General features: G+C 53.8%; 55 protein-coding genes (1 of these 55 cut by a window edge). 40 read left to right on the plus strand and 15 right to left on the minus strand.

The genetic code is table 11. The annotated features are described in order from the left end of the window. Positions 1-188: 188 nt before the first annotated feature. Both purD and purH read right to left on the minus strand, forming a co-directional pair. The gene (purD, locus tag CX651_RS11930; protein ID WP_101056230.1) at positions 189-1,484 is read right to left on the minus strand and encodes a phosphoribosylamine--glycine ligase; all 1,296 of its coding nucleotides are present in this window, start codon (positions 1,482-1,484) and stop codon (positions 189-191) included. A 135-nt stretch (positions 1,485-1,619) separates the two neighbouring features. After that, positions 1,620-3,209 (minus strand): bifunctional phosphoribosylaminoimidazolecarboxamide formyltransferase/IMP cyclohydrolase, encoded by a 1,590-nt coding sequence (purH, locus tag CX651_RS11935; protein WP_101056231.1) that lies wholly within the window; start codon positions 3,207-3,209, stop codon positions 1,620-1,622. A 276-nt stretch (positions 3,210-3,485) separates the two neighbouring features. Between purH and zntR the strand changes: the two genes are divergently transcribed. After that, positions 3,486-3,977, plus strand: a complete 492-nt coding sequence (gene zntR / locus CX651_RS11940) for a Zn(2+)-responsive transcriptional regulator (protein ID WP_101056232.1) — start codon at positions 3,486-3,488, stop codon at positions 3,975-3,977. Beyond that, complete coding sequence (locus CX651_RS11945; RefSeq protein WP_101056233.1) at positions 3,971-5,305, plus strand: SO_0444 family Cu/Zn efflux transporter; 1,335 nt, start codon at positions 3,971-3,973, stop codon at positions 5,303-5,305. Before zntR ends, CX651_RS11945 begins: the two co-directional genes overlap by 7 nt. Positions 5,306-5,388: 83 nt before the next feature. Here the strand turns inward: CX651_RS11945 and CX651_RS20260 are convergent, their stop codons facing one another. Both CX651_RS20260 and CX651_RS11950 read right to left on the minus strand, forming a co-directional pair. Next, complete coding sequence (locus CX651_RS20260; RefSeq protein WP_263619495.1) at positions 5,389-5,520, minus strand: hypothetical protein; 132 nt, start codon at positions 5,518-5,520, stop codon at positions 5,389-5,391. 428 nt (positions 5,521-5,948) lie between these two features. After that, positions 5,949-6,836 carry a DMT family transporter gene (locus CX651_RS11950; protein ID WP_101056234.1) on the minus strand — a complete coding sequence of 296 codons (888 nt, stop codon included), beginning with the start codon at positions 6,834-6,836 and terminating at the stop codon, positions 5,949-5,951. A gap of 125 nt (positions 6,837-6,961) precedes the next feature. On the opposite strand from CX651_RS11950, the gene CX651_RS11955 reads away from it, so the two are divergent. Beyond that, positions 6,962-7,765 carry an AraC family transcriptional regulator gene (locus CX651_RS11955; protein WP_101056235.1) on the plus strand — a complete coding sequence of 268 codons (804 nt, stop codon included), beginning with the start codon at positions 6,962-6,964 and terminating at the stop codon, positions 7,763-7,765. A 356-nt stretch (positions 7,766-8,121) separates the two neighbouring features. Here CX651_RS11955 and CX651_RS11960 read toward each other — a convergent pair whose 3' ends face one another. Together CX651_RS11960 and CX651_RS11965 are read right to left on the minus strand one after the other, a co-directional pair. Next, a complete protein-coding gene (locus CX651_RS11960) occupies positions 8,122-8,511 on the minus strand; it encodes a GreA/GreB family elongation factor (RefSeq protein WP_224867961.1) in 390 nt (129 codons plus the stop codon). 229 nt (positions 8,512-8,740) lie between these two features. After that, a complete protein-coding gene (locus CX651_RS11965; protein ID WP_101056236.1) occupies positions 8,741-9,715 on the minus strand; it encodes a LysR family transcriptional regulator in 975 nt (324 codons plus the stop codon). Positions 9,716-10,366: 651 nt separating this feature from the next. Between CX651_RS11965 and CX651_RS11975 the strand changes: the two genes are divergently transcribed. Then, complete coding sequence (locus tag CX651_RS11975) at positions 10,367-10,834, plus strand: GNAT family N-acetyltransferase (protein ID WP_198552052.1); 468 nt, start codon at positions 10,367-10,369, stop codon at positions 10,832-10,834. Beyond that, positions 10,835-11,152, plus strand: coding sequence for a putative quinol monooxygenase (locus tag CX651_RS11980; protein ID WP_101056237.1), 318 nt, complete (start codon positions 10,835-10,837; stop codon positions 11,150-11,152). A gap of 57 nt (positions 11,153-11,209) precedes the next feature. Here the strand turns inward: CX651_RS11980 and CX651_RS11985 are convergent, their stop codons facing one another. Next, entirely contained in the window at positions 11,210-11,461 is a 252-nt protein-coding gene (locus CX651_RS11985; RefSeq protein WP_025011550.1) for a hypothetical protein, read from the minus strand. Positions 11,462-11,671: 210 nt separating this feature from the next. On the opposite strand from CX651_RS11985, the gene CX651_RS11990 reads away from it, so the two are divergent. Next, positions 11,672-12,550 carry a radical SAM protein gene (locus tag CX651_RS11990; protein ID WP_101056238.1) on the plus strand — a complete coding sequence of 293 codons (879 nt, stop codon included), beginning with the start codon at positions 11,672-11,674 and terminating at the stop codon, positions 12,548-12,550. Here CX651_RS11990 and CX651_RS11995 read toward each other — a convergent pair whose 3' ends face one another. Continuing rightward, positions 12,551-13,396 (minus strand): mechanosensitive ion channel family protein, encoded by an 846-nt coding sequence (locus tag CX651_RS11995; protein ID WP_101056239.1) that lies wholly within the window; start codon positions 13,394-13,396, stop codon positions 12,551-12,553. It abuts the gene before it with no gap. Between the two features lie 123 nt (positions 13,397-13,519). On the opposite strand from CX651_RS11995, the gene CX651_RS12000 reads away from it, so the two are divergent. Beyond that, positions 13,520-14,011, plus strand: a complete 492-nt coding sequence (locus tag CX651_RS12000; protein ID WP_101056240.1) for a hypothetical protein — start codon at positions 13,520-13,522, stop codon at positions 14,009-14,011. Positions 14,012-14,030: 19 nt separating this feature from the next. Here CX651_RS12000 and ygiD read toward each other — a convergent pair whose 3' ends face one another. Then, positions 14,031-14,810 (minus strand): 4,5-DOPA-extradiol-dioxygenase, encoded by a 780-nt coding sequence (gene ygiD, locus CX651_RS12005; RefSeq protein WP_101056241.1) that lies wholly within the window; start codon positions 14,808-14,810, stop codon positions 14,031-14,033. Positions 14,811-15,221: 411 nt separating this feature from the next. Between ygiD and CX651_RS12010 the strand changes: the two genes are divergently transcribed. Beyond that, positions 15,222-16,397 (plus strand): type III PLP-dependent enzyme, encoded by a 1,176-nt coding sequence (locus tag CX651_RS12010; RefSeq protein ID WP_101056242.1) that lies wholly within the window; start codon positions 15,222-15,224, stop codon positions 16,395-16,397. A gap of 73 nt (positions 16,398-16,470) precedes the next feature. Here CX651_RS12010 and CX651_RS12015 read toward each other — a convergent pair whose 3' ends face one another. Next, positions 16,471-16,683: a YdcH family protein gene (locus CX651_RS12015; protein WP_101056243.1), complete on the minus strand. Its 213-nt coding sequence runs from the start codon at positions 16,681-16,683 to the stop codon at positions 16,471-16,473. A gap of 307 nt (positions 16,684-16,990) precedes the next feature. Between CX651_RS12015 and udp the strand changes: the two genes are divergently transcribed. After that, on the plus strand, positions 16,991-17,749 hold the full coding sequence (gene udp, locus CX651_RS12020) for a uridine phosphorylase (protein ID WP_101056244.1): 759 nt from the start codon (positions 16,991-16,993) through the stop codon (positions 17,747-17,749). Between the two features lie 63 nt (positions 17,750-17,812). Here udp and CX651_RS12025 read toward each other — a convergent pair whose 3' ends face one another. Next, positions 17,813-18,565, minus strand: coding sequence for an outer membrane protein OmpK (locus tag CX651_RS12025; protein WP_101056245.1), 753 nt, complete (start codon positions 18,563-18,565; stop codon positions 17,813-17,815). A gap of 411 nt (positions 18,566-18,976) precedes the next feature. On the opposite strand from CX651_RS12025, the gene CX651_RS12030 reads away from it, so the two are divergent. The 4 genes from CX651_RS12030 (at position 18,977) to CX651_RS12045 (ending at position 22,296) form a co-directional block, all read left to right on the plus strand. After that, positions 18,977-19,438, plus strand: coding sequence for an NfeD family protein (locus CX651_RS12030; RefSeq protein ID WP_101056246.1), 462 nt, complete (start codon positions 18,977-18,979; stop codon positions 19,436-19,438). 22 nt (positions 19,439-19,460) lie between these two features. Further along, complete coding sequence (locus tag CX651_RS12035) at positions 19,461-20,387, plus strand: SPFH domain-containing protein (RefSeq protein WP_101056247.1); 927 nt, start codon at positions 19,461-19,463, stop codon at positions 20,385-20,387. Next, a complete protein-coding gene (locus tag CX651_RS12040) occupies positions 20,384-21,340 on the plus strand; it encodes an SPFH domain-containing protein (RefSeq protein ID WP_101056248.1) in 957 nt (318 codons plus the stop codon). Before CX651_RS12035 ends, CX651_RS12040 begins: the two co-directional genes overlap by 4 nt. A 425-nt stretch (positions 21,341-21,765) precedes the next feature. Next, positions 21,766-22,296 carry a PH domain-containing protein gene (locus CX651_RS12045; RefSeq protein WP_101056249.1) on the plus strand — a complete coding sequence of 177 codons (531 nt, stop codon included), beginning with the start codon at positions 21,766-21,768 and terminating at the stop codon, positions 22,294-22,296. Between the two features lie 54 nt (positions 22,297-22,350). Here CX651_RS12045 and rarD read toward each other — a convergent pair whose 3' ends face one another. Together rarD and CX651_RS12055 are read right to left on the minus strand one after the other, a co-directional pair. After that, entirely contained in the window at positions 22,351-23,235 is an 885-nt protein-coding gene (gene rarD, locus CX651_RS12050; RefSeq protein WP_101056250.1) for an EamA family transporter RarD, read from the minus strand. Between the two features lie 106 nt (positions 23,236-23,341). Next, the gene (locus CX651_RS12055) at positions 23,342-23,806 is read right to left on the minus strand and encodes a thioesterase family protein (protein WP_044733531.1); all 465 of its coding nucleotides are present in this window, start codon (positions 23,804-23,806) and stop codon (positions 23,342-23,344) included. A gap of 204 nt (positions 23,807-24,010) precedes the next feature. Between CX651_RS12055 and recQ the strand changes: the two genes are divergently transcribed. Then, positions 24,011-25,798: a DNA helicase RecQ gene (recQ, locus tag CX651_RS12060; RefSeq protein WP_373296844.1), complete on the plus strand. Its 1,788-nt coding sequence runs from the start codon at positions 24,011-24,013 to the stop codon at positions 25,796-25,798. Here the strand turns inward: recQ and CX651_RS12065 are convergent. Continuing rightward, positions 25,780-27,543 carry a diguanylate cyclase domain-containing protein gene (locus tag CX651_RS12065; RefSeq protein ID WP_101056252.1) on the minus strand — a complete coding sequence of 588 codons (1,764 nt, stop codon included), beginning with the start codon at positions 27,541-27,543 and terminating at the stop codon, positions 25,780-25,782. The genes recQ and CX651_RS12065 overlap by 19 nt on opposite strands. 20 nt (positions 27,544-27,563) lie before the next feature. On the opposite strand from CX651_RS12065, the gene CX651_RS12070 reads away from it, so the two are divergent. From CX651_RS12070 to CX651_RS12120, 11 genes are all read left to right on the plus strand, one after another. Then, positions 27,564-27,767: a hypothetical protein gene (locus tag CX651_RS12070; RefSeq protein WP_146144605.1), complete on the plus strand. Its 204-nt coding sequence runs from the start codon at positions 27,564-27,566 to the stop codon at positions 27,765-27,767. Between the two features lie 254 nt (positions 27,768-28,021). After that, positions 28,022-29,590 carry a 2-isopropylmalate synthase gene (gene leuA, locus CX651_RS12075; RefSeq protein WP_025888145.1) on the plus strand — a complete coding sequence of 523 codons (1,569 nt, stop codon included), beginning with the start codon at positions 28,022-28,024 and terminating at the stop codon, positions 29,588-29,590. Then, positions 29,587-30,681, plus strand: coding sequence for a 3-isopropylmalate dehydrogenase (gene leuB, locus CX651_RS12080; protein WP_101056253.1), 1,095 nt, complete (start codon positions 29,587-29,589; stop codon positions 30,679-30,681). The genes leuA and leuB overlap by 4 nt, the downstream gene beginning before the upstream one ends. Continuing rightward, positions 30,681-32,090 (plus strand): 3-isopropylmalate dehydratase large subunit, encoded by a 1,410-nt coding sequence (gene leuC / locus CX651_RS12085; protein WP_101056254.1) that lies wholly within the window; start codon positions 30,681-30,683, stop codon positions 32,088-32,090. Before leuB ends, leuC begins: the two co-directional genes overlap by 1 nt. A 1-nt stretch (position 32,091) precedes the next feature. After that, on the plus strand, positions 32,092-32,697 hold the full coding sequence (gene leuD / locus CX651_RS12090; protein ID WP_101056255.1) for a 3-isopropylmalate dehydratase small subunit: 606 nt from the start codon (positions 32,092-32,094) through the stop codon (positions 32,695-32,697). A gap of 508 nt (positions 32,698-33,205) precedes the next feature. Further along, on the plus strand, positions 33,206-34,552 hold the full coding sequence (locus CX651_RS12095; protein WP_101056256.1) for an outer membrane protein transport protein: 1,347 nt from the start codon (positions 33,206-33,208) through the stop codon (positions 34,550-34,552). Positions 34,553-34,730: 178 nt separating this feature from the next. Next, positions 34,731-35,201, plus strand: coding sequence for a nuclear transport factor 2 family protein (locus CX651_RS12100; RefSeq protein ID WP_101056257.1), 471 nt, complete (start codon positions 34,731-34,733; stop codon positions 35,199-35,201). Between the two features lie 26 nt (positions 35,202-35,227). Further along, a complete protein-coding gene (glpK, locus tag CX651_RS12105; RefSeq protein WP_101056258.1) occupies positions 35,228-36,733 on the plus strand; it encodes a glycerol kinase GlpK in 1,506 nt (501 codons plus the stop codon). Between the two features lie 89 nt (positions 36,734-36,822). Continuing rightward, positions 36,823-37,536: an NUDIX hydrolase gene (locus tag CX651_RS12110; RefSeq protein WP_101056259.1), complete on the plus strand. Its 714-nt coding sequence runs from the start codon at positions 36,823-36,825 to the stop codon at positions 37,534-37,536. 152 nt (positions 37,537-37,688) lie between these two features. Beyond that, positions 37,689-38,555 carry a ribose-phosphate diphosphokinase gene (gene prs / locus CX651_RS12115; RefSeq protein ID WP_157822682.1) on the plus strand — a complete coding sequence of 289 codons (867 nt, stop codon included), beginning with the start codon at positions 37,689-37,691 and terminating at the stop codon, positions 38,553-38,555. Between the two features lie 12 nt (positions 38,556-38,567). Continuing rightward, on the plus strand, positions 38,568-40,148 hold the full coding sequence (locus CX651_RS12120; RefSeq protein ID WP_101056261.1) for a nicotinate phosphoribosyltransferase: 1,581 nt from the start codon (positions 38,568-38,570) through the stop codon (positions 40,146-40,148). 31 nt (positions 40,149-40,179) lie between these two features. Here CX651_RS12120 and CX651_RS12125 read toward each other — a convergent pair whose 3' ends face one another. After that, positions 40,180-40,482: a hypothetical protein gene (locus tag CX651_RS12125; protein ID WP_373296845.1), complete on the minus strand. Its 303-nt coding sequence runs from the start codon at positions 40,480-40,482 to the stop codon at positions 40,180-40,182. A 569-nt stretch (positions 40,483-41,051) separates the two neighbouring features. Here CX651_RS12125 and mraZ point away from each other — a divergent pair. From mraZ to lpxC, 15 genes are all read left to right on the plus strand, one after another. After that, positions 41,052-41,510 carry a division/cell wall cluster transcriptional repressor MraZ gene (gene mraZ / locus CX651_RS12130; protein ID WP_039035209.1) on the plus strand — a complete coding sequence of 153 codons (459 nt, stop codon included), beginning with the start codon at positions 41,052-41,054 and terminating at the stop codon, positions 41,508-41,510. Between the two features lie 29 nt (positions 41,511-41,539). Further along, positions 41,540-42,481: a 16S rRNA (cytosine(1402)-N(4))-methyltransferase RsmH gene (gene rsmH / locus CX651_RS12135; protein WP_101056263.1), complete on the plus strand. Its 942-nt coding sequence runs from the start codon at positions 41,540-41,542 to the stop codon at positions 42,479-42,481. 7 nt (positions 42,482-42,488) lie between these two features. Then, on the plus strand, positions 42,489-42,803 hold the full coding sequence (gene ftsL, locus CX651_RS12140) for a cell division protein FtsL (RefSeq protein WP_039035250.1): 315 nt from the start codon (positions 42,489-42,491) through the stop codon (positions 42,801-42,803). Continuing rightward, a complete protein-coding gene (locus CX651_RS12145) occupies positions 42,800-44,536 on the plus strand; it encodes a penicillin-binding transpeptidase domain-containing protein (RefSeq protein WP_101056264.1) in 1,737 nt (578 codons plus the stop codon). Before ftsL ends, CX651_RS12145 begins: the two co-directional genes overlap by 4 nt. Then, positions 44,533-46,002, plus strand: coding sequence for a UDP-N-acetylmuramoyl-L-alanyl-D-glutamate--2,6-diaminopimelate ligase (gene murE / locus CX651_RS12150; RefSeq protein ID WP_101056265.1), 1,470 nt, complete (start codon positions 44,533-44,535; stop codon positions 46,000-46,002). Before CX651_RS12145 ends, murE begins: the two co-directional genes overlap by 4 nt. Next, positions 45,999-47,375, plus strand: coding sequence for a UDP-N-acetylmuramoyl-tripeptide--D-alanyl-D-alanine ligase (locus tag CX651_RS12155; protein WP_101056266.1), 1,377 nt, complete (start codon positions 45,999-46,001; stop codon positions 47,373-47,375). The genes murE and CX651_RS12155 overlap by 4 nt, the downstream gene beginning before the upstream one ends. Further along, positions 47,376-48,458, plus strand: a complete 1,083-nt coding sequence (mraY, locus tag CX651_RS12160; protein WP_101056267.1) for a phospho-N-acetylmuramoyl-pentapeptide-transferase — start codon at positions 47,376-47,378, stop codon at positions 48,456-48,458. It abuts the gene before it with no gap. Between the two features lie 6 nt (positions 48,459-48,464). After that, on the plus strand, positions 48,465-49,784 hold the full coding sequence (gene murD / locus CX651_RS12165) for a UDP-N-acetylmuramoyl-L-alanine--D-glutamate ligase (RefSeq protein ID WP_101056268.1): 1,320 nt from the start codon (positions 48,465-48,467) through the stop codon (positions 49,782-49,784). Continuing rightward, complete coding sequence (ftsW, locus tag CX651_RS12170; protein ID WP_039035202.1) at positions 49,774-50,991, plus strand: cell division protein FtsW; 1,218 nt, start codon at positions 49,774-49,776, stop codon at positions 50,989-50,991. The genes murD and ftsW overlap by 11 nt, the downstream gene beginning before the upstream one ends. Next, positions 50,988-52,091 carry an undecaprenyldiphospho-muramoylpentapeptide beta-N-acetylglucosaminyltransferase gene (murG, locus tag CX651_RS12175; RefSeq protein WP_101056269.1) on the plus strand — a complete coding sequence of 368 codons (1,104 nt, stop codon included), beginning with the start codon at positions 50,988-50,990 and terminating at the stop codon, positions 52,089-52,091. The genes ftsW and murG overlap by 4 nt, the downstream gene beginning before the upstream one ends. Then, complete coding sequence (murC, locus tag CX651_RS12180; RefSeq protein WP_101056270.1) at positions 52,088-53,557, plus strand: UDP-N-acetylmuramate--L-alanine ligase; 1,470 nt, start codon at positions 52,088-52,090, stop codon at positions 53,555-53,557. The genes murG and murC overlap by 4 nt, the downstream gene beginning before the upstream one ends. Before the next feature lie 96 nt (positions 53,558-53,653). Continuing rightward, positions 53,654-54,418 carry a cell division protein FtsQ/DivIB gene (locus CX651_RS12185; RefSeq protein WP_101056271.1) on the plus strand — a complete coding sequence of 255 codons (765 nt, stop codon included), beginning with the start codon at positions 53,654-53,656 and terminating at the stop codon, positions 54,416-54,418. Between the two features lie 3 nt (positions 54,419-54,421). Then, positions 54,422-55,657 carry a cell division protein FtsA gene (gene ftsA, locus CX651_RS12190; RefSeq protein WP_039035199.1) on the plus strand — a complete coding sequence of 412 codons (1,236 nt, stop codon included), beginning with the start codon at positions 54,422-54,424 and terminating at the stop codon, positions 55,655-55,657. A 35-nt stretch (positions 55,658-55,692) separates the two neighbouring features. Continuing rightward, entirely contained in the window at positions 55,693-56,865 is a 1,173-nt protein-coding gene (gene ftsZ / locus CX651_RS12195) for a cell division protein FtsZ (RefSeq protein ID WP_101056272.1), read from the plus strand. A gap of 178 nt (positions 56,866-57,043) precedes the next feature. Next, positions 57,044-57,178 carry the start of a UDP-3-O-acyl-N-acetylglucosamine deacetylase gene (gene lpxC, locus CX651_RS12200; protein ID WP_101056273.1) on the plus strand. Its footprint extends 786 nt past the window's final position, so the window shows 135 of its 921 coding nt (coding positions 1-135); the start codon lies at positions 57,044-57,046; its stop codon lies beyond the right edge, outside the window.

Below are 57,178 nucleotides of genomic sequence, written 5' to 3' on the forward strand. Positions count from 1 at the left end.
GTCTGCGAGGAGACTTGTCCATCCTCTTTATAGACAAACGCCCTAAGCCAAATCGGCCTAGGGCGGTAAAAATATCAAAGACCCGATATCCTGTTAATCACAAGGCAGCTCCGCTTAAGTGAACTACGTTGCGGAAAATTCCGGGCTTGTTTGTTGATTGTTGAGTCTGGCTAACAGAGTGAAAGCCGTTATGCCTGCTCGCGGGCGATGGCGCGATAGCCTATGTCGGTTCTGAAATAGACATCGTCCCAATGGACTTCATCCACCAGGGCATAAGCGGCCTGTTGGGCCTCGGTCACTGTGTTGCCCAACGCGGTGGCGCACAATACCCGGCCGCCATTGGTGACTACATGGCCATCGACCATCTTGGTACCGGCGTGGAACACCTTGGCTTCATTATTGCCGAGCGAAAGCCCTTCGATAACATCACCCTTGCGGTAATCATCAGGATAGCCCCCGGCGGCCATGACCACACCGACGGCGGCGCGCTGATCATATTCGGCGCTGACCTTGTCCAGCTCACCACGGCAGGCGGCCAGGCAGAGCTCCACCAGATCCGACTTGAGGCGCATCATGATAGGTTGAGTCTCGGGGTCGCCAAAGCGGCAGTTGTATTCCAGCACCTTGGCGCTGCCATCGGCGGCAACCATCAAGCCGGCATAGAGGAAGCCGGTGTAGACATTGCCTTCGGCGGCCATGCCGTCAACCGTTGGCCGGATAACATTGGCCATGACCCAATCATGCACTGTTTGGGTGACGACCGGCGCCGGGGAGTAAGCACCCATGCCGCCTGTGTTGGGGCCGTTGTCGGCGTTGTCACGGGCCTTGTGATCCTGGCTGGTGGCCATAGGCAGAATATTGTTGCCGTCGACCATCACGATAAAGCTGGCTTCTTCGCCGCGCAGAAACTCCTCAACGACCACTCTGGAGCCGGCTTCGCCGAACTTGTTGCCTGCCAGCATATCGTCGATGGCGGCATCGGCCTCGGTTTGATCCTGGGCGATGATTACCCCTTTACCTGCGGCCAGACCATCGGCCTTGATCACCACAGGGAAACCAGTGCGACCGGCAAGCTCGGTAACATAGGCCTTGGCCGGGGCAATTTCAGTGAAGTTCTGGTAGTCGGCGGTTGGGATCCGGTGGCGGGCAAGAAAGTCTTTGGTAAAGGCCTTGGAGCCTTCCAGTTGCGCCGCCGCTTCGGTGGGGCCAAAGATATTCAGGCCTTCGGCGCGGAAGGCATCGACTACACCCTGTACCAGAGGGGCCTCTGGGCCGACTATGGTGAGGGCTATCTGTTGTTGCTTGGCAAAGGCCAGCAGCGCCGGGATATCCGTGGCTTCTATCGCCAGGTTTTCCAGCTTGGGCTCCAGCGCCGTGCCGGCATTCCCCGGAGCAACAAATACGGTTTCCACGGCGGCAGATTGCGCTGCCTTCCAGGCCAGGGCATGTTCACGACCACCACCACCAATCACGAGTACTTGCATCTTCTTATCCTTGTTTCGCTTAACGCCTTGCGGGCAGGTTCAGGCCGGGCAGGGCTTTGTTACGGCGAATCGCCGGAGGTTATTCCGGCGATAAGTTCATTGCATCAGTGCAGGCCGGTTTGGGCCTGCTGACTATCAGTGACGGAAGTGGCGCATATTGGTAAATACCATGGCCATTCCATGCTCGTCTGCAGCGGCAATCACCTCTTCATCGCGGATTGAGCCACCGGGTTGAATGATGCAGCTGATACCGGCAGCAGCAGCGGCATCGATACCGTCACGGAAGGGGAAGAAGGCATCGGATGCCATCACTGAACCTTCCACGACCAAGCCTTCATCGGCGGCCTTGATACCGGCGATTTTGGCGCTGTAGACCCGGCTCATTTGACCTGCGCCCACCCCTATGGTCATGCCGTCTTTGGCATAAACAATGGCGTTGGACTTAACGAATTTGGCGACCTTCCAGCAGAACAGCAGATCTTTGATTTCTTCGGCAGTAGGTTGACGCTTGCTGACCACCCTGAGGTCGGCCTCGGTTACCATGCCTTGATCTCTGTCCTGGATCAGCAGACCACCGTTGACCCGCTTGTAATCCAGGCCCTTGGTACGGCCTTGCCACTGACCACATTCAAGCAGACGGACATTGGCTTTCTTGGCAACCAGCTCGCGGGCTTGCTCGCTGACCTTAGGAGCGATGATCACTTCAACAAACTGACGCTCGACAATGGCCGCCGCAGTGGCGCCGTCCAGCTCACGGTTGAAGGCGATGATGCCGCCGAAGGCCGAGGTAGGGTCTGTCTTGAAGGCGCGGTTGTAGGCGTCCAGCAGATCGCTGCCCAGGGCGACACCACAGGGGTTGGCGTGCTTGACGATAACGCAGGCGGGTTGCTCAAATTCCTTGACGCATTCCAGTGCGGCGTCGGTGTCGGCGATATTGTTGTAAGACAGCGCCTTACCCTGCAGCTGCACGGCAGTGGCGACCGAGGCTTCGTCTGTGTTGAGGTCAACATAGAAGGCGGCACTTTGGTGGCTGTTCTCGCCGTAACGCAGATCTTGTTTCTTCAGCAGCTGAGTGTTGAAGGTGCGCGGGAACTTGGAATCCTGATGACACTCGTCCTTGCTGTGGGCCGGAACCTGAGTGCCGAAGTAGTTGGCTATCATGCCATCATAGGCGGCCGTATGTTCAAAGGCGGCAATGGCCAGATCGAAACGGGTCGCCAGAGTGGTTGAGCCCTGGTGGGCCGCCATTTCTGCCAGTACGCGTTGATAGTCAGAGGCGTTGACCACTATGGTGACATCTTTATGGTTCTTGGCCGCGGCGCGCACCATGGTCGGGCCGCCGATATCGATATTCTCGATGGCGTCTTCCAGGGTACAACCCGGCTTGGCAACGGTTTCGGCGAAGGGGTAGAGGTTAACGGCCACCAGGTCAATCGGGCCTATGCCGTTGGCTTCCATGACGGCTTCGTCCTGGCCACGACGGGCGAGAATACCGCCATGCACTTTGGGATGCAGTGTCTTGACCCGGCCATCCATGATCTCTGGGTGACCTGTGTAGTCTGAAACTTCAATGACAGGTATAGCGTTATCCGCCAGCAAGCGGGCGGTGCCTCCGGTGGACAGCAGTTCAACGCCCTGGGCATGCAGCGCCTTGGCGAACTCCAGGATTCCGGTCTTATCAGATACGCTCAAGAGCGCGCGACGTATGGGTCTGGCATTATTCATTTGGGTACAGTATTCCACTTTTTTATATTCAAGGATCTTTCGGAAAACCAGGCAGTGCTGATTTGCATTGTTTTCCAAAAGTCCCTCGAATGGTCCGGGAACCCTCAAGGCGCGCTGTATTTTAACGTAAAACAATTTGTGGCGGTGTTTTTTCTACGCGTTTCACAATATTGCTCTGCGAACAAGCCAAAACCCCGAAGCGGGATAAAAAACACTTGACCTTGGATTAAGCTCTAAGCTTTATACTTGAATAGGAATTATTAGCAGGAACTGCATATGTACAGGATAGGTGAACTGGCCAAGCGCTTTGATATCAAGGCCGATACCCTGAGGTTTTACGAGAAACACGGCCTGCTGGCACCCTCTATGCGCACCGACTCCGGTTACCGGGTCTACAGCGACAGGGATGCCGAGCGGCTGAAGTTTATTCTCAGGGCCAAGGCGGTGGGTTTTACCCTGGGGGAGATAGCCGAGCTTTTGTCCATTGAACTGGATAAGTCCAACCGTGCCTGCAGCGATGTCAAAGGCATGGTGGACGACAAGTTGGATAAGGTCCAGCAGAAAATTGCCGAGCTTAATCAGTTCCGCCAGTCTTTGCAGTTACTGTCTGATACCTGCTGTGGCGGCCCTGAAAGTGCCGAGCATTGTTCGATTTTGGAGGCGTTGGAGTCCTGTGACGATGAGCTGTCCCCCAGAGTCGAAACCGGCAAGGGTCACAAGCACAGTCATGCCAATAGCCGTGTAAGTAGGGGCGCAAAATCATGTTGATGGATAATTTTATTGAGCTGTTTCTCGAGTCGGCCCCCTGGCTGCTATTGGGGCTGGTGCTGGCGGGGCTGCTAAAGGTTTTTGTTCCCATGAGCTGGATGCAAAAACAATTGGGGGGCCATGGCCTCAAGACCACGGTCAAGGCGGCCCTGCTGGGCGCGCCTTTGCCGCTGTGTTCCTGCGGCGTTATCCCGGCCGCTGTTGGCCTGAGACGCAGCGGCGCCTCCAAGGCGGCTACCACCTCTTTTCTGGTATCGACCCCGGAAACCGGCGTCGATTCGGTCACTGTCTCCTATGTTCTGCTCGGCCCCTTTATGGCGATTGTCAGGCCCATTGCCGCGGTGTGCAGTGCCATAGTGGCAGGTTTGCTGGTTGGCCGCGATGATGAGCCGGTTTTGCCCTCTGAGGCAGTGAAGAAGAGCGAGCCGGAGAAGGCTCAAGCCAAAACTGCGGCTCAGTTCAAGCCGGTAGGCGCCGCCAACTACAGTCCTCTCAAGGCCGCGCCGACACAAGCTCAGAGTTCCTGCTGTGCCCCGGCCAAGGTGCAAGAGGCAGACTGCTGCAGTACGGCTAAGATCAGTACCGCTAAGGCCAGCACCGCCGGCGGGTCTTGTTGCTCTTCGGTCAAGGAGGAAGCCACTCAGTCCTGCTGCTCTCAACCTAAGGTAGAGGCGGCTTCATGTTGTTCATCATCGCAATCGGCCTCGAGCTGCTGCGACAGTGACGACATGGCAGCTGAACTCAAGTCGAAGTCTGTCTTGCATAGAGTGCTGGCCGGTCTCAAGTATGCCGCCACGGATCTGGTGCGTGACACCGCCATCTGGTTGCTGGTGGGGTTGTTCTTTGCCGCACTGGTACAGACCTATGTGCCGGGAGACTTCCTGGCCCAATGGGGCGGCGGTATTCTGGCCATGCTGGTGATGGTTCTCATCTCAATCCCCATGTATATCTGTGCCACTGCTTCGACGCCGATAGCGGCAGGTTTGCTGCTGGCCGGGGTTTCCCCGGGCGCCGTGTTGGTGTTTATGCTGGCGGGACCTGCCACCAACATAGCCACCCTAGGCGTAGTCGCTAAAGAGATGGGTAAACGGGCGCTTTACGGCTATCTTGGCGGGGTACTCGGAGTGGCGCTGCTGGCTGGAATGCTGGTGAACCTGCTGGTGGCGAACTTTGGTTTTGAAGTGATGCCGCAGATAGGGGAAGAGCACCAGTTACTGCCACAGGCCGTGGTTAACTGGTCGGGGATTGTTCTGGCGCTGCTGATGGCCAAGGTGATTTACGATAAGATCCCCAGGCGTTGGCTGCGGAGGGATTGCTGCTCCGGCTGACACTCCACTGCACAAGGGAAAGGCGCTCGATTGAGCGCCTTTCGTTTTATCTATTGCCAAACAGGGGCTGTGAAGGGAGAGGGTCATTTGCCTTGTTTGATATTCTCCACAGGATTGAGTTTGGCCTGCTTCTTGGCCATTTTGGCGGCCCGCTTCTCCTTGGCAGAGTGCATGGGTTTCTTCTTTTGCTCTTTGCTGTTTTTGTGCTCTTTCATGGTGTTGATTCCATTGATAGCGAAAGCCTGGCTGGGGTTTTTCTCCCCGCTTCCTGCAATTTAAGATCCACTTACAGCTGGCATACCGGTCAGTCAGACACCGGCGTGATTCAACCAGTTGGTCGGCCTGGGCCGACCTGGATATTTTACGCCTGTTGCCGAAATACTGCTGTCGGCTTCAATAGAATATTTGAGAATAACGCTTTGCTTTTGAGATGGTATTTGACTAAGGAGCGCGAACAAGTTCTATCTGTGCACTGTGTCGGCTTGCATGCCTGAATGCAAGGCGCGGTTCGCAGCCAATGGCCCTGGCCCTTTGCGAGAATTTCCCAAGAGTATTTCACTACAAAGTGGCCAGGGCCGTGCGAAAGATTGTGTGAGAGAGTGAGTGAAAGCCTGGGCGAATCAGTCGCTGCCACAACCTTCCTTTAAAGCGCTTCCGCCTTGAGCATGGCTCTTGGGCGTCTCGCACGATACTGCACCAGGCTGACCCCGGTCAGCACCAAGGCACCGCCGACATAGTGAGGGACTCCCAACTGCTCACCCAGTAACGTGGATGCCAGCACTGCGGTGAAGATTGGCATCAGGTTCATAAAGATGGCGGTTCTCTCTGTGCCCAGCAACGCAATCGCCTTGATCCAGGCCCAAGGCGCCAGAATCGAGGCACAGATAGCGGCATAGGCTATCAAGGGCAGTGAAGCTTGGGTGATGCTGATACTGCTGGCAAAGAGCAGCAGGGGCGACAGCATGAACACGGCGAACAGTATCTGCATATACAGCAGGTCCCAGGTCGGCAGTTGCAGCGACCAGCGTTTTAACAGCACGCCATAGAGGGCGTAGACCACGGCGGCCAGCAACAACAAGAGATCGCCGGGTACCACAGAGGTTGACAGCCGGGCCAAGTCGCCTTGGCTGAGCATAAACAGCAAACCGCTGAAAGAGATAAAGGCGCCCAGCAGAGCCAATTTGGAGAGCCTCACTCCGAGCAAAGACACCGCCAGTAGCAGGCTTAGAACCGGCACCAGAGAGGTGATCAGCGCCATATTGGTGGCGCTGGTGGTCGCGGCGGCAAAATACGCCAGGCTTTGGTTCAGCACCATTCCCAAGCTGGCCAACACGGCGAGTTTGCCAAGATGAGGGCGAATCATGGCGCGGCGGCGCCAAACCCCGGGAAGCAACACTGGGGTCAATAACAAAAGTGCAAAGGCCCAACGGTAGAAAGAGATGGCTTCCGGCGCTATAACATCGGCGGAGAGTTTATTAACCAGACTATTGCCGGCCCAGATGGCTACCGCCAATAATGGAAAAAGATACAAAAAAGGACTCCTCAGCCCTAAGAACAAGGCTTAACAGATAGATAATAGGGGCAGATTATTCCACGTCTTATGTGATATATATATCTGCTATCAGACAAGTTCAATCCGCCTTCGGACATTTGCATATGGCCAACATCTATCATCCACCTGAGCAGCATCCCGGTGATGGCTCACAGGTGTTTTTCTATTACCAGCAGTTTTCACCCGATACGCTGACACCCATGCACAGCCATACCTGGGGGCAACTGCAATTGAGTCGCGGTGGTTTGATGGAGCTGGTGGCTCAAGGGCGGCGCTTTATGTCGTTGTCGCAGTGCGGTATCTGGATCCCGGCCGGTATAAAACATGAGAGCTACATGCGCCGCTGCGTGCAGTACAGTTCAATGAATGTGCCGCAGGAACTGGCTACCAGGCTGCCCAAGCACATCTGCCTGCTGGAGTTGAGTCCGATAGCGGAAGCTATTTTGATGGACTTGAACTCAAGAGGTGTTGAGCTGGCCCATACGCCTGAGGATCAAAGGCTGCTTAAGGTGCTATTGGATCAATTGAGTCGGGCCAGGGAAGTGCAGCCTTTTTTACCGGTAACCGACCATCCCATGTTGCAAGCCATAGCTGCCGAGCTGGAAGCCGTACCTGAGGGCGGGCGCAGTTTTGCTGCCTGGGCAGATACCTTGGGGACAACAGAACGCACTTTGGCGCGCTTGTGCCAGGCAAGGCTTGGGATGAACTATACCGAGTGGCGGCAACGTTATCGCTTTATCCACAGTTTACAATTGCTGCGGCAAGCGATATCAGTAAAAGAGGTGGCATTGACGCTGGGGTATCATCAAACCTCGCCCTTTATTAGTTTGTTTCGCAAGTATGCCGGTTGTACACCACAGGCTTACAGGCAACAACTGGCCCAAGGAAGTGCCCTTGTTCTTCCTTGAAAAAAAGGGGCGCCTTAAGGCGCCCAAAAGGTGGCTCGAAACTAAGCTCTCGGAGTAGCTTGGGCTTACTCCTGATCTGCGCGTTTTTCGCGCTTTTCCCGTCGTTTTTCTTTCAGGGATTTAGTTGGTTTTTTCTTCGCTTTTTCTTTACTCATGAGCGTATCTCCTCTTCAATGACCCCTCTCCACGCCGCCGCTTTGCCAGGAGAGAGGGCTGTTTCCCCTTTGACCGACCGGGAAAGAGGCGGTGGTCAAAGGATTAAGCCAAACCCCGGATCATCCTGTCGGGGCAGTTCACGGCTGAATTAAACACTTCAAGGCACTGTCTCCTCTTGTTAAGCGTCTATAAGCATGCAATCAGGCTGGCAGGCAGGGCCTTGGCTGGTTCAGCGATAAGATCTGAAACAGCACGGGGCCACCTGGTACATCCACTTCAATCAGTTCATCCAGCGTACATCCGAGCAGGGCTTCGCCCAGATCGGACAATACCGAATAGCGGCCGGAGTCGGGATCATGTTGTTGTGGATAAACCAACTCTACCTCCAGAAATTCGCCGGTTTTCAGGTTTTGCAGGCGCGCCTTGGTTCCCGGGTGCACCACACCGCCGCCGGGACAGGGTTGCGCCAGTCTGGCGATCACCGATGCCAGGGTCAGTGGTCTCAATGAGACATTGAACGAGTTTTGCAGATAGAGCTGCGATGTTTTGAATGAAAATAGATCTGCCAGTGCAGACAAAGATTTATACACCACCACAACCTCACAGGCTGAAACGGAAAATGAATAGAAAACTTTGTTACTGCCGGATGCGCGGCCGCACCCGGCTTACACTGGAAATGTCAGTGAGGTGCTCTTGAGAGAAAAAGTGTGACTGTACATAATGAGCCTCCGCAACATCAATGCAAGTGCAAGCACTTAAAAATAAGGGAAAATATGACCAACACCCACCATAGCCCAAGGAGATCGTAAAAGCAAACCCTCAATGGTCACAGCAGATATTGGTCGGGGTCATCTGTGCCAAATTCTCCGGGGGAATGACATAGGGAGGGGTGTCCAATACCAGATTGCCCCAACGTTGGAACAAGGCCTCATAGAAGTATTCGATAAAGGTGCGGCATTTTCTCGGTAGATAGGCGCGTTTGGGATAGATGAGATTGACAGTGACATGCTCCATGGGAAAATCTTGCAGTATCGGCAGCAAGTCACCTCGCTGCAATGCATCATAGGCAATCATCATAGGTAGGCTGGCGATCCCAAGGCCATCTATGGCGGCTTCTCTGGCCAGGGTGATATTGTTGACCTGCAAGCGACTGTCGGGAATGATCTCTTGCCACTGCTTGCCATCAAATATTCGCCAGTTGCCATCTATGTATGGTGATGCCAGGCGTATTCCTTTGTGCTTCAATAGCTCATCGGGTGAGGCCGGTGTGCCAAATTTCTGCAGATATTCCGGGCTGGCCATCAGCATCTTGTGGGCATTTATCAGGCGGAAGTTTTCCAGTCTCGGGTCATCCAATCCCTGCACATGAAACATCACATCGATCCCCTCTTCGACCATATCTACCTTGCGGTTGGTCAGTTCGGCTTCAATCTGCATTTGTGGATAGTCTTCCAGAAACTTGGCAATCACAGGGCCGAGAGCCTGCTGGCCAAACTCTATCGGGCAAACGATACGCAGGTTGCCGCGGATAGTTTGCTGACTGGCGCTGAGTTGATCTTCGGCGCTGCGTAAGTCCGTGAGTATTTTATTGACTTTGTTGAAGTAAATAGACCCTGCCTCAGTCAGTTTCAGGCTGCGGGTGGTGCGTAGTAAAAGCTGTACTCCAGTGCTGTGTTCCAACTCGGCTATCTTACGGCTAACGGTCGCCTTGGTGATGCCCATTGCCTTAGCTGCGGCGGTAAAGCTTCCCTTATCAACAACTTGTGCAAAAATCTGTATCCGATTGAGATCCATTTTATTGTTACGCCTGTGAAACAGTGGGTTGAGTATAGGGTATCTAATAAATCTACTGAGACAGTTGTAAAATACCACTGCAAACTTCAGGAGTCTAATGATGTCAATGAGTGAGGCCGTCAGCGTTATTTTCGGCTCTCTTGGAATGTGATTAGTGACGTCGGCAGTCAATATTTATGGAAGCCATAAACAGTGCTGATATAAAAACTGATATTGCTTGTGCTCGACCCTTGGTGCCGGATGGGGTTGTGTGAGGTAAGGGGACTCGACAGAGCCCGACTTCCACATTGGTAACCCGGTTCGCCGATACAGACCTATTTAGATGCGTTTCCCGACCAAACCTTTACTGGTGTTATCGATAGTCTGTCACCGGCCTCCGGCGCCAAACCTATCCCACCTACTGCAGATGTTAATTCGTTTTTCTCCCCAATAGTTCTAGGATACGCCGGGAGAGGGCTTGGCGCTTAACTCGGTACTTCTCTTTGTGGCGCTCACCGTCTTAGCGACCACATCGAGGGGCTGGCCCAATGATTGGATCATGCGTCTCTTGGTCATACATCTTTACCCCTATCGCACTCATTGCTGAGATATTTTGCGCCGGATTTCAGACTGGTGTAGGCTGAGTTTCCGAGAAATAACAGAGAACTACCCGTGCAGTGGCAATTATTACCCTTTACAGAGTTAACCCCGGACACCCTCTATGAATTGATGAAACTGAGGGTGGACATCTTTGTGGTAGAACAAAATTGCCCTTACCCAGAGTTGGATGAAAAAGACAGAGTCGCGGGGGCCATGCACCTACTAGGCCGCGGTAGTTCCGGAGAGCTGTTGGCCTATGCCAGGTTGCTGCCTGCCGGGGTCAGTTATTCCCAGGTCAGTATCGGCCGGGTGGCCGTTGCGGCCAAGGCCCGTGGTGGTGGCCGTGCCAGACAACTGATGCAAGAGGCGATTGTCAATTGTCAAAAGCTGTGGCCGGCTGAAGATATCAAGATTGGCGCGCAGGAGTATCTGCGGGCGTTTTATCAGAGTTTGGGGTTTGAAGCGGTTTCAGAGGTCTATCTGGAAGATGGCATTCCCCACCTGGATATGTTGTTGCATGCTCAAAAGAAGGACACTTGAATGTCATTATATCGTATAAACCAGCGTCAAATAGTATGTGTGGCCAGCTTTCTGGCCAAACCAGGCAAAGAACAGGCCTTGATTGAGGTGCTGGCGGCACTAATCCCGGATACTCGCAAGGAGGATGGTTGCATTCGTTACGAGTTGAATCAGAGTCGCGATGAGCCGCGCAGGATCACTTTCATTGAGAAGTTTGTCGATATCGAATCTTTCGAACAGCACTGCGCCAAAGACGCTATCCAGCACTATTTCCATCAGCAGATGCCTGAGCTGGTAGAGTCTCATCATGTAGAAACTTATCAGGAAATTATCGTCTGATATTTTCAGGATGAACTGAAGTAGGCTTTAAAACCAATGCCCCGGTAGGGGCATTTTTCAGGCTCGGAGGCGAATATCCGGTTGCAAGTCCAGCTCACCTGCCGAGGAGATGGTCGCCAGCTGCGCATGCTGAGCTATGATGGCCAAGGGGCCACTGAGAAGATTACGTACAAACAGCAAGCGATAACCATATCCCTGTAAGCGATAGAAGGCGAGTTGTTGCTCGGCCGTCATGGCATGCCAATGGATGCTATTGCTGACCTGGTCGGCATCCGGCTTTCGTCTGTCAGGTACTTGTGTGGCGATCATAGTGACTTTTACCCAGGTTGGCACTCGCTGACCATAAGGCGCTGCAGTTGTTACGTATTTGGCTAATGTAACAGGCTTACATGGCTTAAAACATGATTTTGTGCAAAAAACAGACTAATTTAGCACTTCAGTGTTAGCCCCAAAGTTTAAGCCCGGTCGTTACCGGAACATAAAGGGGTGATAGTGATTGGGTCATCAAGGAGGATCCGCATGTTGTCATATATTGAACCTGTGTTCCGGCCGCCATCGGAATGGAAATCTCTCATACTGCAGGTAACCAATGGTTGCAGCTGGAACCGCTGCGCCTTTTGTGACATGTATACCCAGGAGCAAAAGCGCTTCAGAGCGTTTAAGTTGGAAAAGGTGGAGCAAGATCTGCGACGGGTTGCAGCTTCCGGAGTTGAGGTGAGCCGGGTGTTTTTGGCCGATGGTGATGCCATGACTTTGCCTTTTGCCAGGCTGGAACAGATTTGTGAGCTGATTCATCGCTACTTGCCCAATGTCAGTCGTATCAGCAGCTATTGCCTGCCACGCAACTTAGGCAATAAGAGTGTGGAGCAGCTACAGCGGCTGCGGCAACTCAAGTTATCCTTGCTGTATGTCGGTTGTGAGAGTGGTGATGACCAGGTGCTGGCCCGTATTGGCAAGGGAGAGAGTTACGCCTCCTCGCTGGCAGCGCTGGAGAAAATTCGGGCTGCCGGAATAAAGTCATCTGTGATGATACTCAATGGTCTGGGTGGCGTGGACTTATCAAAGCAACACGCACTTAATTCAGCGCGGCTGATGAATGCGGCGCAGCCGGATTATCTCAGCACTCTGGTGGTAACTCTGCCACTTGGCCAGGAAAGAATGGATAGTGCGTTTGATGGCGACTTTCAAATGCCGGATCAAAGACAACTGTTGCAGGAGATGCGTTATTTACTGCAGGAGCTGGAGTTGGAGCAGACCATTTTCCGCTCGGATCATGCTTCCAACTATTTGGTGTTGAAAGGCGTACTAGGGCGAGACAAAGCCAGGTTGTTGGCAATGGTTGAGGAGGCGCTCGCAGGACGTTTCGCCCTGCGAGCCGAGTGGCAAAGAGGCTTGTGATCAGTCTTCTTGCCGCTCAGTGATCCTTATGTCCCGTGCCGGGCAAGGGATCTGGATCCCTGCTTGTTGCAGGCCTTGCCAGATTTGCAGATTTATTTGGTACTTATCCTGGAAATAGCTGGCAGTGGGAACCCAATAGCGCACACCTATATCTATGCCTGTGCTGTTGAAACCATTGATACCCACCTGTGATGGGGAGTTGGCATCGACACTGGGATGGCTGCCGAGTACCGCCTGAGCTATGGCTATCGCCTGCTGGGGATCGGCTTTATAGTCAATATTGAAGTGGGTTTCCACTAACTTGTTGGCAAAGGAGTTGTGCAGTATCTCGCCGATAATGTGTTTGTTGGGAATACTTATCTGCTCGCCTTCCTCGTTGGTCAGTATGGTCAGCCCCAGGCGAATATCTTTGACCAGGCCTGTGGTTCCCTTGACCGTGATGGTGTTACCCACGATAAAGGGACGGGTGACGATAATGGTCACCCCGGCTGCGTAGTTGGACAACATGCCCTGAATTGCTAAACCGGCGCCCAGTGAAGCGGCACCTATGGCTGCCACCATGGGAGTGACACTGATCCCCAGTTTACCCAAGGCAACGATGGCAATCATTATGATGATCAGTATCCGTACCAAATGAGTGACAAAGGTGGCCAGGGTGACATCGACATTGTGTTTTTCCAACTGACGGCCTACTGTGTTGGCCACTTTTGCAGCTAGCCACAACCCCAGTAGAAAGATGATCAGTGCACCCAGGAGTTGGAAGCTGTATTTCACCAAAAACTCGGTTATCAAATCATAAACATTTTGCAGCTGCGCCAACTCCAGCTCCAACCCGGTATTTTTCATTGCTTGGCTCCTTTCCTGAAATGCCGCAAGATATGGACACAATATTCCTGAGTCATGTCACTCACTTGTATTCAATAACAGGGTATTCTGCCTCTTTGTTGTGGCAAATTAAAAGGGAACTATATGAAGTCTTTTGCGTTTTTGTTTTCTCTGTGTCTGACCATGCTGGTCAGCCCTATGATCCAGGCTTCCGAATATACTGTGGGCGATAGATTGGCCCCCATTTCGCTGCAGGATCAGCATGAAGCCACCATGGTGTTGGACACTTCGGCAAAGTATCTGTTGTTTGGCCGCAGTATGAAAGGGGGTGAGATTATCAAAACTGCACTCGAAGGCCGTGATAATCAGGCGTTGCAACAGGCGGGTATCTTTTACCTGGCTGATATCAGCGGTATGCCATCCTTGATTGCCAAATTTGTTGCCATCCCACAGATGCGGGATCTGACTTTCAGTATTGCCCTGGACAAAGAGGGTGAGATCAGCAAATTACTGCCCGCCGCCAAGGATGCCGCCAGCCTGATCTCTCTGGATAAGTTGACCATCACCAAGCTGCAATATTTTGATGATGCCGAAGCTCTGAAGCAGGCTCTCAAAGAAGCCGGGCTGCAAGACTGAGCCCTTGGCAGCTCAAGTCTTAGCCGAGCTGCAGACTCAACATACTGATAGCCCCCATCTCCAGGCTGTTGTTGAACAGCAGCCTGTGCTCTCCCGGAAAGGCACTTCCCAACAAGTAAAACAGTGGCTGCAGATGCTCATCTGTTGGATGACACAGCTCGGCCGTGCCAGTATCGACCAAGGTTTTATAGTCCAGCAGCGCTGAGTATTCTTCTGCCATTAAGCTCTCGGTAACGGCCTGATTAAACCGGGTCGCCCAAGGCAATGGTGGGCTGCCTGGTGCCAAGGCGCGCAAATTGTGGACCACATTGCCAGACCCTATGATCAGTACGCCTTGCTCGCGCCAGCGCCTTAACTCGCGTCCCACCTGGAACTGTTGTTGCGGGCTGAGGTTTTGATCCAGACTCAGTTGAAATACCGGAATATCGGCCTCGGGGTAGAGGTGAACCAAGGCCGACCAACTGCCATGATCTAAGCCTTGCGAGTCGATACGAGCGACTGGAATGCTCAGACTGGCAGCAATCTGCTTCGCCAACTCCGGCGCGCCGACGGCCGGGTATTGCATGGCAAAGAGCTCGGCGGGAAAACCGCCGAAATCATGTATGGTTTGCGGCCGGCTTGCAGTGGAAATGGCTGTGCCCCGCGTCAGCCAATGGGCCGAAAGCAACAATATCGCTTTGGGCTTGGGGAGTGTTTGTCCCAGTTCTTGCCACTGCTTTGTGGTGGTGTTGTTTTGCAAGGCGTTCATCGGGCTGCCATGGCCCAGAAACAGCGCCGGCATTATCTGTGTTGCGGACATAGAGTCTCCAAATCAGCTGTAGGATGCCGTTCCTGACATATCTGCATTCAGCTTACCCGGATGCTCGATTGAAAATAATCGCAAAATACTCGCCATACCCTTCCATAAAATCGAATATCCCCTGCTCTCTTGCTTGCCGCTATGCTTTATCGTTTCCGGTAGCTGCTTACACCAAGCGCTCTCAAGCGAGCAGCAATTATGGTTTGTATTTGAGGGTGAAAGTAGTAATTGCATGATTATTAATGCTTTTATTTTATAGTTGTTAGGGTTTGAATTTTTGGAATAAAAAGTTGGTTTTAATGTATAAAAATTCATTGCGTGAGAGGCGGAAATAGCGTTTACTGCGCTGGATTTTAACCCGCTTCGGCGAGGCTGTTCGCCGCACTTGAATGTCGAGGAGACGCAGGGCCAATGAGCCAATTTCAATCTATTGATGTCGCTGATTACTATGACAATGAAACCTTTGAGCGTATCAAAGCTTTTGCCAGTGATAAGGTGACACCTTTTGTGGTGATAGATACCAAGATCATCGCGAAACAGTATGATGATATGGTGCAGAGCTTTCCCTTTGCCAGCGTTTATTATGCAGTTAAGGCCAACCCAGCACCCGAGATCCTCAGCTTGCTGCGTGATAAGGGAGCCAATTTTGATATAGCTTCCATCTTTGAGCTGGATATGGTGATGGAGTTGGGGGTTTCCCCTGAGCGGATAAGCTATGGCAATACCATTAAAAAACGCAAAGATGTCAGAGCCTTCTACCAGCGTGGCGTGACTATGTTTGCCTCCGACTCAGAGGCCGATCTGCGGATGATTGCCGAAGAAGCCCCTGGGGCCAAGGTCTATGTGCGGATCCTCACCGAAGGGACAGAAACCGCCGATTGGCCTTTGTCGCGTAAGTTCGGCTGCCAGAATGAGATGGCCTATGAGCTTTTGGTGCTGGCCAAGGAGTTGGGGTTAAAGCCCTATGGCTTGTCGTTCCACGTGGGCTCTCAGCAACGGGACATAGGAGCCTGGGATGCGGCAATCGGCAAAGTTAAGGTGATCTTTGACCGGCTCAAAGAGGAACACGGCATAGTGCTGGAGATGATCAATATGGGCGGCGGCTTTCCGGCCAACTATATCGACAAGACCAATAGTCTCACTACTTACGCCGAGCAGATCATTCACTTTCTCAAAGAGGATTTTGGTGAGCAGCTGCCCAAGATAGTGCTGGAACCTGGGCGCTCCTTGATTGCCAATGCCGGAGTGTTGGTCTCTGAGGTGGTATTGATCAGCCGTAAGTCCAATACGGCACTGGAGCGCTGGGTATTTACCGATGTCGGTAAGTTTTCCGGGCTGATTGAGACTATGGACGAAGCGATTAAGTTTCCGATTTACACTGAGGCTCAAGGGGAGCTGCAACCTTGCGTGATTGCCGGGCCTACCTGCGATAGCGCCGATATCATGTATGAACAGTACAGTTACGGTTTACCGGAGGAGCTAGCCATAGGTGACAGACTCTATTGGTTGACCACAGGCGCTTATACCACTACTTATTCGGCGGTGTGCTTCAATGGTTTTCCACCTTTGCAAGACTACTACTTGTAATCTTGGCGAAGAGTGAGGTTTTTGCTGAGATCGATTTAGACAGGGCGCCAATAGGCGCCCTGTCTGTTTTAGATTAACTGTTCGCCTTGAGGATGGCGAACACTTGTTCTTTCAACTCCAGTTTACGCTTTTTCATCTCTTTGACTTCTTGGGTAAATTCACTGGATAGTTGGCTTTCCTTATTCTTTATCTCTTTATCCAGCAGATTGTGTTCATCAAAAAGCTTCTGAAAATGGCTATCGCTGTTCTTGAGGCTGGTGATCAGATCGCGGTATTCCGGAAACATTGGCGCACTCCTGTTGGTTGGGGGATTAGTGTTAACCCTACTCTGTTTGAAATGACGAATTTGTGACCTTGGTCAACGGAAAGATTAACCGTTTGGTGGAGGTGAGTGGGGACTTTTACTGCTATGCTTTTGAACAAGTTGCAGTAAAAATAGTCAGACAATTGTGGCTAACTTGGTAACTCTGTTACGGCTTAATATTTAATTATTGCCGTAAAATCTGTGATCAAGTTAATCTTATCCGCTTCCATACTGGGATAGAGTCTCATTGAGATGAATTTTACAATCAAAATTGAAAGGGGTTTTCACTATGGCTGATGTATTTCACTTGGGTTTGACCAAGCAGATGTTGGATGGCGCCACACTGGCTATTGTGCCCGGCGATCCTGAACGAGTTAAACGTATCGCCGAACTGATGGATAAGCCGACTTTCCTGGCAAGCCATCGTGAATACACCAGCTATCTGGCTTATATTGATGGTAAGCCGGTAGTGATCTGCTCTACCGGTATTGGTGGTCCTTCGACTTCCATCGCTGTAGAAGAACTGGCGCAATTGGGAGTTGATACTTTCCTGCGTGTCGGTACTACAGGCGCAATTCAGCCTCATGTGAATGTGGGCGATGTGATAGTGACTCAAGCTTCAGTGCGCCTTGATGGTGCCAGCTTGCACTTTGCACCAATGGAGTTCCCTGCAGTAGCTAACTTCGAATGTACCACCGCCATGGTGGCCGCCTGCCGTGATGCCGGTATTGAACCGCATATTGGGGTTACTGCCTCATCTGACACCTTCTACCCGGGTCAGGAACGCTATGATACCGTCAGTGGCCGGGTAACCCGCCGTTTTGCCGGTTCAATGAAAGAGTGGCAGGAGATGGGGGTACTTAACTATGAAATGGAGTCCGCGACTCTATTCACCATGTGTGCTTCTCAAGGCTGGCGTGCCGCTTGTGTGGCCGGTGTGATAGTCAACCGTACCCAACAAGAGATCCCCAACGAGGCAACAATGAAGCAAACTGAAGTCAGTGCGGTTTCGATTGTGGTCAACGCCGCCAGAAAACTGCTGGCCTAGGCCTAATAGGTAAAAATGGAAAAGGCGCTCAACGAGCGCCTTTTTAATGAAGCATGATCCGGCTCAGAAATGGTACTGAGCTATTACCGAATAGGTGTTCTGGTCGACACCGTCTACACCATACTTGTTCTGCCAGTAATCATATTCAATACCCACCAAGAGTTTATCCTTTTTGGCTTCACCGAAGAGCGTGGCGCCCAGGTCATATTTTATCTGGGGGTTGATGTGGATATTTTCTTTGTAGCCGTCTTCATCGGCGGCGAATACCCAGTCAATAAAGCCGTCGAAAACAATCTTGCTGTTGCCCACGGGAATGTCCATACGGAACACCGGAGTCAATTGCCAGCCATCGCTGAGATTGGCGCTGTTTTGGGCGTCACGGCGATAGGTGTTGAGTTGGAAATAGGTGAAGTAGGGCAGTTTGAGATCCATACCTACACCATAGAGTAGCGTCTCAACCGGGCCTTCACCCTCTTCAAACGTCAGTGCCAGCGATAGATCGGTTACCGGACCGAAACCCACAGGTTTACCGAGAATTTTGCCGGCGCTGAAACGGGTGGAGATCTCACCATAAGTGGTGTTGTCTTTACCGCCATTGTGGCCGTTGAAATTGATAAAGTCCTGAAACACAAACCAGTCACCGTATTTCCAGCCGCCAGCGGTTTCCAGGGTAAAAGTGGTTTGTTTGTCGGATGGCGCCAGGTCATAGTCCTGGCCATAGAGTGCGGTTACATTGACATCCCACCATTGCACCAGTGGTTCGCTGAATGCTTGAGGTGAGAGCAACAAAGCTGCGCACAGGCAGATTTTTTTCATCTTAGAGTTTCCCTTTGGTAGAGTCAGAAGCGGTTTGCTGTTGTGCCGGCAGCTATCTGTTGACGAAATATTTCGTCAAGGCTGAATTCTGTGATTCGATTGCCGGTCAAAAAGCCATGGCAATATAGGGAAAAACCGCGTTGGACTCAAAGATTTTTTAACTGGCCGAAATACTTGTCGTTTAACGATGTTTTATATTTTATTCAATAGCTTAATTTGTATTTTAAGGGCTGTGGATTCGAGACGGGTTAACTGGTATGTAAAGAAAAGTTGAATTTTGTGAGCTGAAAGTCATTTGTGCGGCTCATTCAAGGCCGTTTCAATTGCTCAGTATGACATATTATGTCGCCAAGGTGCGTAACTACTGATATAGTGCTGAGAATGGATACTTGATTTCTGGGGGAGGGATATATGGCGTCTTCGGATCCCATGCTTTATTGGGCCTTAGTCGGTATAGTGCTGATGCTGGCCGAACTGATATTGCCTGGCGGGATAGTGGTATTTCTCGGTGCAGCCTGTCTGGTGGTCGCCGGGGCCATCTGGGTAGGGGTGGTTGAGGGCTTGGCACAAAGTCTGACCCTGTGGTTTATCTCCTCAATCGTTTTGCTGCTGAGCTTCAGGCAACTGACTCAACGCTTGGTGGGGGGCGACTCTCACGTTGGCAATACCGACGAAGAGCTGGATCTGTTTAATCTGCCGGCTCGGGTCAAGGAAACCATTGGACCGGGTGAAAAAACCGGTCGCGTCGAATTTCAGGGGGCAGATTGGCCTGCTCTGGGAGACGGCTCGGAGATCCCGGCCGGTACTCGGGTGAAGATCATCTGTCGCGACAATATTGCTCTGGTCGTAGAACCACTCGACGACTCTGAATAATCAATCAAGCAGGAAGGACTCTATGTTTGCATTTACCATTTTTATACTCTTTGTTCTGTTTATTCTCTATAAGCTGATGTTGATTGTGCCCATGCGTGAGGTGCATGTCATTGAGCGTTTGGGAAAATTCCGCACAGTGTTGCAGCCTGGTTTTCACTTTTTAATCCCCTTCTTCGATCGAGTGGCTTATCGGCACGATACCCGTGAGCAGGTGCTTGATGTACCGCCGCAGAGCTGTATTTCCAAGGATAATATCCAGCTGGAAGTCGACGGCCTGGTTTATCTCAAGGTGATGGACGGCAAGCTGGCAAGCTATGGTATTGAAGATTACCGTCTGGCGGCGGTAAATTTGGCACAAACCACAATGCGTTCCGAGATAGGTAAACTGAGTCTGAGCCAAACTTTCTCAGAGCGTGACGCGCTCAACGAGGCGATTGTTCGCGAAATCGACAAGGCGTCCGATCCCTGGGGGATCAAGATGCTCAGATATGAGATCAAAAATATCAGCCCATCCAGGCATGTGATCCACACCCTCGAGAAGCAGATGGAAGCCGAGCGCCGCAAGCGCGCTGAAATCACCCTGGCCAGCGCCGAGAAAGAGGCGATGATCAACCTGTCTCAGGGTGAGCGTCAGGAAGCGATTAACATCTCAGAGGGCCAGAAGCAGAAGCGCATTAACGAGGCTCAGGGTACGGCGCAGGAGATTGCGATTGTTGCCAACGCCCAGGCCGAGAGTATGGCCATGGTTGCCAAGGCGCTGGCGGTCAACGGTGGGAACGAGGCGATGAACATGCAGCTGAAAGAACAGTTTATCGAACAGGTCGGTGAGATATTGCAGAAGGCAGATATTTCTGTGGTTCCTACTGAACTGGCGAAGATGGAAGGTTTTTTCGAGGGTATTCAGCAAGTCAGCAATACAGCTGCCGGTAGCAAAGGAGCGCGCAAATGAATCTGGGACAGATAGATACCGACATGATAGTACTGGGGATCTGGGGGCTTATCTTCCTGGTCTTTATCATCAAGCTGTTTCAGTCGATTCGCTTGGTGCCAACCAAATCTGCCTACATTGTGGAGCGTTTGGGTAAATATCATATGACCCTGGATGCCGGCTTCCACGCTTTGTTGCCTTTTATCGATAAGGTCGCCTATATCCATGACCTGAAAGAAGAAACTATTGATGTGCCGCCTCAGGAGTGTTTCTCCAGCGATGAAGTGAATGTCGAAGTCGATGGGGTTATCTATATTTCTGTGGTGGATCCGGTCAAGGCCAGCTACGGGGTAACCGATTACCGTTATGCGGCTATTCAACTGGCGCAGACAACCACCCGCTCTGTGATAGGTACTCTGGAGCTGGATCGCACCTTTGAAGAGCGCGACTTGATTAGTGCCAAGGTGGTAGAGGTACTGGATCAGGCCGGCGCCTCCTGGGGTATTCGGGTGCATAGATATGAAATCAAGAATATTACGCCGCCGGAAACCGTGAAAAACGCTATGGAGATGCAGGTCAATGCCGAGCGTGAACGCCGGGCATTGTTGGCCAAGAGCGAAGGTGATAAGCAGAGCAAGATCAATCGTTCCGAGGGTTTGAAGCAGGAGATGATCAACCACTCAGAGGGTGAGATGCAACGCCGAATCAACGAGGCTGAAGGTAAGGCCGAGGAGATACTGGCGATTGCCCGCGCGACTGCAGGTTCGATAGAAAAGTTGGCCGAAGTGATCGCTGCGCCCGGTGGCAAAAACGCATTGCGGATGCAACTGGGTGAACAGTATCTGGCGCAGCTCAGCGGTCTGAGTAAGCCTGGCAGCAAGATAGTCCTGCCGGGGAATATGGTGGACTTTGAATCCTGGATGGCCTCAATTGGGTTGACGGAAGAGAATAATATCATTCCACCAAGGAGTTAATTTAATCCTCCAGGAATGAAAAGGTAGGGATGCGGCTAAGGATATAAATCGGCATTGTCCGGCGCCGTATCCGTCCCTGTTTGATTCGTCTTGCAGGTGCTTGTCAGCCTCGTGATTATTTACCAGATTGTTTAGTTCTAGGCTTTTGCTTGCGAGTCGAATGAGTGCCACAGTTTCCGTAGTGTAAACCTTCTCCAAAGTTGCTTGGTCATGGATTCTGTTTATATATCAATCCCCTGCATTTTAAAATCATCCACTCCTTCTTTGGATTAAAGTCTTGCAGACCACATTAAGGCTCTTCTCGGGTTTTGATTTCAGTTTTAGTCGAGCACGCTTTTTATTACTGTGAGATTTTATTTTTTGACATATTATGTCTCAGAAGCCTAAGCTAAGACCACTTATGCCTATCTGTTAAGGAGCTATAAATGAACAGTGGAAGTTACGAGTTGGCGCCATTGACCGGCGTCGCCAGCGGCAGTTTTATCGCCTTGATACTGATGTTGGCGGCCATCTTGCTGTTTATCCGCAGGCGAAAGATGCCGGCAACGGCCAAGAGCGCCGCCTCGGGTTTACTGTTGGTAACACTGGTGGGATCTGTATGGGTATTTTGGCAAGCGCAGGCATCCAAGGTGGAATTGACGGCTCAAAGCCTGGTGGTCGAGGTGCCTTTCTACGGCCAGAGCCTGGCTCCAGAGCATCTTCGTGTCTCAGAGGCGAAAGTGATTAGTCTCGGCGATGCCAGTGGCCCCAGGCTTGGCATGCGTACTCAGGGCATAGGCCTGCCCGGTTACACCCTGGGGTGGTATCGGCTCAACGATGGCAGCAAAGCGTTTGTGGCTCTGACGGAAACAGATAGCGTTTTGTTATTGCCGACCGACCTTGGTTACAGCCTGCTGCTGAGTATGCCTGAAGCGGAGAGTTTGCTTAAGGGACTGGGGCAGAACCTGCCGGGATAAATGTTGAATATTGTTTAACCGGCCCGGAAACTCCATCCGGGCCGGTTGTGTTTGTTACCTGCGAGAGCGTTTTCGCAGCATATCCAAAGTAAATACCACCAGGGCGGCCCAGATAAAGCCGAAGGTAATACTCTTTTCGATATCGAAGGGTTCATCGAACAGGGTCACCGCCATGATAAACATGATGCTTGGGCCTATGTACTGGAAGAAGCCCAGCATGATCAGCGGGATCCGCACTGCTGCACCGGCAAAGCACAGCAAGGGGATGGTGGTGATGATACCGGCGGCCATCAGCAGCAGGTTGAGATCCCAACTGTTGCTGAGCATATTGGCGCCGGCTTCACCGCCGCCCAGCAGTAAAAAGCCCAATGCTGCCGGCATTAACACCGCGGTTTCGACCAAAAGGCCTGTCTTGGCGTCGACATTGACCTTTTTGCGCAGTAGGGCGTAGAAACCGAAGGAGGCTGCGAGCCCCAGGGATACCAGCGGAATCGAGCCGAAAGAAACCAGTTGGATCACCACCCCGGCAGCAGCAAGCGTTACCGCCACCCATTGCAGTCTCCCGAGCCGCTCCCCCAGAAACAGCATACCGAGCAACACATTGAACAACGGGTTGATAAAGTAGCCCAGGCTGGCATCCAGCATATGATCATTGTTGACCGCCCAGATAAACAGCAGCCAGTTGCCGGCGATAAGAATCGAAGTCAGCAGCAGTACCGCCAACTGTTTCGGGCGCTTGAGCAACAGCCTGAGCTGCCCGAAACCACCGATAAACTGCATCAGGATCCCCATAAAGACGAAGGACCAGATGATGCGGTGCAGCAGGATCTCGGGGGCCGAGACATGATGCAACAACTTGAAGTACAGCGGCGCAAAGCCCCAAAAAATATAGGCGCAAAGGGCGAGAATGACCCCCTTGCGGTATTCGGTTTCAGGCATAGGTACTACACAATGACGAAAAGGAGAGAAGGGCGATTGTAGGGGGCAAAGCCCCTCGGCTCAAGTTATCGACAACAGATTCAGTGTTTGAGTTTTAAACAGCCTCTCAGCCGACCATGTAAGTCCCTGTACCAAAAGCGATATGGCTGCCTTTTTCATTATGCAGCTCCATTCGACAGACAGAGACCCTGTTGCCGGCGCGGATCACTGTACCTGTGCCGCTGAAGACTTCTCCCCAGCCGGGGCGCAGATAGTCGACCCTGAGATCTATGGTGCTCAGGGTTTGCAGTCGCTGTTGCAACTGCTCCACTGTCCAGTTGTCGCGACTGATAACTAAGCCGGAAAATGCCGTCAGGCCGCCAACCACATCCAGCACAGTTGCGGTAACCCCGCCATGGAGTATTTTTTGATGTATGTTGCCGATTAGCTCCGGCTTCATTTTGATCTCCACTTCGACACCAGAGGCGTCGTATCGGCGGATCCCAAGGCCGAGAAGATTGTGAAAAGGCACATGTTTATCAAATACTTCTGCTACCTTGGCGAGTACCTCGGCTTGAATGTCCTGGCTCATAGGGCTTCCTGCTGTTGTTGTTTTTTAGAGCAATCAATCTAACGCTAATATGGCCGTTTGCCTAGTCCGGGCGGAAAAATCCCCTCTTGGCTGGCACTCTGGTGTTGGCTTCATTTAGAATAGCGGCCTCTTCTTTGGACACAGACAGTCATGGATCAGCCGCTGAATATCGCTCCCGAGAGCCTAAATCATCCCCAAGACCCTATGCAGCAAGCCTTGCAGCAGGTGTTCGGCTACCGCACTTTCCGTGAAGGGCAGCGCCAGGTGATTGAACGTGTGATGGCCGGGGAAGACTGCATGGTGATCATGCCCACCGGCGGCGGCAAGAGTCTGTGTTACCAACTGCCGGCATTGTTAATGCCAGGGCTGACTCTGGTGGTTTCGCCGCTGATCTCCCTGATGAAAGATCAGGTCGACAGCCTGCTGCAGACCGGGGTCAATGCCGCTTATCTCAACTCATCCCAGCCCAGGGAGCAGAGCTTCAAGGTGCTGCGCCAGTTGCATCAGGGGGAGATCCGCCTGTTGTATGTCTCGCCGGAGCGCTTGCTGCAGCATGAGTTTATTGAGCGGCTGCAATCCCTGCCGCTGTCGATGTTTGCCGTGGATGAGGCGCACTGTATCAGCCAGTGGGGCCATGATTTTCGCCCCGAATATGCCCAGCTTGGCCGCCTGAAACAGCTGTTTCCCGGCGTGCCTGTGATGGCGCTGACCGCCACCGCCGATAAGGCGACCCGGGATGATATCTGCCAGCGGCTCAATATCGCCCCTTATGTGCTTCTTTCCAGCTTTGATAGACCGAATATTCGCTATACTGTGGCGGAAAAGCTCAATGCTGCCAATCAATTGCGTCAGTTTATTGCCGCGCAGAACGGCGCCGCCGGGATTGTTTATTGCTCCAGCCGCCGCCGGGTCGATGAAGTGGCCGAAAGGCTGCGGCTACAGGGCTATGCAGCCGAAGGCTATCATGCCGGTATGAGCGGCGACGAGCGTGCCAGTGTCCAGGACAGATTTCTCAAGGAACAGTTGGATATAGTGGTGGCCACGGTCGCCTTCGGCATGGGGATCAACAAGTCCAACGTGCGTTTTGTGGTGCATTACGATCTGCCCAAGAGCATAGAGGCCTATTATCAGGAAACCGGCCGCGCCGGGCGAGATGGTCTCGAGGCCGAAGCCTTTATGCTGTTCGAGCCCGCCGATATCGGCCGGGTGCGCCACCTGATTGAGCAGGGTGAACCCGGGCCGCAGCAACAGGTGGAACTGCATAAACTCAATACCATGGCGGCCTTTGCCGAGGCTCAGACCTGCCGCCGCCAGGTGTTGCTGCACTACTTCGATGAACCGGCGCTGGAGCCCTGCGGCAACTGTGACATCTGCCTGGATCCGCCGAAACGCTACAACGGCACCGAGGATGCACAGAAGGTGCTGTCCTGTATATATCGCTTGGGGCAGAGGTTTGGCATGAACCAGCTGATTGAGGTGCTCAGAGGTTCCAAATCGGCCGCCGTGGTCGACCGGGGGCACGACAAGTTATCCACCTGGGGTGTCGGCAAAGACAAGAGCCATGAACACTGGCTCAGTGTGACCAGACAGCTTATCCATTTGGGGCTGGCGAGCCAGGATATTACCCGCGGCTCGAGTATTCGCCTGAATCCGGCCGCCAGGCCTGTGCTCAGGGGCGAAGTCGCACTGATGTTGGCCGAACCTAGAATTGACTTGCATGTTACCCGCAGGCGCAACGTCAGCAGCAAGGCGCCACTCAACTACGATCGCAAGCTGTTTGCCCGCCTCAAGCAGTTAAGGCGCAGCATAGCGGAAGAGCAGGACGTTCCGCCCTATCTGGTATTCAACGATGCAACCCTGGCGGAAATGGCGGCGATTTTGCCTACCAGCCAGGGTGAGATGTTGGCGGTCAATGGTGTTGGTGAGCGCAAACTGGCCCGCTTTGGCGATCAGTTCCTCGACGAGATAGAGGCTTATCTCGCCGGTGACTGATGTTGCTCGGCGGCTTTCTGCTGACTGAGTTGGTTGACGCCGGCACGTTTCACCAGGCTATCCAGGGTATCGGGCTGCTGCAGCGTCGCGACTCCAATAGGTATACAGTGATCTACTTGCCAGCTCTGCACTATCGGCTTGAGTTGCTCGCTGACCTGCAAGGCGCCCTGGACCGAGGTGTAGGGCAGCAGGATCACCATCTCATCCATACTGTAGCGCAGCAGTCTGTCTTGCTCTCTGAGTTTCTGTTCCAGCGCCCGCTGCAGGGCGGAAAGATCCACCTGACGTATATGGCTGGTACTCAGCAATAACAGGCTCAAGGGGTAGTTGCCCTTCTTGGCACTGCTGAGCATGGCATCCAGCTGCTGGGCCGCAGGCAGTTTTTCCAGTGCCTCGGTACTCGGTTGTTGCCAGCGGTTACGGCGACTGACCAACCAGATCAGCGCACCTATGATGGCGAGTGCCAGTACAGAGATGGCGCCGTAAGCCTGGCTCAGTTTGGAGCGCTGATCGGCACTGGCAAGACGAATGTTCTGCTGGGTTTCTACCTGCAACTGTTCCTGCTGGCTGAGCTTGGCCTTGTATTGCATAAAGCGGGTATTGTTGAGCTGCTTTTGGGCCTCGGCTGCGGCCTGGGCCGCCAGTTTCATCGCCTCGTATGCCGGTTTGAACTCTGCTCTTTCGGCGTAATAGTCACTGATAAGCTGTTGGGTATAGGCCACTTCATCGGCCAGTTGCAGCTGCTCGGCCTGCTGCGCCGCCTGCATCAGCAGCCTTATGCCTTCATCGTCGTTGCGCTGGGCGAGACGTACCCTGGCCAATAGCCGGGTAGCACGCATATAGTTGTTTACTTTGCCTTGTTTTTCATAGGTCTGCAGGGCAATACCCACTAACTCATCGGCAATCTCGGTTCTGCCCCTGGCGAGTTCTATCACGGCTATCTGGCTGTAACTGTTGGCAAGCTCCAGCGGTGAGCCTATCTCGGGCAGCAGAATTTTGGACTGTTTCAGCAGGCTGTCGGCTTGGGCCATATTCTCTTGCGCCAGCGCGACTCTGGCGGCCATCAATAACAGCACATGGCGCACCTTGCCTTTGGCTTCATCTGTGTCCAGTGCCAACTTGAGATAATAGGCCGCTTGGCGCAGGTCACCGGTGGAATACATCAGGCTGGCCATGTCGCCGTAAACATAGGCCAGAGGTGGCCATAGCCAGGACGGATTTTGACTGCTGATATCCGGGTAGATGTCCAGCGCCAGGCGCAGATCTTCAATGGCGGTGCCATAGTTGCCAAGGTCGTTTTCCAGCTGGCCCTTGAGTCTCAGGGCGTTGACCAGAGCCTGGGGTTGATTGTGGCGTTTGGCCTGCTCAATGGCGCCATCGAGTAACAGCAGTGATTGCTTCAGATCATCGAAATTGGCATAGGCATCGGCGCGGCAAATTTGAAAATAACTGTCTGCCTGTTCCAGCCTGAGTTGCTTGGCTCTGGCTTCTCCCAGTTCGGCTAGATTGATGGCGGCGCCGTTGTCTCCTAATTGCAGGAGTGCTTCACATTTAAATAATTGTAATCTCAGCACTTGGGCCTGGCTCAACTCTGAGGTCTGACGCTCAAGCTCGTTGATTTGGGTCAGCGCCAGCGTAGGATATTGATAGAGGGTGTTGGCCAGAGTGTCCAACCGCTCCGCGGCCCAAAGCACACAAGAAAATGACCACAGGAGCAAGCTCAGTGCCAAGAGGCGAAAATCCATTTTTTCTCCGCTGAGTGAAGGTGAGTTTTGCCGGGCGAAACCGTGTTGGGATAATAACTATTTTTTATCATTTTTGGCACAAAAATGATGCTATCGGCAAGATTTTATTCATCTATTTAGCTTTGGATCACCAAGGCTTGAATGGTGCAAATCAGCACTTTAAGCCGAAATTTTCAACTGATGCTGAGAAATATAGGCTTGACAGCGAGCAAGGAGGCAGTTAATTATTGAACTTCTTGAACCCGGTGGGAAGAATATAAACCCACTTTAAACGAATTTTTATCTGGTATAGAACGGCTAAATGAACCCACAAATGCAACTGTCTCTCCTCCTCCTTACTCTCGCAGTCCCTGCGCGGAGGAGCTAGACTTGCACGTCGATTAGCAAGCCAGAACTCAAAACCCCGCGCCAGAAACCGCGGGGTTTTTTGTTTCTGGCACGGGAAAAATCAATCGAACCCCCTGAATGGAGAATCCAGATGTCTGACAGAGTGTTTATTTTCGATACCACCTTACGGGACGGCGAGCAGGCGCTGGCAGCCAGCCTGACAGTGAAAGAAAAACTGCAGATAGCCATGGCTCTCGAGCGCCTGGGGGTCGACATCATGGAGGTGGGGTTCCCGGTTTCCTCTCCCGGCGACTTTGAGTCGGTACAGACCATAGCACGTACCATCAAAAACAGTCGGGTCTGCGCCCTGTCGCGGGCACTGGAGAAAGATATCGACGCTGCGGCCCAGGCCTTGTCGGTCGCGGATCAGTTCCGCATTCATACCTTTATTTCAACCTCAAATATCCATGTGCAGAGCAAGCTGAAGCGCTCCTTCGACCAAGTACTGGAGATGGCGGTAGGGGCGGTGAAGTATGCCAGGCGCTTTACCGATGATGTGGAGTTTTCCTGCGAAGATGCCGGCCGGACCCCGATAGATAATCTGTGTCGCATGGTTGAGGCGGCCATCGAAGCCGGGGCCCGCACCATCAATATTCCGGACACAGTGGGCTATACCATTCCCAGCGAGTTCGGCGGCATTATTCAAACCCTGTTCAACCGGGTGCCCAATATCGATCAGGCGGTGATCTCTGTGCACTGCCACGACGATTTGGGGTTGTCGGTCGCCAACTCCATCATGGCGGTGCAACAGGGGGCCCGGCAGATTGAGTGTACAATCAACGGCATAGGTGAAAGAGCCGGTAACTGCTCACTGGAAGAGATCGCCATGATCCTGGCGACCCGCAAAGACATCCTGGGGCTGGAGACAGGCATCAAGGCTCAGGAAATTCACCGCACCTCCTCCATGGTGAGCCAGTTATGCAATATGCCGATTCAGGCCAACAAGGCGATAGTGGGCGCCAATGCCTTTACCCATTCATCCGGTATCCATCAAGATGGCATGTTAAAGGCGCAAAACACCTATGAAATCATGACACCTGAGAGCATAGGCCTGAATCGCAATCACCTGAATATGACCTCACGCTCCGGCCGCCATGTGATCAAGCATCGAATGGAGCAGATGGGTTATTCAGAGCAGGATTATTCATTGGATCAGTTGTACGACGCCTTCCTGAAACTGGCCGACAAGAAGGGCCAGGTGTTCGACTATGATTTGGAAGCCTTGGTGTATATGGAAGGCCGGGCGGCGGCCGACGATCACTTCCAGTTGCAACAGCTGGTGGTGCAATCCGACTCTACCGAGGGCATGGCCACCGCCACTGTACGTATTGAAGCCGCCGGTGAGGTAGTGACCGAAGCCGCCACCGGCAATGGCCCTGTGGATGCCGCCTATAAGGCGATAGCCCGTGCCAGCGGCCAGAGCGTGGATATCTGCAGCTATAAGTTGAGCGCCAAAGGCGAAGGCCAGAATGCGCTGGGGCAGGTGGATATCACGGCTCAGTACCAGGGACGCAATTTCCACGGTGTCGGCTTGGCTACCGATGTGGTTGAGGCTTCGGCTGCGGCCCTGGTGCATGTGATGAACCTTATTCAGCGCGCCGACCAGGTGGCGGATCATAAACAGAAAATACAACAGAGAAAGGAGTTGGGTGGCGTATGAGTTATCAGATAGCGGTATTGGCCGGCGACGGCATAGGCCCGGAAGTCATGGCCCAGGCCCGTAAGGTGCTGACGGCGGTAGAGCAACGCTTTGGTCTGGCAATGGAGTACGCCGAATATGATGTCGGCGGCATAGCGATAGATAACCATGGCTGCCCGTTGCCGGCATCGACCCTGGCCGGCTGTGAAGCGGCTGACGCGATTCTGTTCGGCTCGGTAGGCGGCCCCAAATGGGAAAAACTGCCTCCCAATGAACAGCCCGAGCGCGGCGCGCTGTTGCCACTGAGGGGCCATTTCGGCTTATTCAGTAACCTCAGACCGGCCAAGTTACATCAGGGGCTGGAACATCTGTCGCCGCTGCGCGCCGATATCTCGGCCAAAGGGTTTGATGTGCTGTGCGTGCGTGAACTGACAGGCGGTATCTACTTTGGCAAACCCAAGGGGCGTCAGGGGGAGGGCGAGAGCGAAGAGGCGTTTGACACCATGAGATACAGCTGCGCCGAGATCCGCCGTATCGCCCATATCGCCTTCGAGGCCGCCCGCGGCCGCCGCGGCAAGGTGACTTCGGTCGACAAGGCCAACGTGCTGGCCTGCTCGGTACTTTGGCGTGAAGTGGTCGAGCAGGTCGCGAGCGAGTATCCGGATGTGGAACTGGAACACATCTATATTGACAATGCCACCATGCAACTGCTGCGTCGCCCCTGGGATTTTGATGTGATGCTGTGCTCCAACCTGTTCGGCGACATACTTTCCGATGAAATCGCCATGTTGACCGGCTCCATGGGGCTGTTGTCATCGGCTTCCATCAACAGCAGTGGTTTTGGTCTCTATGAACCGGCCGGTGGCAGTGCCCCGGATATTGCCGGCATGGGGATTGCCAACCCGGTAGCGCAGATACTGTCGGCGGCCTTGATGTTGCGCCACAGCTTGCAGCAGGAAGAGGCGGCGGCAGCGATAGAGCGCGCCGTAGGCAAGGCGCTGGCAGATGGCTTCTTTACCTGTGAGTTGTTGGCGCCGGAGCAGCGGGATAATGCCAAGACCACGGCAGAGATGGGCGACTATATCGCCAATGCGATTCGGGAGGGGGTGTAATGGGCAAGACATTGTATGAAAAGGTGTGGGATGCCCACCTGGTGGCGACGCCGGCGGGGGAAGCACCGATTATTTACGTCGACCGTCATCTGGTGCACGAGGTGACCTCACCCCAGGCCTTCAGTGGCCTGAAGATGGCCGGGCGCACACTTCGGGCACCGGATAAGACCTTTGCCACCATGGATCATAACACCTCGACCAAGAGCGCCAGTCTGGACGCCTTGAGCCCCATGGCGCGCACTCAGGTTGAAACCCTGGCACAGAACTGTCGCGAATTCGGTGTGCGTCTTTATGATATTCACCACCCCAATCAGGGCATAGTGCATGTGATGGGGCCTGAGCTGGGCATTACCCTGCCGGGTACGGTTATTGTCTGTGGCGATTCCCATACCGCTACCCACGGCGCCTTTGGCGCGCTGGCCTTCGGTATTGGCACCTCGGAGGTGGAGCATGTGCTGGCCACCCAAACGCTGCGGCAACTCAAGGCCAAGACCATGAGAGTCGAGGTCAAGGGGCAACTGGGAGAGGGCATTACCGCCAAGGATGTGGTGCTGGCGATTATCGGCAAGATAGGCATGGATGGCGGCACCGGCTATGTGGTGGAGTTTTGCGGTGACGCGATTCGTGCCCTGTCGATGGAAGGGCGCATGACGCTGTGCAACATGGCGATTGAGATGGGTGCCAAGGCCGGCATGGTCGCGCCGGATGAAACCACGTTCGCCTATCTTGAGGGACGTCAGTTTGCGCCCAAGGGGGCCGACTGGGATGCCGCCCTGACAGCCTGGAAGACGCTCAAGTCCGATGAAGATGCCATCTTCGATGCTTATGTGGAGTTGGAAGGCAGTGAAATCGCGCCGCAACTTACCTGGGGCACGAATCCGGGCCAAGTGGTGGCCATAGATAAACCTGTGCCCAACCCTGCCGAGGAGGCCGATGCCACAGTGCGCGGCAGTATGGAAAAGGCGCTGAATTATATAGGTTTGACTCCGGGTACCCTGATGACGGATGTGGCCATCAACAAGGTCTTTATCGGTTCATGCACCAATTCACGTATCGAAGATCTGCGTAGCGCCGCGGCGCAGATCCGCGGTCGACGGGTGGCTGACGGCGTGACCGCCATAGTGGTGCCTGGTTCGGGACAAGTAAAGGCTCAGGCCGAAGCCGAAGGGCTGGATAAACTATTTGTCGAGGCCGGGTTTGAGTGGCGCTTGCCGGGCTGCTCCATGTGCCTGGCGATGAATGATGATCGCCTGGAAAGCGGCGATCGCTGCGCCTCAACCAGTAACCGCAACTTTGAGGGGCGGCAGGGGCGCGGCAGTCGTACTCATCTGGTGAGTCCTGCCATGGCCGCCGCCGCAGCCATTGCCGGTCACTTTGTCGATATCCGCTACGCAGGCCAGGAGAAATAAAATGCAGGCTTTTACTATTCATCAGGGAATTGCGGTGCCATTGGATAGCGCCAATGTGGATACGGATCAGATCATCCCCAAACAGTTTCTGTCCAAGGTCACCAAGGATGGCTTCGGTGTCCATCTCTTTCACGACTGGCGCTATCTGGATGATGCCGGTGAGCAGCCGGATCCTGCCTTTGTGATGAACCAGCCCAGATATCAGCGAGCCTCTATTTTACTGGCGCGGGAAAACTTCGGTTGTGGTTCCAGCCGTGAACACGCGCCTTGGGCCCTGGCCGACTATGGTTTGCGGGTGATTATTGCGCCCAGCTTTGCCGATATCTTTTACGGCAACGCCATCAATAATGGCTTATTGCCGGTGATCCTTGAGGCCGCTGAGGTGCAGCAGTTGTTTGAGGAGGTGGCGGCGACCGAAGGCAGTGAAATCAAGGTCGACCTGCAGCAGTGCCAGGTTGTTTCACCCTCCGGGAAACGCTTTGCATTTCAACTGGCAGAATCTGCCCGTCATAAGCTGCTCAATGGACTGGATGCCATCGGCTTGACTCTGTCCCATGAGCAGGCCATCGCCGATTATGAAGCCGGGCTACCGGGCTGGCGTGCCTAATCCTGCCTGTTGTTTCAGCGTACGCTTGTACGAGAGCAGACCAGTGGCTTGGTAACTGGGCTGCTCTCTTGTGTTCCAAACAAGTATGTTGACCGTCTTAAACTAGAATTTGTCATTTAAAAACAACCATTTGATTGTTTTATCTATAGGGCGGCAGACTAGAGCTTTGAATACTTAGTGATTTATGCTGTTTGTCTGGTTTAAATTAAGTGAACAAGTGTTTTTATGGGTTTTTATTTTAAGTGTGTTATTTTTCAATAATTTATAATGACTTTGTTGTGTTTTTTTAATCCTTTTCAGCAAACGTTAATGCCATTTACTCTCTGTTTTAAGCACTTTTAAAGTGATTTTGGTCACCTTTCTGTCTTTGAGTGGTGATTTTTGTGGTGTTTTACTCTGTTTTTTGCCTTCTGCTTGCAAAGATATCCTGTGTTAGTAAACTGCGCCGCAACAAAATGGAGTGATTACTCTATTTAGAAATTGCTAAATGAATAGGCAGAGAATAACAATGAAGAAACAACTTATTGCTGTCGCCATTGCGGCCAGCTTTGTGGGTGCAACGACTCAGGTACAAGCGGCGGGTTTCCAACTGGCGGAATCTTCCGCAACCGGACTTGGACGTGCCTTCGCCGGTGAAGCGGCCATGGCCGATAACCCAGCGGTTCAGGGGCGTAACCCTGCCATGCTCAGCTATCTTGAAGGTCGACAGATCTCTGCCGGTGCCATCTATGTGATGCCGGACGTTGACGCCACGGGGCGGGTTTCGCTGGCATCGCCTTTGCTGCCGCAACCTATCACAATGAATGCTGATGCGCTCGATGTGGCCGATAATGCTGCAGTACCTAACTTCTATTACTCCAACCAGCTCAACGACAGCTGGACCTGGGGCCTGGCTCTGAACTCCAACTATGGTCTGTCTACCGAACTGCCGGCCGCTCATGCCGCCTCTATTTTTGGTAACAAGACAGCCATTACCACAGTAGAGCTGAATACCAATATCGCTTACCGTATTGATGAGCGTTTCACTGTAGGTGCCGGTCTGCGCGGCGTATATGGTGACGGTGAAATCGGTGCTTCGGTTCCCGGCTGGATTGAAGGTGTTCGTGCTATCCCTGGCTTGCCTGCAGAGGTGACTTCGCGTCTGCCTGCTGCCGGCACTGAGCTTAAGCATCTGGAAGGTGATGATTTCGGTTATGGATGGCAAGTGGGTGCCAGCTGGCAGATCAATGCTAATCACCGTTTGGGCATCGCCTATCACAGCCACGTTGAGCTGGATCTGGATGGTCAGGCGCGCGGCCTGGTGTATACAGGCGGTACTGCCGAGGTTGAAGGCTACTTGCCATTGGAGCTGCCGGCATTTGCCGAGCTGGCTTCTTACCATCAGTTGACTGACAACTGGGCGATGCACGCCAGCATCAACTGGACCGACTGGAGCGTGTTCAACAAGCTGGTGGCGTATTTCCCCGGCGAGCAGAAGCCGGTCGGTGGCCTGGAATCCGATCTGGTTAAGGAAGAAAACTTCAAAGACAACTGGCGCTTTGCTCTGGGTACCAGCTACCAGTTGAACAACGCATGGTTGCTGCGTGCCGGTGTGGCCTTGGATAAGACTGCGGTTGACGATGAATACCGTACCATCACTATTCCAGATACCGACCGTCTCTGGTTCAGTGTCGGTGCCGGTTATGCGCCCAGCAAGAACCTGACAGTGGATCTGGGGCTGACCTATATCCACGCCCACGGTGATGCCCCTATCAACGAGACTCAGGAGCTGATGGGCCTGGCTCAGGTTGCCTTCCAGGGCGATGCCAGCGGCCACGTCTGGTTGGCGGGTCTGCAAGTGACCTACAAGATGTAATACCATTCCAGCCAAGGAATGAGACAAGAGCCCCGCCGAGCGGGGCTTTTTCATATCTGTCAGGTAGGCCAGACCGGCTTGATGGTCACCAAGGTTAGACCTAAGGCTGTTTTATACTTGGCGTGACCGGTCTCAGGGCTTATATTCATGCTATTGCCAACAAAAGAATAATAAGCCCATGAAATATCCACTTCTGTTTGCCAGTGCTATCTCACTGATTTCAATGCCGAGTTTGGCTGAGTCAGATCCTGTCAGTATGTTTATTCAAGGTTTCAATGAGCAAAAGATTGAGCTGATGTTGGCGCAAACCACGGAAGAGGTGACTTGGTTTAATGTCAGCATCACCAAGGTCGACAGACAGGCTTCCGGGCATGCGGAATTGGGCGCGGCTATGACCGACTATTTTCAAACTTTGCCGGGGGCCAAGGCCAGTATTCTTGGCTCGCTGAGCTCGGGTAACTATGTCAGCACCCTGGAAAAGGTCAGCTGGCAGCAGGATGGCGAGCAAAATAGCCAATGTAATATGGGCGTTTATAGCTTGAGGGGCGATAAGATTGCCGCCGTTTGGTATTACCCGGCGCAGGAGTGTGATATTCCCGAAGCGGAAATCGGCTTACCCCGGGGCGATCAGCCTTGGCAACAAAATTAATTCAGCCAACCCAAGAAAGCTTTCACGTGCAAAAGAAATATATTATTGCCCTGGATCAGGGTACTACCAGCTCACGGGCGATTATTTTCGATCAGCAGGCCAATATCGTGGCCGTCTCCCAGCGAGAGTTCAGTCAGCACTACCCGCAACCGGGTTGGGTCGAGCATGATCCCATGGAAATCTGGGCATCCCAGAGTTCGACACTGATAGAGGTTATTGCCCGCGCCGGGATCCACAGTGACGAAGTGGCGGCCATCGGCATTACCAATCAGCGGGAAACCACTGTCATCTGGGATAAGCTCACAGGTAAGCCGATTGCCAACGCCATTGTTTGGCAGTGCCGGCGTAGCAAGGAGATCTGTGAGCAGCTCAAGGCCGAGGGGCTGGAGGACTATGTCCGCGACAATACAGGTTTGTTACTGGATCCCTATTTTTCGGCCACCAAGATTAAGTGGCTGCTGGATAATGTCGAGGGTGCCCGCGAGCGGGCCGAAAGAGGCGAGTTGCTCTTTGGCACTATCGACAGCTGGCTGGTATGGAAGCTGACCGAGGGCAAGGTACATGTGACCGACCCCACCAATGCGTCGCGCACCATGCTCTACAACATCCACAAACAATGCTGGGATCAGACCCTGTTACAGGCGCTGGACATCCCAGCTTCGTTGTTGCCCGAGGTCAAGCCGTCGATGGCTGTTTATGGCACAACCCGGATTGCCGGTGAGGGCAGTGAAATTCTTATCGCCGGCATGGCCGGGGATCAGCAGGCGGCGCTGTTCGGCCAGCTGTGCGTCGAACCCGGCATGGCCAAGAATACCTATGGCACAGGTTGCTTTTTGCTGATGAACACAGGTGACAAGGCGGTGCGCTCAGAGCATGGGTTGCTGACAACCGTGGCTGTAGGCCCCAAGGGCGAGGTGCAATACGCGCTGGAAGGCTCGGTATTTATGGGCGGCGCGACCATACAGTGGCTGAGGGACGAGTTGGGGCTTATTCGTGATGCCCAGGACACAGAGTACTTTGCCTCCAAGGTAGAAGATACCAATGGGGTTTATCTGGTGCCGGCATTTGTCGGGCTGGGAGCCCCTTACTGGGACGCCAACGCCCGCGGCTCTTTGCAAGGATTGACCCGCGGCGTAAACCGCAACCACATCATACGTGCGGCGCTGGAATCCATCGCCTATCAGAGCCGGGATCTGCTGGATGCCATGAGTAAAGACAGCGCTGTTGCACTCAAGCAGCTGAGGGTGGATGGCGGCGCCGTGAGTAACGACTTCCTGATGCAGTTCCAGGCCGATATCACAGATACTCAGGTACTGCGGCCGGCCTTGACCGAAACTACCGCCATGGGAGCGGCATTTTTGGCCGGTCTTGCCTGTGGTTTCTGGGACTCGGTGGAAGCGCTTTCTCACCGGAGCGATGTTGAACGTTGCTTCGAGCCGGCCATGGATGAAGGACGGCGGGAGCTTTATTACCGCGGTTGGCAGAAGGCGGTGGACCGTTGTCGCCACTGGCATGAAACCGAGGAACTGTGATGTGCCGGGCGGTTTCTTGTCGGCTGTTATTGTCTCCCATTGAATAGTGACTCAGAATAGTGCCCCAAAGACACCAAAGTGAGCCCGCCATGACAGTGACGACCGAAGCCGAATATCTGGCGCAATACAATATCCATGACTACCCGCTGCCGCTGACCAGTGTCGACAGCGTGCTGCTCTGTGTACGAGAAGGGCAATTGTGTGTGCTCTTGGTCAAGCGTTCCGGGTTTCCCTGCAAAGGGATGTGGGCATTGCCGGGAGGTTTTATTGATCTGCAGCAGGATCAGGATATCGATGCTTCGGCCAAGCGCAAACTTAAGCAAAAGACCGGCATAGTGCCACCCTACCTGGAGCAGTTACAGAGTATAGGCAATGGCCGCCGGGATCCCAGAGGCTGGTCGGTCACCATCAGCTATTATGCGTTGATGCCCCATCTTGAGCCCGTCATGGAAGGTTCTGAAGAGAGCCGCTGGTTCAGCTTGCAGTCGCTGCCCGAACACTTGGCCTTTGATCACGCCGATATCATAACCTTGGCACAGGAGCGCTTACGCCAAAAGGCGCTTTACAGCCTGGTGGCGGCTTTTGCCTTGCCGGAATTGTTTACCCTGGCCGAATTGCAGCGAGTGCACGAGGCTATTCTGGGTAAGCCACTGCAGAAGAAATCTTTCCGGCGGCGAATCGAGCAGGCCGGCGTGCTCGCCCCCTGTGGAGAGGGCCGGGTCGAAGTCGGTCGCCCACCCCAGCTCTACCGGGTATTGCCTGAAGCCGCCGATTATCGCTTTGTACGCAACCTGGAAGCTTGAAACGTCATTTGAGCTTCTTTGGTTTACCACTGTCTTATCCATTGTTTTAATTTTTCTTTTTATATAAGTGTCCTTTTGACTCAAAATAAACTTGACTGCTCTAACTAGCTGTTTTAGATTAAGTGTCAATAAGACACTTAATGGTGAGCGATATGGATATCAGTATTGAGCTAGTAAACAAAGATGCGACCAGACAGGCGTTGACTGTTGAGCAATGGCAGTTTGCCGGTGGTGAGCAGCATGTGCGTCTGGCAGGTTTTGATGGACAACAGGTACAGAGCGCGATTATCTGTGCCAGGTTGCAGAGCAGTGATGCCATCATGCAGCTGCTGCTGATCAAAGATGCTTTGGACCGCGCCGCCCCCGGCATTCAGGTTTCACTGCAACTTCCCTATTTCCCCTATGCCCGCCAAGACAGGGTTTGCGTCGCCGGTGAGGCTTTTTCCGCCGCCGTGATGACGGGGTTGCTGCGAAATGCCGGCTTCAGCCAGATCCGCTGCTGGGATCTGCACTCGGCGGTCAGTGAGCAACTGCTTGAGGCCGAGCAGGTACATCAGGCGCAGTTGGTTTGTCAGTTTGCGCAGCTGAAGCAGTGGCTGCAAACCCACCAGGCGGCACTGCTTGCGCCTGATAAGGGTGCCAGCCACAAGATTGCCAAGGTTGCCGATGCGCTGAGTGCCGCTGGGATTGAGGCCGAAGTCTTTCAGGCCAATAAACGCCGGGATCCGGCGACGGGCGCCATATTGGCATCCGAGTTGAACGCCGATGTTGCTGGCCGCAGTCTGCTGATCCTGGATGATATTTGCGATGGTGGCAGAACCTTTATCGAGCTGGCGCGGCTTTTGAAACAAAAAGGCGCCGCCCGAGTGGGACTCTATGTGACCCATGGCCTATTTTCTCGCGGAATAGAGCCGCTGGAAGGTTTGATTGATGCCGTGTTTACCACAGATTCAGTGTGCCCATTGCATCCGTTTGAGTCGCAAATTGTTGAGCTGCACACCTTGAAACTGTTTGAATAAAAGGAGTTTATTATGAGTATCATCGCCCCCTCAATGCAGAAGGATGTCTACAAAGAGTTTCATGGTCGCGCCTATCATCCTCAGGTGACCGAGGTGTATGCCAACTTCACTTCCCGCAGCGGTCGCAATGCCAACATAATGGACAATGACAAGGTTGCCTTTGTTGGACTGCAGTATTTTATCAAGAGCTATTTAATGGAGGAGTGGGACAGCTTCTTTCGTCAGCCCAAGGCGCAGGCCGTGGCCGCCCACAAGCGCATTCTCAGTGCCATGCTGGGGTACAGTGTCGATGTCTCTTACCTGGAAAAACTCCACGACCTTGGGTATTTACCGCTGAGGATCAAGGCGCTGGAAGAGGGGACTCTGGTGCCTTATCTGGTGCCGCCGTTGACTATAGTCAACACCCATCCGGATTTCCCCTGGTTGACCAACATGATAGAAACCGTGCTCAGTTGTGAAAACTGGCCGATACAAACCAGTGCCACCACGGCCGTTGCTTACCTGCGCACCTTTAAAGAGTTCGCCGACAAGACAGGCCTGCCCGCCGAGATGGTAGCGTTTCAGGGGCATGACTTCAGTTTTCGCGGCATGTTCGGTAAGCAGGCCGCTGCCATGAGTGGTTTTGGCCATTTGGCCAGCGGCTTTGTTGGAACCGACACCATTCCGGCGGTGCTGTTTGCCGAGAAGTACTATGGTGCCGATGTCGATAAGGAGTTGGTCGGCGCCTCAGTGGATGCCACCGAGCACTCGGTGACCTGTTCCTGGATCCTCGAAGGGGAGATCGCCTTCTTCCGTTATCTGATGCAGACCCAGTCTCCCAAGGGGATCCTCAGTGTGGTGTCCGATACCTGGGATTTCTGGACTCTGGTGACTCAATACTTACCTGAACTCAAGCAGGAGATCCTCGAGCGTGACGGCACCCTGGTGATCCGCCCCGACTCCGGCGACCCTGTGACAATTCTCAGCGGTTATAAGCTGGCGCCTGAATCACTTATCCGCGAATGCGGCCTGGATGAAGCATTGCAAAAGGCGGCCGATAACGGTTATGAGGCGATAAGTTGGCATGGTGAGTTTATCGGTCTGCAGCGCCAAACCCTGATGGCCTGCGAGGTGAAGGGGCTTATAGAGTGCCTGTGGGAGATTTTTGGCGGCACCTTGACTGACAAGGGTTACAAGCTATTGGATAACCATGTGGGTGCCATTTATGGCGATGCCATCACGCTCGAGCGTCAACGACAAATACTGCAGCGTTTGATGGATAAAGGTTTTGCTTCCAAAGTCGTGCTGGGGATTGGCTCATACAGCTATCAATATGTCACCCGAGATACCCATGGCTCGGCAGTCAAGGCGACCCACGTGATAAAAGACGGCGAGCCGCTGGCGATTTTCAAGGCACCCAAGACTGATAGCCAAAAGCGTTCTGCCAAGGGGCTACTGCAAGTGGTTATGCAAGACGGTGAGCTGGTGCTGCGAGACGATGTTTCGGTGACTGAAGAAGCCCAGGGGCTGCTGCAAACCGTTTATGAGGATGGCAAACTGCTTCGTGAAACCAATTTGGCCGAGATACGCCAGCGGGTGGCGGCGCAGCTGTGAAGCCTTGATTCAATGACATTCATAGGCAAGGTCAGACATCGATATCTATGATCTTACCCTTGCCTTCTTCTTGCGCCCTGGACTCATCCCTTTTTTCATCTTCCTGGCGGCGGTTATGTTTACGCCGCTCGCGGGCAAAGCCTTTCTGCTCTTTGCGGCGATCAGCGACTTTTTCACGTTTGTCTATCTCGGGAGGCAGTTGCGATTGCGGGGCTTCGTGGCTGTCGGGCGCTATGGCGGAGCTGGTTTTGACCTGCTCCACTTCGCGTTTGGGCTGAAATACCGCTTTGACCGGGCGTGCCAACATGGCGTAAATGCTGTCCAATCCCATGATGTCCCCCCTGATTTTACGATGTTTTTCCAGTTGAACACCGCATTGCCTGTAAGCCTCATATCCTTTTATCGGCCAGGAGTGTTTAAAATTTAGACTGTTATTGTTCTTTCTGGTTCCTTGGGTTTTTGGGGTAAGAATAAATTGCTTCTTTGTATTCACAATAGCGGTTCGCTGCATGACCTGACAGCGTTAGGTTATAAGGGTGACAAACTGTTTTTCTGTTCCTTTAGTGTTTTGTTCTGGGTCTTTTGAGTCATGACAAAGTTTGCGCTGGATCGTATTACTCACATGCTCATTTTTGGGAAACTTCTCCACAATCATTTCTTTTCACTGTGAAAATCCTCCTGACCTGTGTCGAAATTTTCCCCTGACAGGTGCGTTTGCACCACTTTTTGCCACTTGGAATTCGTTAATGCAAAAAATGTTGTGACACGCTGCTAACCCGCTTGGTGACTGGCTTTATTCGAGTTTGCATTGCTTGACAATCCTTGTTGACTGTCCCTAAACTTAGCATCTGTGGGAATTTGTGGATATTTGTGGATCTATTAACTGAGCAAGGATGAAACCAAGTGTTTTCCGGCGCAAGTGCTTTGAATCTGGATGCCAAGGGGCGGATCGCTATGCCAACGCGATACCGCGAGCCTCTGCATGCCGATCATCAGGGCAAGCTGGTGATCACTGTGGATATCCAATCTCCCTGTCTGTTGATCTATCCGGTAAACGAATGGAACAAAGTTGCCGACAAACTGCTCGGCTTGTCTGATTTCCAACCGCAGGAGCGGGCGATGAAACGCCTGATGCTGGGTTATGCCCAGGAGTGTGAGTTGGATACCAATGGCCGGGTTTTGTTGACTCCGCCGCTCAGACAATATGCCTCCTTGGAAAAGAAGACCATGTTGGTCGGGCAGTTGAACAAATTCGAACTCTGGGATGAACAGGTCTGGCAGCAGCAGTTGGCCGACAGCCTGGAGATGATTAAGAGCCAGGGATTGACCGCCAGTGAGCGGCTGGCCGATTTTTCACTCTGATGAGTGAGACCAGATTAAAGAAGAGAGTGATGAGCCAAAACTTTGCCCACCTGTCTGTCCTGCTTCAAGAAACGGTAGACGGGCTCAATATCCGCCCAGATGGCATCTATATCGACGGTACTTTCGGTCGGGGTGGACACTCACGTCAGATCCTTTCCCGCCTGGGTGAACAGGGGCGGCTGATTGCCATTGACAGAGATCCTGCGGCCATTGAAGCCGCGAAACAGTTTGCCGATGACCCGCGTTTCACCATAGTCCATGGCGGTTTTGGCCAGTTGGCTGACTATGTTGAGCAACTGGGACTGGTGGGCAAGATAGACGGCGTCTTGCTGGATCTCGGTGTGTCATCGCCGCAACTGGATGATGCCGAACGTGGCTTTAGTTTTCTGCGCGATGGCCCACTCGATATGCGGATGGATAACAGCCAGGGCCAAACAGCGGCCCAGTGGCTCGCCAGGGCCGAGATCGAAGATATGGCCTGGGTGTTCAAAACCTATGGTGAAGAGAAAAACGCCCGTCATATCGCCCGTTGTATCGCCGCCGATCGTGATGAGAAGCCGTTTTTACGCACTAAAGATCTGGCTGGTTTGATCGAAAGGATCACTAAACACAAAGAGCGCAACAAGCATCCGGCAACCCGAGTGTTTCAGGCGATTCGCATCTATATCAACAGCGAGCTGGATCAAATAGATCAGGCGCTGGAAGGGGCATTGAAGGTATTGGCGCCCAAGGGACGGTTATCGATCATCAGCTTCCATTCTCTTGAAGATCGTATGGTGAAGCGCTTTATCCGCCGTCACAGCAAAGGTGAGGAAGTACCTTACGGCTTGCCGGTGACCGAGGCTGAGCTTAATCGCTCACGGCAGTTGTTGCCCATAGGCAAGGCGCTGAAACCGTCGGATGAAGAGATTGCCGTTAATGCCCGGGCCCGCAGTTCTGTACTCAGAATTGCCGAGCGTTTGCCCTACTGAGGTGGCGGTGAGTAAGTCGCAACTCAATCTAGCGCGTATAGTGCTGCGGGATCTTTGGCAGCACAAATGGATCCTCTTGCTGGGCATGCTGGTGCTGGGGAATGCGGTTGCTGTGGTATATACCAGCCACATCAGCCGTACCCAGACCAGCGAGTTGGACAAGCTGTTACAGGAAAGAGATCGCTTGGATATCGAGTGGCGCAACCTGTTACTGGAAGAACAGTCGCAGGCGGAGCACAGCAGGATAACCCGGATTGCAACCAAGGAATTGGACATGATAAGGCCCTTACCCAATGAAGAGGTGGTAGTGAGACTTCCATGAGAAAACAGGCTAAAAGGATTCAAAAGCCCCAACTGATCCACTGGCGACTGCAGGTGGTGGTGGCTTTTGTTTGCCTGTTGTTTGTCTCACTGGTGGGACGCGCCGCCTACATCCAGGTAATAGAACCGGAAAAACTGCGTCACGAGAGTGATATGCGTACTCTGCGCACCACTTCCAACCAGGTGCAAAGAGGGCTTATTACCGACCGCAACGGCGAGATGCTGGCCGTCAGTGTGCCTGTGCGTGCCGTCTACGCCGACCCCAAGGTGGTTCACGACAAGGATGGCTTCAATGATATGCGCCGCTGGCGGGCGCTGGCCGATGTATTGCACGAGCCGCTGGATGACCTGTTGGCCAGGGTGCAGTCCAACCCCAAGAAACGCTTTACCTACCTCAAGCGCCAGGTTACCCCGGCGGTGGCACACTATATCGAGCAGTTGAAGCTACCCGGTATCTACCTCAAGTCTGAATCACGCCGTTACTATCCGGCCGGTGAGATCAGCGCTCAGTTGGTCGGGATCACCAATATTGATGATGTCGGCATCGAAGGCATTGAAAACACCTACAACAGCTGGCTGACCGGCACTCCCTCCAAGCAGAAGGTGCGTAAGTCCCGTGACGGCCGGGTGGTTGAGCGGCTGGATATCATCCAGGAGGGCGAGAGCCCCAATGATCTGGTGCTCAGCATAGATCAGCGTATTCAGCAGTTGGCTTACCGTGAGCTCAAGCGGGCCACCGAAATGAACCAGGCAACATCCGGTTCCGTGGTGGTACTGGATGTACACACGGGCGAAGTGCTGGCGATGGTTAACACTCCCTCCTATAACCCCAACTCGCGGGAAAACCTGCAGAGTCACAGGATGCGTAACCGCGCCCTGACAGACACCTTTGAGCCGGGTTCGACAGTGAAACCCTTTGTGGTGGTGGCGGCGCTGGAGGCCGGGATCGTCAAGAATGATGAGTTGATCCCGACATCACCCGGTTGGATGCGTATTGGTGGCCGGCAGGTGCGGGATGTCCGCAACTATGGCGATATGTCATTGGCGAAGATTTTGATCAAGTCCAGTAACGTGGGGATCAGCAAGTTGGCGCTGGAAATGCCGGTGCAGCAGCTTTTGGGTACCTATCAGTCCATGGGGCTCGGCAACTATTCAGGGATCAACCTGACCGGCGAGAGTGCCGGTTTGGTGCAGGACAGACACAGATGGTCTGACTTTGAACGGGCGACTCTGTCCTTCGGCTATGGCCTGACAGCCACTCCGCTGCAGTTGGCGCGCATGTACGCCACTCTGGGTAGCGGCGGCATACTTTACCCGGTATCGATTCTTAAACTGAAGCAACCGCCGGAAGGCACCCGGGTGATAGCCCCGGATGTGGCCCGCGATGTGATCAACATGCTGGTGGGCGTGACCGAGAAGGGCGGCACAGGTACTCGGGCGCACATTGAAGGCTATCCGGTTGCCGGTAAGTCGGGCACCAGTCGTAAGGCGATAGCCGGTGGCTATGGCGATGACTATGTTGCCCTGTTTGCCGGTGTCGCGCCGGCAAACAACCCCAGGCTTGCCATGGTAGTGGTGATCAACGAGCCCAAAGGGGACAGATATTACGGCGGCGTGGTGGCGGCACCTGTGTTTGGCAAGGTGATGTCCGGCGCGTTGCAGATGTTGAATGTGGAGCCTGTGAGTGATGATGCTCGCGTACAACTGGCTCAGGTACCTAGGAGAGCAGAATGATGTTATTGCGGGATCTGCTGGCTCCCTGGTTTCATTACTCCGGCGCGGAGACGGTGGCCGAGCCCTGTCTCGACAGTCGGAAAGTGGTTGAAGGTGGCCTTTTCGTGGCCGTTCCCGGACATCAGGCCGATGGTCGGGAGTATGTTGCCGCCGCCTTCAACAAGGGAGCTGCGGCTGCCTTGCTGCATACGGACGATCCGGATGCCCACGGCAAGGTGGAGCGGGAGCAAGGCTTAACCATCTATTTTTTTCAACTGAGTCGGCAGCTATCGGCGCTGGCGGCCCAGTTCTATGGCATTCACGCGGTCAAGCCTCGCCTGGTGGGGATCACCGGCACCAATGGCAAGACTTCTGTCAGCCAGCTTATCGTCCAGTGGGTGTCTTTGCTGGGCGAAAAGGCCGGTGTCATGGGCACTTTGGGGAACGGTTTGCTGGGTGAACTCCAGGAAGCGACCAATACTACCAGTGATGCCTTGGCCGTAATGGCCCAGCTCAAGGCTTTTGAGCAGATGGATGTCAGCGTCTGCGCCATGGAAGTGTCCAGCCACGGTTTGGTGCAGGGACGGGTAGAAGCCGCGCCCTTTGAAGTGGCGGTGTTTACCAACCTGAGCCGGGATCATCTGGATTACCACCAGACCATGGAGGCTTACGCCGCCGCCAAATTGAGGCTGATGCGGTTTGCCTGTCTCAAACACGCCGTAATTAACTTGGATGACGCCACAGGGCAGGCCTGGTTCGAGGAACTGCCCAAGGCCAAGTCGCTCGGCTATAGCATTAAGCAAGATCCCAGAGCGGCAGTTGTTGCCGTTAACTCTCAATATCACGCCAAGGGCGTACGCGCCGAGATCCACTGGCCGGAAGGTAAAGGCGTGCTGGAAACTCCGCTGCTGGGCGAATTCAATCTTTCTAATCTGTTGGCAGCGTTGACGGCGCTCTATGCCATGGGTTATCCGCTGCAAAAGCTGCTGTCGTTGTCACCTGCCCTGAAGCCCGTGCCTGGACGGATGGAGTGCTTCCCATCGAGAAAAGGTTTTTCGCTGGTGGTGGATTATGCCCATACCCCGGATGCGCTGGAGCAAGCGCTCAAGGCGCTGCGGCTGCATACCGACAACCGCCTCTGGTGTGTCTTTGGCTGCGGTGGTGATCGTGACAAGGGCAAGCGACCGCTGATGGCTCGTGCAGCCGAGGCTTTTGCCGACCGCTTGATGGTCACCAGCGACAATACTCGCAGTGAAGAGCCGCAAACCATCATTGATGAAGTCATGTCCGGGCTGACTCGCCCCGAGGCGGCACTCTCCTGTGTCGATAGGGTGACAGCCATTAAACAGGTTTGCGCCCAGGCAGAGGCGGGAGATGTGATTTTATTGGCCGGCAAGGGGCATGAAACCTATCAGGAAGTGGCAGGAAGCCGTCATCACTATGATGAGCGGGCCTTGGCGTTTGAACTTAGCGGAGGCAAGGCATGATCCCTTTGACCCTGCAACAGATAGCCACGGCGCTGAATGCCAAGTTGATTCCGGCAACTGCTGCAATGCAGCTGATTGAGAGTGTCAGCACAGATAGCCGTGATATAGGCACCCAAGGTTTATTTATCGCTCTCAAGGGAGAGCGCTTTGACGCCCATGAGTTTGCCCCTACTGCGGTCAAAAATGGCGCCGTAGCGCTCCTGGTCAGCCGCGAGTTGGCACTCGATGTGCCGCAGCTGCTGGTGGCCGACCCTCACCAGTCCCTGGGGCAACTGGCGGCCATGGTACGCAGCCTGGTATCACTCAAGTGTGTTGCCTTGACCGGCTCCAACGGCAAGACCAGCGTCAAGGAGATGTTGGCGACCATATTGTCGCAACATGCCAAGGTGCTCTACACCGCCGGTAACTTCAACAACGATATAGGCGTGCCGCTGACAGCCTTGCGCCTGGAGCCTGAACACGAATACGCGGTATTTGAGCTTGGCGCCAATCACAAGGGTGAAATTGATTACACCTCGGCCATAGTGCGCCCGGATGTTGCCCTAGTGAACAATGTCGCCAGCGCTCATCTCGAAGGGTTTGGCTCAGAGGCCGGTGTGGCGGCCGCCAAATCCGAAATTTTCAATCACTTGGCTCCGGACGGCTGCGCCATTATCAATGCCGATGACAGATACGCCGAGGTAATGCGTCAGGCTGCGTTAGGCTACCGTCAGTTAAGCTATGGCATTGACGCAGCAGCCGAACTGACGGCCAAAGATTTACAGGCCGATGCCTCGGGGCGTTATCGCTGCACGTTTTGCTGGCAGCAGCAGGAGTATTCGCTGGCGCTGCCGCTGGCCGGCCGACATCAGGTGGCCAATGCTCTGGCGGCAACTTCGGTTTGCTTGGCGCTGGGCCTGGATATGGCAAGCATTATCTCTGGCTTGCAACAGATGCAGCCGGTCAAGGGACGCATGCTGCCCACTGAGCTTGGGCGGGTGCAGCTGATCGATGATAGCTACAACGCCAATCCGGCTTCGGTCAAGGCGGCGATCAACTGGCTTCACGAAATTCACGGAAATCGCATTCTGGTACTGGGCGATTTAGGGGAATTAGGCGACAATGCCCCCCTTTTGCATCGCGAGCTGGGTGAGTATGCCCGGGAGGCCGGGATAGATGCCCTGTTTTGCTGCGGTCAATTAACCCAGAACACCAGCCAGGGGTTTGGTACGGAACATCTGGATACCCAAGGGCGTTTGGTGGAAAATTTAATCGAATATATCAATCAGTTGTCAGGGAGTGTCACTGTATTGGTCAAGGGCTCACGCAGCATGCGTATGGAACGTGTGGTCGAGGCCCTTAAATCAGCCTTCGGGCGTGGGGAGTTAGTGTAGATGCTGGTGTATCTGGCGGAGTATCTAACCCAGTTTTATACCGGGTTTAACGTGTTTTCCTATTTGACCTTCAGAGCGATTCTGGGGTTGTTGACCGCCCTCAGCTTTGCGCTCTGGTGGGGGCCCAAGTTGATCGAGCGTTTGCAATTGCTGCAGATAGGCCAGGTGGTGCGTAACGATGGCCCCGAGTCACATTTCAGTAAGCGCGGCACCCCAACCATGGGTGGATTACTGGTGCTGGCGGGGATCTTTATCAGTGTCCTGCTGTGGGGCGATCTCGGTAACCGCTATGTCTGGGTGATGTTATTCGTCCTGGGCAGCTTTGGCCTCATCGGCTTCCTCGATGATTACCGTAAGGTAGTTCGTAAGGATCCCAAGGGGCTGGTGGCCCGTTGGAAGTACATTTTACAGTCGCTGGCGGCGATTGCTGTGGCTTTTTATCTCTACGCGACCGCATCTCTGCCGGGTGAAACCCAATTGGTGGTGCCTTTCTTCAAGGATGTGATGCCGCAGCTAGGGCTGTTTTTTGTAGTACTGGCCTATTTCACTATAGTGGGTTCGAGCAATGCGGTTAACCTGACCGACGGCCTCGATGGTTTGGCGATTATGCCAACCGTTATGGTAGCGGCGGCGTTTGCGCTTATTGCCTACCTCTCTGGCCACGCGCAATTTGCCAGCTACTTACATATTCCACATCTGCCGGGGGCCGGTGAACTGGTGATCGTCTGTACCGCAATAGTCGGTGCCGGTCTTGGTTTCCTTTGGTTCAACACCTATCCGGCGCAAGTGTTTATGGGCGACGTAGGTTCGCTGTCACTGGGGGCTGCGCTCGGCACCATGGCCGTACTGGTACGCCAGGAGATTTTGCTGGTGATTATGGGTGGTGTGTTTGTAATGGAGACTTTGTCAGTCATCCTTCAGGTTGGATCCTATAAGCTGCGGGGCCAGCGGATTTTCCGTATGGCACCCATACACCACCATTATGAATTGAAAGGTTGGCCTGAGCCCAGAGTGATAGTGCGTTTCTGGATTATCTCTTTGTTCCTGGTTCTGCTGGGATTGGCCACCCTGAAGTTGAGGTAAGCAGTCATGATGAGTCGCTGTTCGCACATAGTGTTGGGATTGGGGGCCACAGGCTTGTCTGTGGTGCGCTATCTGGTGGCTCAGGGCTATGCCCCTATGGTGATGGACAGCCGCCGCAATCCTCCCGGTGCCGAGGCGCTGAAAAATGAATTTCCGGATTTGGAGTTTTGCTTTGGCGGCTTCGATTGCCGTGGTCTGGTGCAGGCGGAGCAGATCATCATCAGTCCCGGGATCCCCATGGATACCCCCGAAGTAAGGGCGGCTCTGGATATGGGCATAGAAGTGATTGGCGATGTGGAGTTGTTTGCCCGCGCCATAGCTGACAAGGGCCCATGTGTGCTGGCGATTACCGGCTCCAATGGCAAGTCGACTGTGACGACCCTGGTCGGTGAAATGCTCAAAGCCGGCGGCAAACAGGTTGCCATCGGCGGCAACATAGGGGTGCCGGCGCTGGAGCTTTTGGGCGAAAACGTTAGTCACTATGTGCTGGAGCTATCCAGTTTCCAGTTGGAAACAACCCATAGTCTTAAATGTTTGGCATCCACTTGCCTGAACATTTCTGAAGACCACATGGACAGATACAGCGACCTGGAAGCCTATCGCCAGGCCAAACTGCGGCTATATGAACTGAGTCGACTGGCGATTTTCAACCGGGATGATCCGCAAACGCAGCCCATGTCACCCATGAACAACAATAGCTTTGGTCTGGGTAACCCCGAAGGGGATGAGTGGGGGATCACCGACGGCAAAATTTTCCACGGCAGCAGTGAAATCATGAATCTGTTGGATGTGGCGCTGCTCGGCAGCCATAACCACGCCAACCTGCTGGCCGCCATGGCGTTAGCCGATGCGGCAGGAGTGGATAAAGAAGCCATGGCCAGAGTGGCCCGCGAGTTTAAAGGCCTGCCGCACAGATGTGAACTGGTGGCGGTCAAGAATGGCGCCACTTGGATCAACGATTCCAAGGCCACTAATGTGGGCGCTACCGTGGCAGCACTTGAAGGGCTCAGTGACTATCTCGGTGATGTGATCCTGATTGCCGGTGGTGATGGTAAAGGGGCTGATTTCCGGCCGCTTGCCAATGTGCTGGGTTCTGTGACTCACCTAATTACCCTGGGACGGGACGGTGACAAGATAGCGGCGCTGAAAGAGGGCGCCATCAAGGTTGGCTCCATGGCAGAAGCCGTGAACAAGGCTGCCGAACTGGCGAGTTCCGGAGACATAGTCATGTTGTCGCCGGCCTGTGCCAGCTTGGATATGTACAGTAACTTTATGGCCAGGGGCGATGACTTCCGCCATCTGGTGGAGGCGCTGGATGAGCAGTGATGAGCGACAACTTAACCTGTTCGGAACCAGCCTCAAGTGGCGCTGGTCCGACTGGTTCGGTGAAAAGCAATCGCAGGGCATGCAACTGTATGACCGGCGTTTGCTGCTTGCTGTTTTGTCGTTGATCGCCTTTGGCTTTGTGATGGTGATGTCGGCTTCTATGCCGGAAGCCCAGAGCCTGACTGGTAATCCATTTCATTTTGTGACCCGGCATCTGTTCTATTTGGCGGGCTGCGTGGTGATCGCCGCAGTGGTGTTGCAGGTAGAGATGCAGCGCTGGCAGCAACTGAGTCCACTGATGCTGTTGCTGGTCGGCGTCATGTTGGTGGCCGTACTGGCAGTAGGCACCACTGTAAACGGGGCGACACGCTGGTTGTCTCTGGGGCCGGTGAGAATTCAGGTGGCCGAGATAGCCAAGTTTGTTTTTGCGGTCTACATGGCCGGTTATCTGGTTAGGCGGCATCAGGAAGTGCGTGAAAACGCCAAGGGCTTTTACAAACCGATTGCGGTTTTTGCCGTCTATGCCTTCTTGATCCTGATGCAACCGGATCTGGGAACCGTGGTGGTGCTATTTGTTGGCACAGTCGGGCTGCTGTTTTTGGCCGGTGCCCGTTTGCTGGACTTCTTCGCGCTGATCCTGACCGGGGTTATGGCCTTTGTGGCTTTGGTGCTGCTGGAGCCCTACCGGATGCGGCGGGTAACTTCCTTCCTCGACCCCTGGCAGGATCCGTTCGGCAGCGGTTACCAGTTGACTCAGTCGCTGATGGCCTATGGTCGCGGCGACTGGTTTGGTCAGGGACTTGGTAATAGCATCCAGAAACTGGAATACCTGCCGGAGGCGCACACTGACTTTATTTTCGCCGTTATAGGGGAAGAGCTTGGATTTATCGGCATAGTTGCCGTGCTGGCAGTGCTACTGTTCGTAGCGCTGCGGGCGATTCGTCTCGGCAGTCAATGCTTGGCCATGGATCGGGCATTTGAAGGTTATCTGGCTTACGCCATAGGGATCTGGATCTGTTTCCAGACTGTGGTGAACGTGGGCGCCAGTATCGGCATTTTGCCGACCAAGGGGCTGACACTGCCCTTTATCAGCTATGGCGGCAGTAGTCTCTGGGTGATGACGGCTGCGGTCATGATGCTGATCCGGATAGATCATGAGCGGCGTCTCAGCCTGATCCAGGCGGTGCAGGGGAGGCTGAAGTCATGAAGGGTAACAATTTGAATAACAAACGTATTTTAGTGATGGCCGGTGGTACCGGCGGTCACGTTTTTCCGGCGTTGGCAGTGGCCAGACGCCTGGCACAGCAGGGCTGGCAGGTGCGTTGGCTGGGTACAGCAGACCGGATGGAGGCGCGTTTGGTGCCTCAGCACGGCTTTGATATAGATTTTATTGACATTAAAGGCGTACGCGGCAACGGCATAGTGCGCAAGCTGGCAGCGCCTTTCAAGGTGCTGCGCTCGATTGTTCAGGCGCGCAGGGTTATCCGCGAATTTCGGCCAGATGTGGTGTTGGGCATGGGCGGCTTTGCCAGCGGTCCGGGCGGCGTTGCCGCCAAGCTCAGCGGTATTCCGTTGGTGTTGCATGAGCAAAACGCCATTCCCGGGATGACCAATAAGCTGCTTTCCCGTATTGCCACCAAGGTGCTGTGCGCCTTTGCCAATACCTTCGATCCGGGTAAGGCCGAAGTGGTTGGCAACCCTATTCGCCAGGAGCTTATTACTCTGGGGGGACAGCCCAGAGCCCAGCATCAGGATGCGCTGAAAATTTTGGTTGTCGGTGGCAGCCTGGGTGCCAAGGTCTTCAACGACCTTATGCCAGCTGTGGTTGCCGAGGTCAGCAAGTCACAGTCAGTGACGGTTTGGCATCAGGTGGGCAAGGGCAATCAGGCGCCGGTGGAAGCTGAATATCAGCAGCTGGGACAGGACGGCAGAGTTAAAGTCGCTGAGTTTATCGATGATATGGAAGCCGCCTATCGTTGGGCCGACGTGGTCATCTGCCGCGCCGGTGCCCTAACCGTTTCTGAGCTGGCGGCCGTTGGCCTGCCCAGCCTGTTGGTGCCTTATCCCCATGCGGTGGATGATCACCAGACCCGCAACGCCCAGGTGTTGGTGGATGCGGGCGCGGCCTTCCTGTTGCCGCAGCCGATTGTCGATGTGTCCAGGCTGGCGAATAAGCTGGCCCTGCTTGGCAGTGATAGAAATGAATTGACCTTGATGGGGCAAAGAGCCAGAGCGGCCGCTGTGCTGGATGCGACCGATAAAGTCGCCCAGGTCTGTATCGAACTGGCAGAGAAAGGAAATAGATGAATAACAGAGCAGAGAAATACGCCCAGCTTCGCGCCATGATCCCGGAAATGCGCCGGGTGCGTCGCATTCACTTTGTTGGCATAGGTGGCGCCGGCATGGGGGGCATTGCCGAGGTTCTGGTTAACGAAGGTTATCAGGTCAGTGGTTCGGATATTGCCGAAAATGCCGTGACTGAACGTTTGGCGGCTCTGGGTGCTCGCATCATTATCGGCCACAGTGCCGAGGCTGTGGTCAACGTTGATGTGGTGGTGGTTTCTACCGCGATTAAAGCGGATAACCCGGAAGTCGCGGCCGCCAGAGCCAGCCGCACTCCGATAGTGCGCCGTGCCGAGATGCTGGCTGAGTTAATGCGTTACCGTCATGGGGTGGCGATTGCCGGCACCCATGGCAAAACCACTACAACCAGCCTTATCGCCAGTGTTTATGGTCAGGCCGAGCGAGATCCGACCTTTGTAATAGGTGGCCTGCTTAACAGTGCTGGCACCAATGCTCGCTTGGGGCATAGCCGTTACCTTATCGCCGAGGCCGATGAGAGTGATGCCAGCTTCCTGCATCTGCAGCCTATGGTGAGTGTGGTAACCAATATTGAAGCCGATCATATGGATACTTACGGCGGCGATTTTGAGAAGTTGAAAACCACCTTTGTTGACTTCCTGCATAATCTGCCGTTTTACGGTGTGGCCGTGCTTTGTATCGATGATCTTGTGGTGAAAGAGATTATGCCGCGCATTGGGCGCCACATGGTGACCTATGGCTTCAGTGATGAGGCTGATGTGCAGGCACTTAACTTCAGCCAAGAAGGGCCTCAATGCCGTTTTACCGTGCGTCGCAAGGGCCGGGATGACTTGGATCTGCTGCTGAATCTGCCGGGACGGCACAATGTGCTGAACGCCTTGGCGGCGATTGCCGTGGCCAGTGAAGATGATATAGATGATGCCGCCATAGTGCAGGCGCTGGCGGAGTTCCAGGGAATTGGCCGCCGCTTCCAGCACCTGGGGGCCTTCGATACTCCCAAGGGCGAGGTGATGTTGGTTGATGATTACGGCCATCATCCCAGCGAAGTCGCAGCCACTATCAAGGCGGCTCGTGCCGGTTGGCCTAATAAGCGCCTGGTGATGGCTTATCAGCCACACAGATATAGCCGCACCCGGGATCTGTACGAGGACTTTGTCGAAGTATTGTCTCAGGTCGATGGCCTATTGCTGCTGGAGGTCTATCCCGCCGGTGAAGCACCTATCGCGGGAGCCGACAGCCGCGCGCTGTGCCGCAGCATCAGATTGCGTGGTCAGGTTGACCCTATCTATGTCGCTACGCCGGAGCAGTTGCAGGAGATACTGCCGGATGTACTCAAGGACGGCGATCTGCTGATGACTCAAGGCGCAGGTAACATAGGGGCCCTGGCGCGCCAATTGGCGAGCAGCGAATTGGGGTTTAGTGATGATAACAAAGATACGATTTCTGAATAGATTTTCATCGCTTAATAGCTTGAAAACAGTATCTTTTGACCAAGAAAACCAGCCCTATATAATGGCCGGTTTTCCGCCAAGCTAACAGGCAGGACCATGGCGCTGAAGGACAGGTTGCACAAGGGCCGGGCAAGGCTTGCCGGAGTCAATTGGTATCTCTGCAGCGGGATTGGCTTTCTGCTGTTGGTACTGGCGGCATTTGGCATGGCGGCTTGGAAATTGGGACTGGTGCTGAATGATGCCGAGGCCTTGCCCATTGAGGCAGTGGCGATAAAAGGCGAGCGCCAGTACACCACGGATGCGGAAATCCGCGGCGCCTTGCAGGACTTGATGCAGCGTAGCTTTTTCAGCGCTGATGTGGCCGAGGTGCAACAGGCGCTGGAGGCCCTGCCTTGGGTATACAGGGCCTCGGTTCGGCGCGAATGGCCGGCCAAGCTGAAGGTTTATCTGCAAGAACAGGTTGCCGTGGCGCACTGGAATCAGGATGAATGGCTCAATGAACACGGAGAGGTGTTTCTGGCGCCACCGCAACCCGGGCTGGAAAATTTGCCTTGGTTGGTGGGACCTGAACCTATGGCACAGGAGGTATTGACCTCCTTTCGGCAGATGGATGAACTGCTGCGGATAAACAGCTTCAAGCTGGATAGATTGAGTCTCAGCCCGAGACATGCCTGGGAGGCGACTTTGGGCAACGGCATCATGCTGGAATTGGGACGAGAGGACAAGATGGCGCGGATACAGCGTTTTATCAACGTGTATCCGGAGTTGGTTAAACAGGAAAAGAGTGTCGCCAGAGTGGATCTACGCTATGACACGGGTCTGGCAGTAGGCTGGGAAGACGCACAAGAAGAGAGCCGTTAATTAATGACCAAGAACCAAGATAGAAATCTGATCGTCGGATTGGACATAGGGACATCCAAGGTCGCTGTGATCATAGGTGAAGTCTTGCCCGATGGCGAAATCAGTGTCGTCGGTCTGGGTAATCATCCATCACGCGGCATGGATAAAGGCGGGGTCAACGACCTCGATTCTATCGTGCGCAGTGTGCAGCGGGCCTTGGATCAGGCCGAGCTGATGGCAGACTGTCAGGTGTCTTCGGTGTATTTGAGCATTTCCGGCAAGCATATCGCTTGTCAGAACGAAAACGGCATGGTCTCCATCAATGATGAAGAGGTGACCCAGGAAGACGTGGACAACGTTATCCACACGGCCCGTTCGGTGAAGATCCCCACTGAGCGCCGCATTTTGCACGTACTGCCACAGGAATATGCAATAGATGTTCAAGAAGGGATCCGCAGCCCTATCGGCATGTCCGGCATGCGGATGGAAGCCAAGGTACATATAGTCACCTGCGCCAATGATATGGCCAAGAATATCACCAAGAGTGTTGAACGCTGTGGCCTCAAGGTGGACGACCTGGTGTTTTCCGGTATCGCTTCGGCCGATGCGGTACTGACCAATGATGAAAAAGATCTGGGTGTTTGTCTGGTGGATGTCGGTGGCGGTACTACAGATATCGCTGTGTATACCAATGGCGCTCTGCGTCACTGCGCCGTGGTGCCTGTGGCCGGCAATCAGGTAACCAGTGATATCGCCAAAATTTTCCGCACGCCGCTGTCGCATGCCGAGCAGATTAAAGTGCAGCATGCCAGTGCCCGCAGCTCCATGGTGAGCCGTGAAGACAGCATAGAAGTGCCGTCTGTGGGGGGGCGACCATCAAGAACCATGTCGCGTCATACTCTGGCCGAAGTGGTTGAACCCAGATATCAGGAACTGTTCGAGTTGGTATTCAAAGAGCTCAAGGACAGTGGCCTGGAAGATCAAATTGCCGCCGGCATAGTGTTGACCGGTGGTACCGCCTCTATTGAAGGGGCTGTGGATGTTGCCGAAGCCACTTTCGGCATGCCGGTCAGGGTGGCATCACCGCTGCCGGTGAAAGGTTTGTATGAATATGTGGATCAGCCCATCTACTCCACAGGTGTTGGGCTGTTACATTACGGCGCGCGCAGGGTTATCGAACGTCAGTTTGAACGACCCGAGCGTCAAGGGGTGACCAGTCTCTGGAATCGGGTTCAGAGCTGGTTTAAAGGTGAGTTTTAACTTACGTAAACGCAGGTAATACGGAGAATTCAACCATGTTTGAGATCATGGATACTCATTCTGACGAGGCGGTGATAAAGGTCATCGGCGTCGGTGGCGGCGGTGGTAATGCCGTCGAGCATATGGTGAAACACAACATCGAAGGTGTTGAGTTTGTTGCCACCAATACAGATGCCCAGGCATTGCGTAAGTCTGCCGCGGGCACCACTATTCAACTGGGACGAGATGTCACCAAGGGCTTGGGGGCTGGTGCCAACCCGGAAGTCGGTCGCGCAGCAGCCGAAGAAGATCGTGAAAATATCCGTGAGGCTATCAAGGGCTCGGATATGATCTTCATTGCGGCCGGTATGGGTGGCGGTACGGGTACAGGTGCCGCACCTGTGGTGGCGCAGATTGCCCGCGAAGAAGGGATATTGACAGTGGCCGTGGTCACTAAACCTTTCCCCTTCGAAGGCAAGAAGCGTATGGCGTTCGCCGATCAGGGGATCACTGAACTGGCCAAGCATGTTGACTCGCTGATCACTATTCCCAACGAGAAACTGCTTAAGGTATTGGGTCGTGGTACATCACTGCTGGATGCTTTTGCTGCAGCCAACAATGTGCTCTTGGGTGCGGTGCAAGGTATTGCCGAACTGATCACCCGTCCCGGTCTGATTAACGTCGACTTCGCCGACGTGAAAACCGTTATGTCCGAAATGGGTAACGCCATGATGGGCACAGGTGTCGCTCGTGGTGAAGACCGCGCCGAAGAAGCGGCCGAAGCGGCTGTTGCCAGTCCGCTGCTGGAAGATATCGACTTGGCAGGCGCCCGTGGCGTGCTGGTTAACATTACTGCCGGCATGGATATGAGTATCGAAGAATTTGAGACAGTGGGTAACCACGTCAAGGCTTATGCTTCAGACAATGCGACTGTGGTTGTCGGTGCTGTTATCGATCCAGAAATGAGTGATGAACTGCGGGTTACTGTGGTTGCTACCGGCATAGGATCGGAAAGAAAACCTGACATCCAGTTGGTATCCAAACCTGCTCCGCGCCAGGAACCTGTGCCAGAGCCCAAGGTCGAAACCTATATGCCTCAGGAAGAAGCTGCTATGCCTGTTGCTCACAAGAGCAATGCAGTTCCGGCGTCCCAACCTGCGGCCAATCCGCATAAGAACGAGCTTGATTATTTGGATATTCCGGCGTTTTTGCGTAAGCAAGCCGACTGATACTGGCGGTTATCACGGGTGTAAATTGGGTGTTCCCCTTTGTTTCCAGGAAGCGAAGGTAGGTAAATTTTTGTGAAATTGCCGATTTATGCTAGGATATCCGACCAGCTGCGCCCGAGAAGTGTCGATTTTATCGTCCAAGGCAGAGCTTTTTGTTGAGATGAATACGGGTAACTAAATGATTTTTCAAAGAACTGTTGAAAAAATAGTAAAGACCACAGGTGTCGGTTTGCATTCCGGCAATAAGGTGACTTTGACTATCAAGCCCGCACCAGTCAATACAGGGATCGTACTCGTGCGCACCGATATGCAG

The organism is Shewanella chilikensis, from assembly GCF_002836945.1.
In the GTDB taxonomy this organism is placed as follows: domain Bacteria; phylum Pseudomonadota; class Gammaproteobacteria; order Enterobacterales; family Shewanellaceae; genus Shewanella; species Shewanella chilikensis.

What these genes read in the sequence shown, in the direction of transcription:
- CX651_RS12010 (WP_101056242.1), top strand. Translation starts at nt 15,222, where the DNA reads ATGAGCCAATTTCAATCTATTGATGTCGCTGATTACTATGACAATGAA.
- murD (WP_101056268.1), top strand. Translation starts at nt 48,465, where the DNA reads ATGATGAGTCGCTGTTCGCACATAGTGTTGGGATTGGGGGCCACAGGC.
- murC (WP_101056270.1), top strand. Translation starts at nt 52,088, where the DNA reads ATGAATAACAGAGCAGAGAAATACGCCCAGCTTCGCGCCATGATCCCG.
- purH (WP_101056231.1), bottom strand. Translation starts at nt 3,209, where the DNA reads ATGAATAATGCCAGACCCATACGTCGCGCGCTCTTGAGCGTATCTGAT.
- CX651_RS11985 (WP_025011550.1), bottom strand. Translation starts at nt 11,461, where the DNA reads ATGATCGCCACACAAGTACCTGACAGACGAAAGCCGGATGCCGACCAG.
- CX651_RS12000 (WP_101056240.1), top strand. Translation starts at nt 13,520, where the DNA reads ATGAAGTCTTTTGCGTTTTTGTTTTCTCTGTGTCTGACCATGCTGGTC.
- ygiD (WP_101056241.1), bottom strand. Translation starts at nt 14,810, where the DNA reads ATGTCCGCAACACAGATAATGCCGGCGCTGTTTCTGGGCCATGGCAGC.
- CX651_RS12025 (WP_101056245.1), bottom strand. Translation starts at nt 18,565, where the DNA reads ATGAAAAAAATCTGCCTGTGCGCAGCTTTGTTGCTCTCACCTCAAGCA.
- CX651_RS12055 (WP_044733531.1), bottom strand. Translation starts at nt 23,806, where the DNA reads ATGAGCCAGGACATTCAAGCCGAGGTACTCGCCAAGGTAGCAGAAGTA.
- CX651_RS12185 (WP_101056271.1), top strand. Translation starts at nt 53,654, where the DNA reads ATGGCGCTGAAGGACAGGTTGCACAAGGGCCGGGCAAGGCTTGCCGGA.
- ftsW (WP_039035202.1), top strand. Translation starts at nt 49,774, where the DNA reads ATGAGCAGTGATGAGCGACAACTTAACCTGTTCGGAACCAGCCTCAAG.
- zntR (WP_101056232.1), top strand. Translation starts at nt 3,486, where the DNA reads ATGTACAGGATAGGTGAACTGGCCAAGCGCTTTGATATCAAGGCCGAT.
- rarD (WP_101056250.1), bottom strand. Translation starts at nt 23,235, where the DNA reads ATGCCTGAAACCGAATACCGCAAGGGGGTCATTCTCGCCCTTTGCGCC.
- murE (WP_101056265.1), top strand. Translation starts at nt 44,533, where the DNA reads ATGATGTTATTGCGGGATCTGCTGGCTCCCTGGTTTCATTACTCCGGC.
- CX651_RS20260 (WP_263619495.1), bottom strand. Translation starts at nt 5,520, where the DNA reads ATGAAAGAGCACAAAAACAGCAAAGAGCAAAAGAAGAAACCCATGCAC.
- purD (WP_101056230.1), bottom strand. Translation starts at nt 1,484, where the DNA reads ATGCAAGTACTCGTGATTGGTGGTGGTGGTCGTGAACATGCCCTGGCC.
- CX651_RS11945 (WP_101056233.1), top strand. Translation starts at nt 3,971, where the DNA reads ATGTTGATGGATAATTTTATTGAGCTGTTTCTCGAGTCGGCCCCCTGG.
- CX651_RS12015 (WP_101056243.1), bottom strand. Translation starts at nt 16,683, where the DNA reads ATGTTTCCGGAATACCGCGATCTGATCACCAGCCTCAAGAACAGCGAT.
- ftsA (WP_039035199.1), top strand. Translation starts at nt 54,422, where the DNA reads ATGACCAAGAACCAAGATAGAAATCTGATCGTCGGATTGGACATAGGG.
- leuC (WP_101056254.1), top strand. Translation starts at nt 30,681, where the DNA reads ATGGGCAAGACATTGTATGAAAAGGTGTGGGATGCCCACCTGGTGGCG.
- ftsZ (WP_101056272.1), top strand. Translation starts at nt 55,693, where the DNA reads ATGTTTGAGATCATGGATACTCATTCTGACGAGGCGGTGATAAAGGTC.
- CX651_RS11955 (WP_101056235.1), top strand. Translation starts at nt 6,962, where the DNA reads ATGGCCAACATCTATCATCCACCTGAGCAGCATCCCGGTGATGGCTCA.
- CX651_RS12040 (WP_101056248.1), top strand. Translation starts at nt 20,384, where the DNA reads ATGAATCTGGGACAGATAGATACCGACATGATAGTACTGGGGATCTGG.
- CX651_RS12110 (WP_101056259.1), top strand. Translation starts at nt 36,823, where the DNA reads ATGACAGTGACGACCGAAGCCGAATATCTGGCGCAATACAATATCCAT.
- CX651_RS11995 (WP_101056239.1), bottom strand. Translation starts at nt 13,396, where the DNA reads ATGAAAAATACCGGGTTGGAGCTGGAGTTGGCGCAGCTGCAAAATGTT.
- udp (WP_101056244.1), top strand. Translation starts at nt 16,991, where the DNA reads ATGGCTGATGTATTTCACTTGGGTTTGACCAAGCAGATGTTGGATGGC.
- CX651_RS12145 (WP_101056264.1), top strand. Translation starts at nt 42,800, where the DNA reads ATGAGAAAACAGGCTAAAAGGATTCAAAAGCCCCAACTGATCCACTGG.
- CX651_RS11990 (WP_101056238.1), top strand. Translation starts at nt 11,672, where the DNA reads ATGTTGTCATATATTGAACCTGTGTTCCGGCCGCCATCGGAATGGAAA.
- CX651_RS11980 (WP_101056237.1), top strand. Translation starts at nt 10,835, where the DNA reads ATGTCATTATATCGTATAAACCAGCGTCAAATAGTATGTGTGGCCAGC.
- leuD (WP_101056255.1), top strand. Translation starts at nt 32,092, where the DNA reads ATGCAGGCTTTTACTATTCATCAGGGAATTGCGGTGCCATTGGATAGC.
- CX651_RS12095 (WP_101056256.1), top strand. Translation starts at nt 33,206, where the DNA reads ATGAAGAAACAACTTATTGCTGTCGCCATTGCGGCCAGCTTTGTGGGT.
- CX651_RS12155 (WP_101056266.1), top strand. Translation starts at nt 45,999, where the DNA reads ATGATCCCTTTGACCCTGCAACAGATAGCCACGGCGCTGAATGCCAAG.
- CX651_RS12120 (WP_101056261.1), top strand. Translation starts at nt 38,568, where the DNA reads ATGAGTATCATCGCCCCCTCAATGCAGAAGGATGTCTACAAAGAGTTT.
- CX651_RS12030 (WP_101056246.1), top strand. Translation starts at nt 18,977, where the DNA reads ATGGCGTCTTCGGATCCCATGCTTTATTGGGCCTTAGTCGGTATAGTG.
- leuA (WP_025888145.1), top strand. Translation starts at nt 28,022, where the DNA reads ATGTCTGACAGAGTGTTTATTTTCGATACCACCTTACGGGACGGCGAG.
- recQ (WP_373296844.1), top strand. Translation starts at nt 24,011, where the DNA reads ATGCAGCAAGCCTTGCAGCAGGTGTTCGGCTACCGCACTTTCCGTGAA.
- CX651_RS12035 (WP_101056247.1), top strand. Translation starts at nt 19,461, where the DNA reads ATGTTTGCATTTACCATTTTTATACTCTTTGTTCTGTTTATTCTCTAT.
- CX651_RS12100 (WP_101056257.1), top strand. Translation starts at nt 34,731, where the DNA reads ATGAAATATCCACTTCTGTTTGCCAGTGCTATCTCACTGATTTCAATG.
- CX651_RS12065 (WP_101056252.1), bottom strand. Translation starts at nt 27,543, where the DNA reads ATGGATTTTCGCCTCTTGGCACTGAGCTTGCTCCTGTGGTCATTTTCT.
- prs (WP_157822682.1), top strand. Translation starts at nt 37,689, where the DNA reads ATGGATATCAGTATTGAGCTAGTAAACAAAGATGCGACCAGACAGGCG.
- CX651_RS11965 (WP_101056236.1), bottom strand. Translation starts at nt 9,715, where the DNA reads ATGGATCTCAATCGGATACAGATTTTTGCACAAGTTGTTGATAAGGGA.
- murG (WP_101056269.1), top strand. Translation starts at nt 50,988, where the DNA reads ATGAAGGGTAACAATTTGAATAACAAACGTATTTTAGTGATGGCCGGT.
- leuB (WP_101056253.1), top strand. Translation starts at nt 29,587, where the DNA reads ATGAGTTATCAGATAGCGGTATTGGCCGGCGACGGCATAGGCCCGGAA.
- CX651_RS12045 (WP_101056249.1), top strand. Translation starts at nt 21,766, where the DNA reads ATGAACAGTGGAAGTTACGAGTTGGCGCCATTGACCGGCGTCGCCAGC.
- rsmH (WP_101056263.1), top strand. Translation starts at nt 41,540, where the DNA reads ATGAGCCAAAACTTTGCCCACCTGTCTGTCCTGCTTCAAGAAACGGTA.
- mraY (WP_101056267.1), top strand. Translation starts at nt 47,376, where the DNA reads ATGCTGGTGTATCTGGCGGAGTATCTAACCCAGTTTTATACCGGGTTT.